Below are 57,671 nucleotides of genomic sequence, written 5' to 3' on the forward strand. Positions count from 1 at the left end.
CTCGAAGCACGGACGATTCGAGATCTCGCAGACGCCGCCGTCGTTGTCCTGGCACGTCGTGCTGCCCGCCGCGCAGTTCAGGTACGGCTTGGTCGAACACTCGCCCTGGGTCGTCGTCGCGCAGGCCTCTTCGACGCGCTCGCCGTTCACGACGCTGCCGCCGCAGATGTTCTTATCCTTGCTGCAGTCGTTCGGCTTCTGCTGCGCGAAGTTCTGCGACTGCTCGCCGCCGGTGCCGACCTTGCAGGTCTGGCCGCTTGGGCAGTCGCCGTTCTCGAAGCACGGCAGATCGGGGTTGTCGTTGCAGAAGCCGCAATTGCACCAGTAGCCGCAGGTGATCGGCTGGTCCGGCGCTTCGGCGCACGTTCCCTTGCCGGTGCACTGCGTGTTGCTCGTGCAGGCCGTCGCCGGATCGAGCGTGCAGCGCTTGCAGTCGGCGTTGGTCGCGCAGACCGGGTCGCCGGCTGCGACCTTGTCGATGCACTTCGGAGTGCTGCCCGGAGTGAGGGGGTTGTTCGGCTTGAAGCTCGAGTTGCCGCACGGCAGCTGCGCGGTCTTGCTCGACGTTCCGGTGGTGACTTCTGCGAACCGGATTGCGAGACCTGCGCCGGACACGTTGTCACCGATAGACGGGGGGCAGTCGAATGACGTGCCGCCGAAGACCGGGCTGACGCCGTTGGTCGTGCAGGGCTGACCGTCGTTCGGTCCGCCGCCGCACGTGAACTGGGCGCCGACTGTCGGCCCGTCATCGACGGTGCCACAGGTCGGACATGGCTTGTCGAGCTGAATGCCGAGGTACACGCGCGAACGGAGGTTCGCCGACGTGTTGGCTTCGCCGGTCGACGAATCGGCTGTTCCAGTCAGTGCGCTCGCGAACGTGCTGATGACGCACACGGGTGTGCCGCCGGACGACAGAGGAAGCGGCGGGCCGAACATGAATACACACGGCTGTCCCGACGGGCAGTCCGCGTTCACCGTGCACGAGCTCAGGCTGTTGAAACAGTTCTTCGGCTGCGTCGGGCCGGTGATCTCGCAGCTCGTATCGCTGTTGCAGTCGCAGGTGGGTACGCAGTCGTTGCCGCTGCCACAGTCTGCATCGACCTCGCAAACGGCATGCTCGCCGTTCGAACAGCGCCGCACCGTATCGAAAGTGATCGAGGCGCCCAGGATGAGGTCGGAGTTATGTGCAACGCCGGTCCATCCGGAATCGAGATCGGATCCGGTGCGCGACTGGAACTCGCCGGAGGTACACGCTGGGCCTGTCGGCGTGTTGAAACATGCAGGGGGGCAATTCAGCGTCACCGGCTGGCCGACGGCTTTTTTCAGGATGATCAGCGCGTCAGCAGTGGTCGTGCCGCCGGCGTTGTTCACGTCGCAGGCGCACTCTTTGGTGTCGCAATTGGTCGGTTGGCCGACAGCGGACTTCAAAACGAGCAGCGCGTCCCCGGTGGTGGGATTGGCGCCGGTCGACAGCGGCTGTCCGCACTTTGTAATTGTAATTTGGGCCGTCGCGGCTGCGGGCGCGAGCATCACGAGGCTGCTGATCAGAAGACTGGTGACAACACTTGAAATCGATGGTTTGGTCATTTTTTTCCTCTCGGTCTGAATCTAGTCAAAAAACCAGACGCGAGTCTAGGTGAAATAGAAAAAGGGGGAGTCCGTGAGTGGACTCCCCCTCGTTCTTGCCTGGGTCGTGCCGTGAACCCTTTGCGGGTTTACGGAATGGCCGTCACACTTGTCACCGAGATCGCAGCGTCGATCGGTGCCCCATCCGGGTCGGTCGCATCGTCGATCACGACCGGGAAGTCGGCCGGCACCGGAGTGCCACCTTCTGCGTTGAACGTGCAGCGCACGAGATCGATCGGTGCGGTCACCGGGCTCAGCGAAATGATGCCGAGGTTCAGTGTCGTGGTTGCCTCGATGTCGTTCGGGGCAAACAGCGCGCCGCTGACCAGACTCGTGCAGTTCACTGCAGCTCCTGCTCCAGCGAAACCGCCCGGCGCAGCCGAGTAGTCCGTGTGGAACTGGAGTGCGCCCGCCGCGGCACTTGCCGAAGTGAGACGGAACAGCACGCTGAAGTTCGTCGAACCGACAATCGTCGTGGTGACACCCGGCTCCGTCGTGGTCGTCTGACCTTCGACGGTCGTGGTCGTCACGGGATTACCTTCGCACTCGATCGGCGAAACGATGACCACATCCGGCGTCGGCTCGACCGGATTCAGATCCGGATCCGAAGCTTCGGTAACCGCGATCGTGAAGTCGGCAGGCGTCGGCTGCACGCTCGCAGTGAACGTACAATCGGCAACGTTCACCGGTCCGGTGAAGCCGTCGAGGCTGATGATGCCTGCCGTCAGCGTCTCTTCCGCATCCTTGTCGTTGAAGGATGCGAGCGAGCCCTGGATCAGCGACGCGCACTCGACGTTGCCGCCCGTGCCAAGGAAGCTGCCCGGTGCGTCGCCGTAATCGACGTCGAACTGCAGAGATCCCAGCGTGGCGTCGTCCGCGAGGCGGAGGAACACGTGGCAGGTCAGACCGCCTCCAATCAGCGTCGTGGTCGTGGTCGACCCCGTCGTGCTGGTCGTGTTCGTCGTCGAAGTCGAAGTCGACGAGATCGTGTTCGACGTCGTGCTGGTCGTCGTCTCCGGCCCGCAGATCGGGTCGTTGGAGCAGTTCGGATCGTCGCAGTCGATGAGACCGTTGTCGTCATCGTCGACGCCGTTGTCGCAATCTTCGCACGAGGTCGGATCGGCGTTCCTGCTGATGCAGACCGGAGGCGTATTGTCGCAGCCCGGTGCATTCGTGCAGGCGCACTGACCTTCGGCCGTCTGCTGCAGCTCGGAGATGTCGACATCTTCGAAGAGGCAGCTGAAGAGATTGGACACACCGTTGATCGTGCAGCCGGAAACCGTGACGCGGAGAACGCCGCCGCCCGGCTCCGAGAAAGAAATGTTACATCCCGCCGCATCGAGGGCGGAGGCAAGCTCACACTGGAGATTGCCATCGTTGTCGCGCTCGATGACCGCATCGGCGTCGGCAAGATTGACTTCGACCACTACGCTGTTGCAGCTCCCGCCCCCGTTGATGCCGAAGAACAACTTGATCAGGTCGGACCCGCTTCCGTTGTTACAGCCGCCCAACACGCCGGCGAGCGTCAGGGCCACAGCGCCCATCCCGATTTTACGAAACCACGTATTCATTACAGGAACTCCTTCTTTGAGAATCGAGCGGACGTAGCGCCTGAGCGACGCCGGAATGACCTCTCCCGCGCCGACTAACCAGATAAAAAAGGCTACGGCGCTATGCTTTAGCCGGGGCGCTCGTCTGTTGTCAAGCTAGCCGGCCCGCATCAAAGAGCAGTTGAGGCCAAGTTGCATAACGTGAAAAACACCGCATATGACCAATCACCCTTTTCCGGGTTCGTACGGGCATTCCCTTCCGGGCGGGCCCGCGGAAAAGGCCCCCTTCAATTCTGTCCCGAGGAGAAACCATGTTGTTTCCTGCTGCATTCTTAACAATTGAAGCATCCCATCGGCCCTCAGCAGCCGGCGCGAATCGACGAATCGCGCTCGGCGCTCTGGCAATCACCCTTCTCACATCGAGCCCTGCCCCGGCCTTCTTCCAGCAAACGAAGCTCGAGGGTCCGATCGGAACGGACATCGGGGGGGTTTGGGTGTCCGTGCAGAACGTGATGCCGGAGTTCCGGATCAGCTATCCCAAGCCGGCAAACGGAAAGGCGGTCCCGTTCACAGTCGAGCCGATCCCCGAGGAACTGGCTGCGGTCATGGGGCCGAAGCTGGCCGGCGTGTCGGTGGTCAGCTGCGACCACAGCACCTTCTGTGCCGAAAACGGCATCGTGACCGGGGATGTAGTGATCCGGATCAATTCCGCCGATATCACCGATGTGGCGAGCTTCGAGAAGGCCGTCGAGAATCTGCCCCCGCAGATTCTGCTGTCGATAAGGCGTCCGGCGCTCCGGATGGTCACCGCGCGGCTGCTGAAGATCAAGTACACGAATCAGGGCAAGGAAACCCAGGAGGGGAGCGAACAGCAGGAAGACCTCGACGTGCAGGTCCTGGACGTTGCATTGCCGTTCGACGCTGCCATCGAAAGCAGCCGCCAGAAGCACACGCCGTTCGAGCCATCGGCGGCCGACCTGGAGACGATCAAGGCGAAGTGGTCCAGCTTCCCTCTGTCCAACCCGCTCCGCTACATGACCGGCGAGCATCGGTTCGTGGCGAAATCCAACTTCGACCAGTCGCTCGAGGCCGACAAGCTGCTCGCCAATGCGAAGTACGCGCTGATCATGAGCATGGAAGGCAATCCGGTGCAGGGCGGCGGAAAGGTGATCGACGTGTACGGGATCGAATCGCTCAGTGAGAAGTCGATGGAAGGTGCCTATGTGTCGGTCACGATGGCGAGCGCGCCGTTTCCCATCAACATCGAGTTCAAAGGTCGATTCAAGATGCAGCGCCTGGCCGACTGGTCGGACGAGGACGACAAGCTCCGCATGAAGAATGCGGCCAACCGGAAGCCGGCCGAGGACCTCAGCAAGTTCAAGCTGGATCCGGATGTTCCGCCGTCGGCGAAGAAGCCTGCCGATGCGAAATAGTTAACGGCCCGAATCGCTGCTGCGCAATCATCCGCGGTGCGCAGCAACGAAAAAGCCCGCGCCTCCTTTCGGAGACGCGGGCTTTTTGTTGCGCTCGATGCGCCTGCAGCTTTACGGGAGCGGCAGGTGATCGAAGTTGGTGGTCACGTATCCCGGCTGGCGGATGCGTCCCGGGCCCGGCAGTCCGGCGGTGCTGTTGACCGCGTCGTTGTCACTCGCCGGGATGCAGAAGGATGCCACCGACAACGTATTGGTGGGGTCACCCTTTCCGTTGAAGATGTCGCCACCTTCGGTTGCGCCATCGTTGATGAAGCAGTTCAGGATGTCGGCGCGGCAGAATCCGGCTCCGGGGTTGGCCGGATTTCCATTGATGTCCGTCGCGCAGTCCTTCTGCGTGTTCACGTTGCCCGGGGCGCAGTTCTTGAACGTCCAGCCCGGTCCGTCGCAGTGGTAGAAGTTGCCCTGCGCGCACGCGCCTTCTTCCGGATCGTCCGGCACGCACGTGCCGCCGCCGATGCACTTCTCGTCGATGCCGCAGCGCTGGCCGTCGCGGTCGCCGCCGTTGCAGGTACCTCTCGGCACGCACATCGGCGTGCAGAGGCCGGCCGGACATGCATCGTCACATGTCGCTCCGCCGCTGCAGGTGGCCGACGTTATACAACTGGCCGGTTTGCAGAGACCCTCGCTGCACGGCGCTCCGCCGACGGTGCACGACGCAGCAGCCGGGCAGTCGGCGCCAGGCCCGAAGCAGGCCGAATCCTGCGTGCAGATCGCGCCGGCATTGGTTCCGCCCGTGCAGCGACGGATGCTGCACGATCCCGTGCTTCCATTGCCGCAGACGCGCGGATTGTGGCCGCAGTTTCCGCTGTTGCAGTCACTGTCTTCGTCGCACGCGCGTCCTCCGCCATGGTTGCCGCCCGGGCAGGTTCCGCCACCCGTGCAATCGGCATTCGATGTACAGTCGGCGCCCGGATTGGTTCCGAGCACGCAGGCGTCGATGCACTGGGTCTGGAACTCGCACGCCTTGCCGTAGTACGCCGGATCCGGATCGTTGCAGGCCGCGTCGCAGCCGTTCGGCTTGTTGCGCGTGTTGCCTCCGCCGCGCACGCAGTTGCAGTCGTAGTTCTGGAAACCCTGCGCGTCACACGCGCCCGGCTCCTCGTTCTGGACCGGCTCGCTGGTCAGCGGTGTCCAGCTGATTGCCAGGCCGGTGCCGGAAATGTTCGATCCGCTGTACGGGCAGTCCGACGACGTGGTGCCGAAGTCGGTGTACGCTTCGATGCGGCAGCTTTGGTTCGGCTTGGTTCCGCCGCCGCACTGGAGCGAGAGCACGCAGGCGTGCGTGTCTCCGTGGGTCGCGCACTCCGGAGAATCGGCTCCGCTGCACACCCCGGTCGAACAGTCGTCGTCGAAGCGGCAAGCCTTGCCGGTGCAGAGCTCGCCGAGACAATCGGTGTTCGACGTGCACGAGTTGCCGGCGTTCTTGCCGAACCGGCATTCGAGCGCCGGATCGGTGGTGCAGGTGCCGTTGCACAGGAAGCTCGAAGGCTGCGAACCGGTATCCGTGATGTCGCCGTCGCAGAACCCGCCGCAAACCGGACACGGCCGCGAGTTCAGCTCATGGCCGCCCGCAAGGAAGATCACCGAACGCAGCTCGTAGTTGATCGCGTGCTCGCCGGTGATGATGTTGCGGGTTCCCGTGATGTTCGTGAAGAACTGGCTGTCGATGCACACCGACGTGCCGTTCGCCGAAAGCGGCAGCGGCGCGCCGTTACGGAGCACGACGCAGTCGTCGCTCTTGTCGCAGATTCCGCGGCAACGCTCGCCTTCGGCGCAGTCGGACTGCTTTGCGCAGGTTCCGTTCGCCTGGAGCGGGTCGGTGCTTCCTTCCGGATAGCACCGTGCCGAGCAATCGGTGGTCGTCGCGCAGCGGCCGCCGCCCGTGCAGTCGGCATTGTTGTCGCAGACGGTTTCGTCGTTGCTGCCGTTGATGCAGACCAGCTTGGAACATGCGCCGCCGGCGCCGCATCCCGCATCGGCGGTGCAGCCGATCCCGGGGGTGGGCCCACCGAGGCACGCGCCGCTTCCGCTGCATGAGCCGCCCGGGCAGTCGTCGGCGTCGTTGCAGCGATCGCCATCATTGAGGCCTTCCATGCAGCGCCGCATACTTCCGGTGCAGAAATCGCCTGCGTTGACCGTGAACTGATCACAGGTAGCGCAGTCGGCATCGGAGTGAGCGTTGTCGTTGTTACCGACCTCGTCGCAGGTGGTGTGGTCGCCAATGCGGCGGCCGCAGCGCGGCGCAGTCTCGGAGGACACGTTGCAGACCGGATCCGTGCTGTGACCAGCGACGCACGTCGCCTTGTCCACGGTGTCGAACTGGTCGCAGTCGCAGTTGGTCACTTCGCTGACGAAGCCCGCAAGATCGGTGACCTTGTTGTTGTGCGACTTGCCGGACCAGCCGTTGTCGAGGTCAGCCGCGAAACCGTCGGCATAGCCGTGAGCGCGGGCGATCGTCGCACATGTGCACTCGAAGACGTCGCCCGGCGGAAGGCAGGCGCCCGGACAGGCGCTGTCGTCGGTGCCGTCGCACTCTTCGCCGTTCAGGGCGAACGGGTTCGCCTTCTGGTTGACGACGTTGTCGCCGCACCCGGCAAGCGATGCGCCCGGATAGGCAGCGTTGATCACGCTAACCGGCGCGTAGGTGCGGGTGCCCGGCGGATCGATCGAGTAGGACGCTTCACCGACCATCTGCGAGAGGCAGTCCTGGGCCCCGGCAACGGTCGTGACGCCGCCGCCGCAAACGTCGAGCTCGGCGATGTCGCCATCGGTGCACTTCGACGCGATGCCGTCACGGAACTTGGTGATCGTCGATGCGATCGAGTCTGCGGTTTTCTCGTCGTCGGTCGCGCACCGGTTGACGAGGATCGTCGCGTTGTCCGCGGTGAGCTGCGACAGGCGGCACTTCGAGAGCGTCCCTGCGAGCTTCGTGATCGTCTTCGGCACCGACTTCTCGAGCGACTCGAGACAGGCCGTTGCCGTCGCGGAAAGCGCGGGCGCTCCATCCAGCGTTCCGAAAAGGTTCGTCACCACGTCCTCGGCGACGACTTCGGCAGCACCGGAATCCGGAGTCACCATGCATGCACTGAAGTCTTCGGGCTCGAACATGTCGTGGCCGAGGATCGACGGGCAGAGCGGCCCGGGAAAGCCCATGTTCGGGTATTCGAACTCGCCATCGCCGGTGCAGAGCTCGGGAATCGAGCCGTTCGGCGGGCAAACCGTTGTCGCGATGCACGACAGTGCGGTGGGGCCTGAGCATGAGCTCTGGCATTTCTTTGCAATGCCCTTCGTCGCGCTGTCCCGCGATTTCTGGATCGCGTCGGTCATCTCCTGATCAGGGCACGACACGGTCTCGTTGTCGTAGAGTCTCTCCGTGCAGGCAGCCGTCGCCTTGGTGATGTTGGCGATGTGCTTGCTGATCGACTTCGTCATCGTCTTGAAGCAGTTGCCCTCGAGCTTCGAGTTGACAGCAGCTCCCCACGAATTGCCCGAGCCTGCTGCGATCAGCAGGACCGTGGCCAGCGCGAGCGTCGCTCCTCTGGCCGTGTTCCCTGATTTCATGATTCTCCTCCTCCTGGTTCTTCTGATGCTGGGCGAACTTTCGATAGATCGGGTGCGCGCGGCCACTGTGTCTCCCCTCGAGTCCGCCGGGCAGTTGCCTGCGCGAATAGGTCGGTGGTGAGGCGAACGGCGCCTTACTGCGGGGGCTAACCTACGGACCCGGACCGCTTTAAGTCAAGGTGGTAACTCAGTGGCCGCGCTCACCGCTGATACGACAAGGCCCCGGATGCTTGAGACATCCGGGGCCCTCCCGTTCGTGACGCGGTGCGCTGCGTCGCTTGTTGCTGTTAGTACCGCTTCTCGACCACCGAGTCGGTCTGAACGACCGCCGGTCCCGGCGAGCCGGTCGTATCGTTCACGCTGCCGTTGCCAGAGGGCGGCAGGCAGAACGTTCCGACGAGGATCGGCCGTTCGGTATCCGGCGTACCCGTGAGCGCGATCGTATTGAGGAAGCAGCTGCGCACGACCTGGATCGAGCAGTTTCCGCAGTCGTTCCCCTCGCAGACCCAGTCATCGGGGTTGATCGAATCGGAAATCTGCACGTCGCAGCTCGCATCGTTGGCACACTTGATGATGCCTCTGCCGTCGGCCGTGAGTGCGCCGTCGCAGTACTTCTCGTAGTCGGGCGTGCCCGAGCACAGTCCGCGGTCGGTCTGGCCGCCGGTCGGCACGCAGATGCCGTCCGAGCAGTTGTTCGGCAACCGGGGTGCGCCCGGAGCCGCCGCCGCACAGTCATCTGAACCGTTGATCGTATCGTCGTCGGCCAGATCGCAGTCGCTGTCCGTGTCGCACGAGTCCGTTCCGATGCCCGAACCGCACACGCCGCAGAAGCAGTCGAGAGACTGGTTCGGCGATTCGCACGGATCCTGGGCGGTCTTCGACACGGATCCCGTCGACAGCGGCAGGTTGATCTTGAGCGAGCCGATCGCCTTGCCCGGATCGGGCGGGCAATCGAGGCTGTTGCCCTCGGTCGGGTCGCTCGGATCGAGGCTGAGCCTGGCGTACGTCAGGTCGAAGCCCTGTACGTCGCACGCGCCGCCGTCATTCAGGCCGCCGAGGCACGTGCCGTCCCGTTTGTCGTCCTGGGCTTTGATGTCGAAGCGGCAGATCGGGCACGGACGCGTGAGGTTGTCGCCGAAGTGAACGTCCGTGTTCAGTTTGACCGACAGGAAGCTCGTTCCCGCGTCCGGGTCGACGGTGCCGGAGACGTCCTGCGCGAGCGTGTTCATCGAGCAGGTCGGCGTTCCGCCGGCGGACACGGCCAGCGGTGGTCCGAGGAAGTATGCGCACTCGTTGTTCGAGGCCTGCGAGTCCGCGTTGGTCGAACACAAAGTGTCCGTGCCGAACACGTTCGTACAAGGGATGTGCGAGTCCGTGCGGCAGCGCGTGAACGCCTGGTACTGCGGATTGTCGTAGCTGATGCCGTCCACCGTGCAGGCCGTCTGGCACGTATTGCCGTTGCTGCAGTCGGTATTGTCCGTGCACGCGCCGCCCGGGCTGGTGCCGCCCGCACAGATCGGCGTGGCGCATGCTCCCATCGGTCCGCCGCAGGTGATGTCGCCGGACAGCGTGTAGCTGTCGACGATGTCGACGTTATGGGCCAGGCCCTTCCAGCCGACCGACAGCGTCGTTCCGGACTTGTTTCCGAGAACCGAGCAGGTCCCGCCGCCGGTTTCACCGACGCTGCATCCGCCGAGAATCGTCGTGCGGATCGCGCGCGGGCAGATGTCGATCGTGAACTCGTAGGTCGAGTCGTACGCGTCGTCCTCGCTGTCGGCCCACGCGGTGTCGTTGCAGGACTTGAGCGTGGCCAGGTCGGCTCCGCAGCTGTCGAGCGCGGCGAAATTGACGCCCGTGCAGCTGTCCGTCAGGGCCTGTTCGGCCTTGGCGAGTGCGCTTGCGACTTTGCCCTTCGAATCCGGGCCGTCCTGGCATGCGGCGACCTCGTTGTCGGCCGGGTCATCCGCTAGCTCGTCGGCGGCACTCTGGCAGGCGGTATCGTCCTTGATCGCGGTCAGGAAATACTTCGAGTAGTTCTTCGCGATCGCTGAGTGGCAGGCCTGGTCGGCGTCGTTCAGCGTGTTTTGCGGGGGATCCCCGAGCGTGGCAGTTCCGAGGTCGCTGACTATGTCCGTAAGCATGCAGTTCTGGCAGGCCGCGACGTCACCCATCGTGACGATCGGATCTGCGACCGCGGTGTTGTCGGGTCGCAGGCAGCCCGGGATCGGGCACGAGACGTACCACTCCTTCCCCGTCGTGCTCGCGGCCGTCAGCTCGTTTGCGCCGGTCTTGCACTTCTTGGCCAGGCCGTCGACCGCTTTCGCCTTGGCCGACGCGAACTTGCCCTTCGTGTCGGCGGCCACCGGATCGTTGCAGTCCACGGCCGTCAGCGCGGGATCGCCGGCATCCTTCGCCTTGTGACAGTCGGAAATCGTCTTCAAGGCGGTCTTCATTACCTTCTGATAGCTTTTGGCTGTCGCGTTCCGGCATTTCACGCCGGCCGCGGACAGTGGCGCAGAGACCTGCGCGGATGCCAGCGAGGCAGACAGCAGCAAAGCCAGAGCTGCCACGGAGCTCGCCGTAGTTTTCCGAATGTTCATTCTCCTCCTCCTATTGAAAGCCAACTAACGTTCCTGGGCGGGTCAAAAAGACTGAACGAGGCTCCCTTCGTCCGTTGCGGAACGAAATCGACCCCGAGTCGGCGGGTACCCTAACGGCCGCGCCCAAGTGGAGTCAAGGGCAGAACCCCTGGCCACCCATGCATACGGGCGTGCAACTGCGACGATTGACGCGCCCACGGGTTGGCCGACAATTCGTGACCACTACAACAACCGGGCGACCCCGGCATTCTGGAGGATCCTGTGCGACCGATTCCAAAGCGATTTTTGAGCGCGACGACTGTTTCGATGTTCTCGATAGCTGCCGCAAGCCTGGTGCTTGCGAGTGCGCAACCCGCATTGGCGGCGCCGCAACTGACGTGTCGCAAGGTCGTCGCCGACATGACGAGCGGCGAAGGCAGCAACTCCGGGGCCGGGTCACGCGTAAAGTGCGCCTTGGGGGAGATGCTGACGGGGGGCGTGTGTTATCCGGAGACGCGACCTGAGGCCGACGGGACGTGCCAGACGTCCGCGATGGGCATCATCCAGACGATCGTCGACCATCCCGGCACCACGGAGGAAGCATTCTTCACGTGCCTGCAGACGGGTGGAAGCGAGTGTCCGGTGCAGGCGCGCACCAGGGCGATGGCCATCTGCTGCAAGATCAAGGACGACGCTGCGCCGGCCGGCGCTCCCGCTGCGGGTCAGAACGAAGCACCGGCCGTCAAAAAGTAATCGGCGCTTCGCGGCTAAAGAAAAAGGGGCTGTCGCATGGCGACAGCCCCTTTTTGTTTTCGTGCGTCTGACGCGTCGCGGGTCAGAACTGCCAGGTGAACTGGATGCTCGTCTCCGAGCGCCCGCGGCTTCCGCCGCCGAGGAACCACGGATCGAAGATCTGGCCGTTGTCGGGATCGTTCCTGTTCTTGTGCCCGTCGTACGGATCCCAGGGGGCGCCGACCCAGATCAGGCGCGTCGTCAGGTTGAACGCGAGATCCGGCGTGTAGAACCAGTCGAAGCCAAGCGCGATTTCCTGCGAGTAGCTGTTGACCGGATCGAGCAGGTAAATCAGCGCGGGCACGAGCGTGCCGCCGCGATAGAAACCGAGTGCGGCGAACGTCATCAGCATTTCCCACTGATGGATCGTGTCGCGGCCTTTGCCGCTCGGGTTCTGCAGCTTCGGAAGATCGAGCGGACCGACGAAGCCCGTCTGCTCGCCGGGGAACAGGAACTGCTGGTCCTGCGGATCGCCGACCGCGTTGCTGACGCCGCCGCACTGTCCGCCGCGCGGATCGTTCGGATCGGACGTGTATCCGATGAAGTCCGGGTTCCTCGAGCCGTCGGCTTTGAACTCGGGCTGGTTGGCGATCGCGCAGCGCCGCCGTTCCATGTCGATGATGTAGTGCCAGAAGAGCTGGCCGGAAAGGAAGAACGTCGTCTTCTTGTTGAGCCAGCGGATCCACGTCGGGCGATCGAACGCGAGCATGCCCTTCCACATGTTGCGCTTGGTGATGCCCGGCAGCAGCGTCGGGCCGTCCGGCGAGCGGCCGAACTCGGCAACCTGCTTGTCGCCGTCGTAGAACGGAAGGTCGAAGTCGATGATGGTCTCGACGCGCCACACGGTCTGCGTCCACTCGCCTTCGAACCAGTTGAACGAGAAGCCGACGGTGTGGATGTACGGTGCGAAGTACTCCGCGCAGAATTCGCTCTTTCCGAGATTGGAGAACAGCGGGTCACGGCCGGGAGCGGTGCCGACGAAACCGCAGTACTCTTCCGCGCTCAGCGTCGCCGGATTGCCGTTGTCGTCGTGCACCTTGAAGGTTTCGTCCGACGGAATGCCGCGGATGATCGCGGTCGGCGAACCGTCCGGAGCGAAGCGCTGGTACAGGTAGTTGACCGTCCATTCGGTCGAGCCCGCGAGGAAGTGGAAACGAACGCCGAACTGGCTGTTCTCGATCGGATCCTTCGCGTAGTTGCCCTGGTTGAAGAGCTTGGTGTCGTTGAGCAGGCCTGCGCAGGTCGCGTCCTCGCCGCTGTCGCTGACGGCGTTCGCGCAGAACGACTGGTGCGTCTGGAACACGCCGCTGTTGTTCGCGTTGTAGAGAGGATCGAGCAGGCGTGCGCCCCAGGGGCGCGGCAGGAACGCGATCTTGCCCGGGTTCCAGTCGAAGCCCGGTGTCCAGTACGCCTCGAGGAAGGTCTGCGACAGCGGTCCGATCTGCTTGAAGTCCCACAGGCCCTTCACCATGAAGAACGGCTGGCGCAGCTCATCGAATCCGAATCCCGGCGGCGGCAACTCCTGGAAGAAGTGCCAGCTCAGGTCGAGCGTATTGGCGCGGTCGAGCATTCGGAAGCCGTCGCTCTCTCCCCACACGACCTGCTGCTTTCCGACTCGTAGCGTGAGCGGAAGGCTCTTGAAGTAGATGTCCATGTAGGCTTCGCGGATGAGGTTGTTGAACTTGTACTCATCGCGCTGGTCTTTCGGGATGCTCGACAGGCTGGCGTTGCGGGCGGCGGCCTGGTCGGTCAGGCCGATCTTGTCGCCGGAGATGTCGAAACGCTCGATTTGGCCAGGCGTCAGGTCGTAGACCGAGTCGTACACGCCGCGGTACAGCACGAACAGGTCGGAACGCTCGATGAACGGGATGTTGTACTTGCCGAACGCTTTGCCGCGCTGCAGCCACTTGTACTCCAGGCGGAGCTTGAGGCTGTTGCGCTGCATGATGAACGCCCATTTGTCGATGTCGGGATGACGGAAGATGTTCGTCGTCCGCAGATGTCCGCCGAGGTCCACGCTCGCGCTGCGATAGATGGCGTGAGCGTACGACGGTGCGAGCACCGTCAAGCAGACCGCTACCTTCAGGAAGGTCGATAGCCTTTTCATTCCAAACCCTCTCTTTTTTCAGGTCTTTGAACTGCCGGGACCCTCATCCTCGGCGGTCATCTTCACTTGAAGTTCAGGCATTAGAACATCCCAGCCATTCTTGGGCAACCGAAACGAACCGTTCAAAAACGATGACTTGCGTAGGAGTGTGCAGTTGTCGCATCGGCAGGGTGCGTTTATGGAGAGCATTGCGCGACGAGATCCATGCAGGAGGAGAGGGAACGGGTCCGGTGGCCCGGCCGGTCTTCAAAACCGTGATGTCGGTCTCAACGACCGGCGGAGGGTTCGACTCCCTCCCTTCTCCGCCACTTTCTTGCTGCTTTGATCTGCTCCGCAGGTCGGCCGCCGATGACGAGCACCTGGCCATCACCGGTCGTCCAGGCAACCGTCATCCAGCTCGGCATCGGTTCGAGACCGAGCTCGCCTAAAAATTTCGATCGCGTCAGCAGTGCGGCATCGCTTCCCGCGAAAAGCTCCGGAACGGCAGACTCGGGATCGTCGGCACGGCGGATATACCTTCCCGCGTAGAACGCGAGCGCGTGCGGCGCCACGCGATAGCTCGTGATGACGCCGTAGGTAGGCAGGTACTCGCGCACGATGCCGGCCGCTTCGCGCTGGCTCTCGTTCGCATTGACCGCGTCGGCGGCGCTTCCGTACACCATCGCGACCAGCGCGAGAGAGGAGCCGACCATCGCCGCAGGAACCGCCGGGGTTTCGCGCGCATGGCGATATGTCCAGAACGCGATCGCGACCGCGGGAATCGCAAGAATCGCGCTGTAGGAAGTCGAAGGGGCTTCGATGACGACCCATACCGCGCCGCCCACCGCGATTGCCGCAGCGAAAATCGTCCAGCCGACGGCAGCAAACTCGACGGCGCGCGGCAGCTCAACGCGTCGCGTTAGCCGATCGTCGACATACGCCGCAGTGATCGCGAGCAGCGGTGGAAACGCGCCGAGAACGTAGGTCGGGACCTTGGTCTGCGCGAAGCTGAAGAATCCGATGACGACGGTGGTCCACGCGAGCGCATGCCGCACACCGGCCGATGGAGTCTTCCATGCGGCCGCGAGCGCCGGTCCGAGAAGGATGCTCCACGGCAGCAGCACGACCGGCATCGCGAGCAGATAGAAGAACCACGGCTGCTGGTGCGCGAGCGCGCCCGGCACGGCGTAGCGTGCAAAATTGTGCTGCCACAGGAACGTCCGGATGTAGGCCGGATCGGTTGCATAGGCGGCCGCGTACCAGGGTCCCGCGATCGCGGCGACGACGAGCGCGCCTCGAAACGGATGGAGCCGCAGCAGCAGCAGTGGACGCCGTTCGAACGCAGCGGCGACGACGGCGACTCCGCCGACCACCACGAGCGCGACCGGTCCCTTGGCCAGCACGCCAATGGCGATGCACGCGTAAATCGGCCAGACGACGCGCCTGCGTTCCGGAGGATCGTTCAGCACGAGCCCGAGCCAGGCCAGCGCGCCGGTCAGCGAGGCCGTCAGCAGCATGTCGATGACGACGTAGCGGCCGACCGCGATGAAGAAGAGCGTGCTTCCCATCATCAGCGTCGTCCAGCGCGCCGCACCGGTACCCCACGCCGCCCGGACCCAGATCGACGTCATCACGGTCGAGAACAACGCTCCGGCAACCGAAGGGAGCCGCGCCGCCCACGAGCTCTGGCCGAACAGCCACAGCGACGCACCGGTCAGCCAGTAAAACAGCGCAGGCTTGTCGTAATACGGCTCGCCGTAGATCCGCGGAGCGAGCCAGTTGCCCTCGAGGAACATCTCGCGGGCGATCTCGGCGTGGCGTGCTTCATCGGGCGTCAGCAGGTCGACACGGCCGAGCCATGCAACGAGCGCGAACAGGACCACAAGCCACGGCAGGGCCCGGGCGAGTGGACCGTCATCGCGCGGCTGGAGCACAGGCGCGGATACTCCGCGCCGCGCGAGATCGCCAGTCGACGATCGGCACGTGTCCGGGAGCCTTACGGAACGAACGCGAGCGTGAACGGTGCCTGTCCGAGCGAAATCGGCCTGGCGGTGATCTCGGAGATGTCGCTCCCGCCGGCAACACGGAAGATGCGAATCCCGGAAGGATCGTCGTTGTCTTCGCCGCGATAGGCCACCCACAGCTCGCCGGTCTCGGTCATTTCGATGTCGCTGATCAGCGCTTGGCTCGACAGCAGCACCTTCTTGATCTTGCGCTGCACGAGATCGATCTCGACCACCGAGTTGGATTCCTGGTCGGCGATGATCGCGAACGCGCGGCCGGTGCCGACGATGACGAAGTCGAAGATGTTCGCATGGATGTCCGCGCCGGTGAGCAGGACGCCGGCGGACTGCATGGTCGACGGGTCGATGGCTTCGATTGCGCCGTCCTCGAGGTTGCTGCCGTCGCCCGTGTCGTCCGGAATTCGTCCCGGACCGCCGACAAAGATGCGATTCTGAAACTCGTCGTACGGAAGTCCCTTGGTGGCGGCGAACGGGTTCGCGAACGACAGTGCAATGCTTCCTTTCAGCGTGTCGGTGGCAGTGTCGATCACGGCGATGCGGCCCGCGCCATGCGTCGGTGCATGATTGTTGTCGAGCAGCTGCATGCTCACGAACAGGTCCGTGCCGACCATCACCATCTGGTCCATCTCGGGAATGCCGTCGCCATCGAAGCCGGACAGGTCGATGTGGCCCTTGATCAGCGTTTTGCACGCCGGGTCGACCTGCGAATGCAGCAGCACGTCCGGATCGATGACGAACAGACTGTCACCGCGGTATGGCGTGACGTAACCCTTGCTCCCCGACACCAGCAGCACATCCTGCGGATTCGCGCCGCCCTCGTCGCGGATTCCGCCATTGACGCTGCATTCCTTGACGTTCGGAAGCGACGGTTTGTCGACGTCGAGAAACTGAAGCGTATTCCAGGGCGTCCGGTTGATGACGATCGGAACTCCCGATGGCGCGCGAACGACGGCATCGGTGCTGAGCGCGCCGAGACGGACCGAGACGCTTCTCTTCGTGACGTCCTCGGGACCGAGCGCGACCACCGCAAGGCCGGCAGAGCTGAAATCGATCGGCGCGGTCGTCACCACGGCGCGAGTCGCCGTGGCGCCGAGGCACGACGGGATCACGCCCTCGACCGACTTGCGAAGAATGTCGAGCGCATCACTCGCCGTGAGCTTGCCGTCGCCTTGCGGCGAGGGCCATACGTCTCCGCGCCGGTCGTACTTCGAGGCGACGGCGTAGCGCAGCGTCTGCAGGCCGTCACTGGCCTTGAAGAAACCGTCGCCGGTGACGTCGCCGCAAAGCGCCGCGTGCGCAGGCGCGGCGCCGATGGCGAGCCAGCACCACAGCGCGGCAGCGCACGCACGCTCAGTGCGCATCATTCGAATGTTGCGCATGGTGCACATCCTCTGCGGGAAGCTGCCCGGGAGCCGCGGACCAGCTCAGCGTCGCGTAGAAGGCGCGTCCGGGAAGCGGAAATCCGATCTGGTCCGGCACCAGCGAATCGGTGATGTTGTCGGCCTCCACCGTCAGGCGAAGGCCCTTCCAGAACGGCCCGTACACGACCGATACTCCCTGCACCGTGCGCGTGGAGATCGAATCGATGTTCTCGCTGTCGAGATAATGCTTGCCGGTCACGTCGATGTCGTATGCCAGCACGAACGGTCCATGGCTCCAGCTGACACGCGCCCAGCCTTCGTGCGGCGCGAGGCCGGCAAGGTCTTTGCCGTGGACGAACTCCCCGTCGGAACGGTTCTCGGCATCCTGGAACGTGTAGTTTGCGGATAACGCGAAGCCGGCCGGCCCGTGCCATTCTGCACGCAACTCGTGGCCGCGGATGTGCGCGTTCTGTTCGTTGAACGCCTTGGCCGTGCGATCGAACGTGAGCTTCACGAGGATCACGTCGTCGATGTTGCTGCCGAAGTACGCGTAGCCGATCGCGAGCTTTCCCAGCGGCTCGCGTTCGCCGGTCCACTCGAAGCCGGCGTCCCATGCGATGCCGGATTCCGGCTGGAGGCCGGGATTCCCGACCGTGAAACCGGTATTGCCATACAACTCGCCGAACGTGGGCGGACGAAAGTACGACGACACGTTCGACTTGATCGCAAGCCCCGCGACCGGTTCCCACCGCACGCCCGCATGCGGATCGGTGGAGTGATCCGAGTCGTGGCTGCCCGCTCCGCGGATCGACGAATCGAAGGAGTTCCACAGCTGCTGGTGGCGAAGCTGAAACGTGACGGTCGTGTGGAGCGACGCGACCGTCCAGTCGTCGCCGGCGGCAATTGCCAGCGACGAGCGCGTTGCGTCCTGGTCGGTCGCTCCGTTCTGGTCGAACCCTTCCCAGCTGTATTCCGCGCTCCCGGCAAACCAGTGCGTTTTGCCGACGGGGCGTCCCCATTTTCCCGCGGTGGTCGAAGTGGTCGTCTCTGCGGTGTTGTCGAATGCGCGGAAGTCGGTGTCGGACAGCCTCTGCCGCTGCCAGTTCGCACTCTGTTCAATGTTCCAGCGACCGTCGGCGCCGCCGAGCGCGATCGCGCCGATTTCGCGCACGGTTTCCAGCTGCGTGTGCGAGCGAAATGCCGCCGCGAAGCCGGGCACGCCTTCGTCTTTGTAAAACACCTGGTTGCGCAGCTGCAGCCGCGCGCTGCCGACATCGCGCCGCCAGCGCAGCAGCGAGTCGATCGCATCGCTGTGGTTGTTGCGGCGCTTGCGGACTTCGTCGTCGTTCGGGTTGTTGACCGCGCCTTCATCCTTGAACTCGAAATCGCCGTCGGTCGTGCGGTACGCCGCGAACGCCGAGGCGTTTCCGCCGGCCAGCGGCCCTGCGCCGCCGGCGTTGACCTTGGCCGAACCGAACGAGCCGCCGCCCACGGCTGCGCTCGCTGTCGCGTGATCCGGATCGCGCGTGATCACATTCACCACGCCTGCGGCCGACGACGGCAACAGGCCCACCGGCGCGAACCCCCGGTAGACCTCGATGCGCTCGACCGTATCGAACGGCAGATCGGCCAGGTTCACGACACTGTCGGATGCGCGTCCGAGCGGCACGCCGTCGAGAAGGATGCGCAGCTGACCGGACGGCGCACCGCGGATCGACAATGTTGCGAAATCGTCGCGGCCGCCCTGCCGGCGAAGCTGCGCGCCGACGCTCTGGCCAAGCAGCTCTGCCGGAGACTGAAAGCTCCGCCATGTCGGCTCCGCGAAAATCGTTTCGCCGAACGCGGCGACGTCGTCGGGCGTTTCGAAGCTGCGCTCGGGTAAGGCCGCGTCGCCCTGCTTGCCGGCATCGACGACGATCGGAGGCAGCTCGCTTGCCGGTGCATCGGAAACGTCGTCGGGCGGTGCTCCGCCTGTGTCGTCGGCTGCGATGCTTCCCGGGGTCGCATCGGCAGCGTTCGCCATCACAGGCGCTGCAAACAGAAACGCGAGCAGGACCACGACCGCGCGGCGAGCGGCGCGCCGCCATCGCGACATCGGGATGGAGAAGTTGCTGTCGAAGGTTCGTGGTCGCGTACGCAAAGCCGGCGAACCGTAGGGATGCGGGGCAATGGAGTCAACAAGCGCGACGTGCCTCCGCTTTGACAGCCGTCAACCGGCAACCTAAGAGCCCGCCGTGGCTTCGATTGCCGGCAAGGGAATTTCCATCCTCGGCTCGACCGGCTCGATCGGCACCCAGACGATCTCCCTGCTCGAACGTTTCCCCGACCGCTTCCGCGTCGTTGCGCTTGCCGCCGGCCGCCGCGCTGCCGATCTCAAGGATCAGACGCTCCGCATGAAGCCTTCGGTGATCGCCGTTGCCGAAGCTTCGGACGCAGTCGAGCTCGAGCGCGCGCTGGGCAGCGAAATGGGCGCAGCGGCGCCCCGCGTTTTCTCCGGTCGCGAAGGACTCCTGCAGGTTGCCACGGCGCCGGGCACCGACGTTCTCGTCTCCGCTCTCGTCGGAGCGGCCGGCCTCGTGCCGACGCTCGCCGCGATCGACGCAGGAATCGACATCGCGCTTGCCAACAAGGAAGTGATGGTGGTCGCCGGCGAGCTCGTTCAGCGCCGCGCGCGAACATCCGGAAGCCGGCTGCTGCCGGTCGACAGCGAGCACAACGCGGTCTTCCAGGCACTGGCCGGTCGTGAACGCAGCCACGTGCGCAAGATCGTGCTGACGGCGTCCGGCGGACCGTTCCGCCAGCACACCGCCGATCAGCTTCGCAGCGTGACGCGCGCCGAAGCGCTCCGGCATCCGACCTGGAACATGGGCGACAAAATCACGATCGATTCCGCCAGCCTGATGAACAAAGGACTGGAAGTGATCGAGGCGCGCTGGCTGTTCGACGTCGTGCCCGAAGACATCGAGGTACTCGTGCATCCGCAGAGCATCGTGCACGCGCTGGTGCGCTACCACGACGAATCGGTCATCGCCGTGCTTGCTCTTCCCGACATGGCCATTCCGATCGCCTACGCGCTCGCATGGCCCGACGTGCTCGAGCTCGGCCATCTTCCGCGCCTCGATCTGGCCACGACCGGCACGCTCACGTTCGCGGCGCCGGACCTCGAGCGCTTTCCGTGCCTCGGGCTTGCGTACCGCGCGCTCGCGGCGGGCGGCGCGATGCCGGCGGTGCTCAATGCGGCCAACGAAGTTGCGGTCTCGCGCTTTCTTGCCGGAGACATCGGATTTCCGGACATCGCCGCATCGGTGGCGTCGAGCATGGACGGCTTCGAAAGCGGCGACTGCGATTCCATCGATGCGCTTCTGTCGGCCGATGCGTGGGCGCGCAAGGCGGCGGCGGGATGGTGCCCGGTGCGCGCAGCCTCGTGAAGAAAATAACGCGAAAAGAAAGGCTCGCACGCGCGCCGCGCCCGGCGGACCCGGTTGTCGCTCGAACCGCCGCTGCGCCGGCCGTCCCTTCGCCGGCCGCGCCGCCGGACCGGCTCACGGCGATGCTGCCGGCGTTCGCGCTGGTCGTCGTCGCGGTCTTTGCGATCCGCCGCCTCGACGACTTCGACACGTGGTGGCACCTCGCGTCCGGACGCTGGATCGTCCAGCATCACGCCATCCCGCACACCGACGTCCTTTCGTTCACGGTTCCGCAGAACGAATGGATCAACCTGCAGTGGCTTTACGACGTGCTGCTTTACGGCATGTGGAGTCTCGGCGGGGCAAGCGGCCTCGTGCTGCTGTCGGCGGCCTGCTTCATTGCCACGTTCGCGCTGCTGGCGCGCCACATTGCGCGCTACACCGGTCCGATCGCGACGACTCTTCTGCTGTGCTGGGTCGCCACCACCGTCAACGAGCGCTTCCTGATCCGCCCGGAGATGGCGACGTTTCCGCTGCTCGCGGCGGTCCAGCTCGTGCTTGCCGAAGGTCGCGAGCGGCCGTCGCGGCTTCGCTGGCTCGTGCCGCTGATGGTGCTGTGGGCGAACATGCACTCGCTGTTCATCCTCGGCGCCGGCGCGATCCTGTGTGCGATGGCCGGCGCGCTCGCCGCCGAGCTGCCGCTGATGCCGCCCGGCTGGCGCCGCGACAGCGCATGGCCCGCTGCCGCGCGCCGCGAGCTGTTCGTGTGGGGCGGCGTCGCGCTCGCCGCGACGCTCGTCAATCCGTATTTCCTGCGGGCTCTGACGTTTCCGTTCGAGCTGATCTCGCGCATCGACGGATCGAACGGCATCTACCAGGTCATCGGCGAATTCCGTCCTCCATTCTCCGGATACTTCCTGACGTTCGCGCTCGGGTCGTACCAGGCGTTCGTCTATACCGCGGCCGCTCTTGCCGTCGTTGCCGGCGCGATGCGGGCGTTCGCAGGACCGCCGTCACGCGGCGACCGCACACCGCCGCTGCCGGGCGAACGCGCCGGGTTCGACGTCGCCGTCGTGGTTTTCGCAATCGCGCTGGGATGGCTCTCGCTGCTGGCGCGCAGGAACATCGGCGTATTCGCGGTCGGAGCCGTGCCGTTCGTGGCGGCCGCGTTCGCAATCATCCAGTCGAAGCTGCCCTCTGTGAGCCTGCGCTCGCAGGCTGCGAGTCGCGCGGCGACGGCCGCAGCGGTTGCCGGCATGCTCGCGATCTGCGCGCTCGTGATGACCAACCGCTGGTATGCGTCGACCGGGGAGACGCACGAGTTCGGTCTGGGAATCCTCGAGTCGAACTTCCAGCCGCGTGCCACCGAGTTCTTCCGCGAGACCAGGCTGCCGGGCCCGATGTACAACGACATGACGGCGGGCGGATATCTGACGTGGGACGACCCGACGGGAAAAGGCGTCTACGTCGACGGCCGTCTCGAAGTCTACGACACGCCGTTTTTCAGCGCGTACCTTTCGAACATGGCCAACATTGACGCCTGGACGAAAGACGCCGATGCACGCGGGATCCAGAGCGTGATGCTCTTCCACCGCTGGGGAAACCGCCAGTCGCTGCTTCGCGCGCTGACGTCGACCCGTCACTGGATGCTCGTGTACTACGATGACACCGTTGCGACGCTGGTTCGGGCCGATGCCAACGAGGATGTCGTCGCCGCCGCACGCACGGCGTTCTCGTCGACCTGGCGACCGAGGACCGAAGCGACGCTGTCGGGCCCCGAGATGACGTATTCGTGGCAGTGGAGCATCGCGCGCTATACGGGACAGCTTGCTTACGCGCGCCTGCTGGAGACGATCGGCGATCGCCGCAGCGCGCTCGAATGGTTCGAAAAGGCGATTGCGACCGGCATGCCCGTCGACTTCGAAGTCGACGCGCGCCACAGCGCCGCACAGCTCCTTGCGGCGTCCGGGCAGCTCGCACAGGCGCGCATGCATCTCGTAAGGGCCAACGAGCTCGATCCCTCCAACGAGTCCACGCGCGCGATGCTGACCAAGCTCGATGCCATCGCCCACTGACAGGACGACGCCGGCCTTCTCGAGGCCGGTGCTGGTGACCGGCGCCGCCGGGTTTGTCGGCGCGAACCTTGTGCGGCACTACGCGGCGCGCGGCGCGCGAGTGGTTGCGGCCGGCCACGACGATTCTCCGGCATGGCGGCTCGAGGCCGTGCCGGAAAACGTCGAGAAGACCCACGTCGACGTGTGCTCGGCGGGCGAGGTCCGCCACCTTCTCGAAGAAGTCGCGCCGGAGGTGATCCTGCACTGCGCCGCATTCGGAGCGTATCCCGGCCAGACCGATGCGGAGCGGATTCATCACGTCAACTATGACGGCGTCCGCTACATGCTCGAGGAAGCGCGCCGGCTCGACGGGCTGCGTGCGTTCGTGCAGATGGGCACGTCGTCGGAATACGGCGCTAACTGCTCCGCACCGACGGAAGACGCACCGACGGCGCCCGACAGCGATTACGCGGTATCAAAGGTGGCCGCGACGGCGCTGGTCCGGTTTCATGCGCTCAAGCACGGACTGCCGGCGTGGGTGCTTCGGCTGTACTCCATCTATGGTCCGTTCGAGGACGTCTCGCGCCTGGTCCCGCGTCTGATCGAAGAAGCCCGGCGCGGACGACTGCCGGCGCTGGTCGATCCGGGCATTTCGCGCGACTATCTGTACATGGGCGACGTCTGCGACGCGTGCGATGCGGTCATCGAGCGCGCCGGCAGCGGTCTCGCGCCCGGCGAGATCTTCAACATCGGCAGCGGGCGCAAGACTACGCTGGAGGAGATCGTCGCGATCGTGCGCGGGCTGTTCGGGGTGAGTGTCGAGCCGCAGTGGGGCTCGATGCCCAACCGCCGATGGGATCACTCCGACTGGTACGCGAATCCGGCCAAAGCGGACGAGCTGCTCGGCTGGAAGGCGACGACGGCGCTCGAGAACGGACTGCGTGCGACCTCCGAATGGATGGACCGCGAGCGGACGCTGCTCGAGCTCGCGCATCGGCACAGCGTCGAACAGGCACCTGCATGACGCCGCCGCCGCCGGAATCTCCTGCCGCCTTTCCGATCTCGCGCGGTTCGCTCGCCGGACTATCTGCAGATGCGATCGCGGTGCGGCGCCTGTTTCTGACGATGCACCACGGCGCGCGCGCCGGGCACATCGGCACGGGCCTTTCGTGCATCGATCTGCTGCTGTTCCTGTACAGGCGACATCTGGCCGTGGGCGACGTGTTCGTGCTCAGCAAAGGGCACGGAGTCTCTGCGCTTTACGCGACCCTGCGTCATATCGGCCGTCTCTCCGGTGAAGAGCTGGCGACGTATTACAAGGATGGAACGGTGCTCGCCGCGCATCCCGTGGCGGGCGCGCTCGGGGAGATTCCGGCAGCCACCGGCTCGCTCGGACACGGCCTCCCGATGGCCTGCGGGGTGGCTCTTGCGCATCGCACGCAGCACCAGTCGCGCACGCGATGCGTCTGCCTGCTGTCCGACGGCGACTGCAACGAAGGATCCACCTGGGAGGCGGCCGCGTTCGCGTCCCATCATCACCTCGGCAACCTGACCGTCGTCGTCGACCGCAACGATCTGCAGGGATTCGGTGCGACCCGCGACGTGCTCGACATGGAACCGTTCGCCGACAAGTGGCGCGCGTTCGGCTTCGACGTGCGAACCATAGACGGCCACGATTTTGCCCAGATGGACGCCGCGATGACTCGAGCAACCGATTCGGTTGCGCCGCTGTGCGTGATCGCGCAGACGAGGAAAGGCTGCGGGATCTCGTTCATGGAGAACCGTCTCGAGTGGCACTACCTGCCGATGAGCGACGAGCAGTTCCGCCTCGCTCTTGCCGAGCTCGACGAAGCCGAACGCCGGCTGCCGAACGCCGATGCGAGCTCCGGGAGCGCGCAGTGAGAGTCGCGTTCACCGAGGCCGTCGATTCGATACTGGTGCGCGATGCGCGCGCGATGTTTTTTTCCGGCGATCTCGGCTTCCAGGCGTTCGAAGGCCTGGCCGCGCACCTCGGGCCGCGCTTCATCAATGCCGGCGTTGCGGAGCAGAACATGATCGGCGTCGCCGCCGGCGTGGCGCTGACCGGGATTCCGGTCTGGGTGTATTCGATCGCACCGTTCGCGACGCTGCGCTGCCTCGAGCAGATCCGCAACGACGTCTGCCTGCACGACCTCCCGGTGCGCATCGTCGGCAACGGCGGCGGTTACACCTACGGGATCATGGGCTCGACGCATCATGCGCTCGAGGACCTGGCCGTGCTCAAGGCGCTGCCGAACATGCAGCTGTTCTTCCCGTGCTCGAACAATCACGTGGCAGCCGCTGTCGAGACGATGCACGGCCTCGGCGGGCCGTCGTATCTGCGCCTGGCGATCTCCGGTTTCCCGAGCGATGCGCCGCCACTTTCGGAGAACTCGCAGACCCTGACGCGCGTATATCGCCGCCGTACCGCCGCCGGAGGAGTGACGATCATCGGCGCGGGCCACGGCGTGCAGATCGCGCTGTCGGCGCTCGCGCTCGGCCTCGACGCCGTCAACGCCGACATCTTCGGGATTGCGCGTTTCCCGCTGCGCATGGATCTCGAAGAGGATCTGGTGCGCAGTGTTTCGGAAACCGGCCGCGTGCTCTTCATCGAGGAGCACTACGCCGCGGGCGGCATCGGCGAGTCCATGCGGCTTGCTCTCGGCGCCCGCGCCCGCGAGTTCGTCCTCCTCGCGGCGGAATATTCGCGCGACCAGAAATACGGATCGGCGGCGTTTCACCTGCGCCAGTGCGGAATGACTCCCGAGCGCGTTGCGGAGCTCGCCGCCGTGCTCGCGAGCGGCTCGGGAGCCGTTGCATGACGAGCCCCGAACAGAGGGAGGCGCTGCTCGAAGCCCGCTGGTGCACGCTGTGCGGGCCCGGCGCTGCAAAGAAAGAGCTTTATCCGGCCAGGTTCGCCGACGGGGATCTGAGCGCTCCGGTCTTTTCCGCGCGGCGCTCGCCGGACGGTTGCCACTTCCGCCTCGTCGAATGTGCCGGCTGCGGCATGATCTTCTCCGATCCGGCGTGTCCGCCGGAGACGCTCGGCGAGCTGTATGCTGCAAGCGATGTCACCTACGGCCCGCAGGAACAGCAGATCTACGACTCGTACGCACCGATTCTCGACCGCGCGGCGTCGCGACTTGCGCGGCGCGGGGCGTTCGTCGAGATCGGCGGCGGATCCGGTTTCATGCTGAAGTATGCCGCACCGGCCGGCTTTTCGTCTGCGCTCGAGATCGAACCGAGCGCCGACGCCGAACGGCGCTTCGTGGCGCCGTCGCCGCACGCCCGCTTCGTGCGCAGCATGATGACGGACGCGCTGCTGCCCGAATCGTCGGCGAGCCTGATATGCTTCTTCCAGATGCTCGACCACCTGCCGGACCCTCTGGCGTTCCTCAAGGCCGTCTGGCGTGCACTCGAACCCGGCGGTGTCGCGGTCTGCGTCACGCACGATACGTCGGGGCTCGCGACGCGCCTGCTCGGAGAATCGAGCCCGATCTTCGACATCGAGCACACGTACCTGTTCAACCACGACAACCTTTCGCGGCTGTTCTCGGCGGCCGGCTTCGATCGCATCGAAACCTTTGCCGTGGCCAACGACTATTCGATCCGTTACTGGCTCGGGCTCGCGCCGCTGCCGGCAGCGCCGAAGGGCGCGCTCCTGCGCACGCTCGAGCTTGCCGGAGTCGCCGACCGGCGGCTGCGCCTGAGGCTCGGCAACGTCGGCGCCATCGCCCGCAAACCACAACATGACTGAACCTTTCAAGCTGAGCGCGATCATCGCGTGTTACCGCGACGAGCAGGCAATCCCGGTGATGGCCGAGCGGCTCGAGGCCACGTTCGCGAAGATCGGCTGCGACTACGAGATCATCTTCGTCAACGACGGCAGTCCCGACGATTCGCAGGCGGTCCTCGAGCGCCTCGCTTCCGCCAACCATCGCATCAAGGTGATCACGCACAGTCGCAACTTCGGCTCGCAGAATGCGTTCACGAGCGGCATGGCACGGGCGACCGGCGATGCGTGCGTGCTGCTCGACGGCGACCTGCAGGATCCGCCCGAGCTGATCGAAGACTTCGCACGAAAGTGGCGCGAAGGCTTCGACGTCGTCTACGGCGTCCGCACGCAGCGCGAAATGGCCTGGAGGAACGAGGTTCTCTACAAGGCGTTCTACCGGCTTTTCCAGCGCGTTGCGTACATCCGCGTGCCGGCCGATGCCGGCGACTTTTCGCTGATCGACCGCCGGGTGATGAACATCCTGAACGACCTTCCCGAGCGCGACCGGTTCCTGCGCGGGCTGCGGGCATGGACCGGCTTCCGCCAGACCGGCATTCCGTACCTGCGTCCGGAGCGCATGTTCGGCCGCTCGACGAACAACTTGCTGGCGAATCTTCGCTGGGCGCGAAAAGGCATCTTCTCGTTCTCCTATCTCCCGCTCGAGCTGATCTCGTACGCCGCTGCGCTCGTCGCCGTCCTGTCGGCCGTGGCGATCGTGCTGCAGATCATCGGACGGATTCTCGACCCGACGGTTCCTCGCGGCGTCAGCACGATCATCGTCGTGTGCCTGTTCCTCGGCGCGATCCAGCTGATCAGTCTTGCGTTCATCGCCGAGTATCTGGGCCGCGTGTTCGAGGAGGTCAAAGGCCGCCCGCGCTACATCGTGGCGCGCACGCTCAATCTGGAAGACGGCGCGGGCGATGCACCGGGCTCGCGCGGCGCCGGTGATGCGCGGGTGCCGGCGAAGTGACGGCCGAAAAGCGACGTCGACGCGTGCCGAAGGCCGCTACTGCGCCCGCCAGGGAACAGGCCGCGCCAGTTGCTGCGCCGCCGCCGCCACGGCCGCGCGCGTCGATCCTTCACGTCGTGGCCGGGCTCGCGCTGATGGCCGTGTTCGCCGTGCAGGCCATCGTGGCCTCGCACCGCGATTCGGTGACGATCGACGAGTTTGCGCATCTGCCGGTCGGGCTGAACGCGCTGCTGCACGCCGACTTCCGCGTCGATCCGGTCAACGCGCATCTCGCCCGCATGTTCATTGCGCTTCCGCTGCTCGCCGATCCGCCGGCGTTCTCGCCCGAGCCCGGCATGAACGTGAACCAGCTCGGCTACCAGTTCATGGAGCTCAACGGGAAACGCTACCAGGAAATTTACGAGAAAGTCCGGCCGATGGTCGTGCTGCTCGCACTCTTCGCGGCGACCGTCATGGCGAAGTGGGCATACGACCTGTACGGCAGCCATGCGGCACTGGCCGCTGTCGGACTGTTCGCGTTCTCGCCGTCGCTGCTCGCGCACGGACACCTCGTCACCGTCGACGTTGCGGGCACGCTCGGGTTCCTGCTCGCTCTGTATGCGAACTGGAAGTTCCTCGAGACTCCGACGGTGCGGCGGGCGGTATGGCTCGGCGTTGCCGCCGGCGGCGCGAACCTCTTCAAGCTGTCGGGCGCAGTGCTCCTGATGATGATCGTTCCGACGTGGATCATCCGCATGACGCTCGCCCGTTACGCTCGCCTTCCGGCGCGCGAGTGGGCCAGGCTGATTGCCGTGGTCGGCGCCGTCGCGCTCGTGACGCTCAACGCGGGATATGCGTTCGACGGCACGTTTGGCCTGCTGCGCGATGCGACGCTCACGCCGGGTGGAAGGCTTGCGCGCGTCGCGGCCGCGATGCCGTGGCTGAGGCTTCCGCTGCCTCGTCCGTTTCTCGACGGGATCGACGTCGTGCTCGAGGTCGGCAAGGGCCATGACCCGTCGTATTTCCTGGCAGGAGAGCTGTCGGCGGACGGATGGTGGTACTATCACCTGGCTGCATTCTCGGCGAAGTGCCCGCTGCCGGTGCTCGCGGCGATCGTCTTCGCGATGGTCGCGTGGCTCGTCGGCCGCGGCCGCAGCCGGAGCGATTACGCGGTGTTCGTTCCGGTGATCGTGCTGTTCGCGGCCAACTCGGCGTTCAACTCGCTACAGATCGGAGAGCGTCACGTGCTGCCGGCGTATCCGCTGCTTTTCATCGGCGTCTCGCCGTGGCTCGCGTCGGCGCTGGCGAGCATGCCATGGCGCGCATCGCGCGATGTCCGCGATGCGGCAGCCGCCGAAACGCCGCCGCCAAAACGAGATTCGACGACGCGAGATCCTGCCGCAGCCGGACCGGCTGCAATGATGCGAGCGTGGCTGCCGTTCGCAGCTGCGGCGGGTGTTTTCGTCTGGACGATCTGGGGCACGATCGCGGTCGCGCCGCGATATCTTCAGTTCTTCAATGAAGCTGCCGGCGGACCCGAGCGCGGGCACCGCGTACTGATCGATTCGAACATCGACTGGGGCCAGGACCTGATCCGCCTGCGCGAGTACATGGACGAGAAGCATCTCGATCGCATCTCGCTCGCATACTTCGGCCGCGTCGATCCGCAGATCTACGGCATCCGCTTCAGTCCGCTCGAGCGCGGCATCTCGCACGGCCCGACCGCGATCTCGGCGTCGTTCCTGATGGGCCGGCCGTACTTCTGGATCCTTGGCGGCCGCATGCGCTGGGTGCCGTCGAGGACCTACGAGTGGCTGCAGGCTTACAAGCCGGTCGCGCGCGTCGGCTCGATGTTCGTGTTCGATCTTCCGTAACTTCAGTCGCCGAGCTGGTCGACCTCGAGCCCGAGCGTGCGCGCGACTTCCTCGCGATAGCGCCGCTGGATCTCGAGCGTGACCGGTCCGGGACGGCCGCTCGCGATCTTGCGGCGGCCGACTCGGACCACCGGAAGAACTTCGATCGCCGATCCGGTGATGAAGATTTCGTCGGCGCCCGCCAGATCCTCGACCGTGAAGCGCTCTTCCTTCGCTTTGGCGATTTTTTTTGCGATGCGGAGAACCTTGCTGCGCGTGACGCCGGGCAGCAGCCCGGCGGAAACGGGTGCCGTGCGCACCACGCCGCCACGGACGATGAAGACGTTGCTGGTCGTGCCTTCGAGCACGACGCTGCCGTGGCCGTTCATGCTGCCGTCGGTATGATAGATCGCCTCGTAGCAACCATGCTTGCGCGCTTCGGCGCGCGCCAGGATCGCCGGAAGGTAATTCAGCGACTTCACCTGGCGCTGGCGCTCGCAGACACCGGACCCGATGCTGAACGGATACACGGCGACTCCGTTCGCCTTCACCTCGCCGAGCTTCGGCTCGAGCGGCCGGTAGAGCATCAGCGTCGTCGGCTCGGCGGTGTCCTCGACGAGAAGGCTGACGGGGCCGTGGCCGCGCGTGATCGTCATGCGCACCGCGCCGTCGCTCTTCAGCATGCCGTTGAGACGTGCAAGCTCGGTGCAGCGCTTCTCCCATGGCTCGGAGGCGTCGAACGGGATGCCGATTTTTTTTGCGCTGCCCGCCATGCGCTCCAGGTGAGCGGCGAGCCCGTACGGCCGGCCTCGATACGTGCGCCACGTCTCGAACAGTCCTTCCCCGAATAGAAATCCCCGGTCGAGAGGTGAGATCCTCGCTTTCGCCACATCCACGAACTTTCCGTTCAACCAGCAACTCGCCTTCACGATCGTTCTCCTGCCCTGCGCAGCGCCGGTCTTCCGGTGGCTGGCGGTTCGAATTCTGACGCGGTTCCGTCGCCCGCCGGGGATGCGTTCGTGCCGACGGCTTCCTGCTTGGCAGCTGTAAGCGTCCGTGCCGCGCCGCGGGCGGCAACGAGCGCGGCAAGCTTGACCTCGGTCTCGACCCACTCCCGATCGGGATCCGAATCGGCAACGATGCCGCCGCCAGTCGAATAGACGAGCCGGTCTCCGCTGGCGACCGCGGTACGGATCGCGATCGACAGCTCGAGCTGGTCGCCGCCGTTGAAACAGCCGATCGCGCCGGTGTAGGGCCCCCGTTCTGCTGCTTCGACCTCGCGCAGGATTTCCATCGCACGGATCTTCGGTGCGCCGGTGATTGATCCGCCAGGGAACGTCGCGCGCAACAGCGACGCAAGGCCGGTATCGGGACGCAGCTTTGCGTGCACATCGGTAACCATGTGATGCACGGTAGCGTACGATTCGACATTTGCGAGATGGTTCACCTGAACAGAGCCCGTGCGCGCGACGCGGCCGAGATCATTTCGTTCGAGGTCGACGATCATCAGGTGTTCGGCCAACTCTTTCGGGTCCGATTGCAGGTCGTTTCGTGCAGACGCGTCATCGGCCGTGTTGTTGTGTCGTGGCCGCGTTCCTTTGATCGGCCGGGTCTCGACGTCGTCACCGCGTCGCGAAAGAAAGCATTCGGGGGAGTTCGACAGCAGCGCGAAGCCGCCGTAATCGAGAAACGCTCCCCAAGGCACCGGCTGCACTGCGCGCAGCGCGCCGTACGTCTGCGCTGCCGATCCGGCGAACGGAAACACCGCACGGCGCGAAAGATTCGCCTGATAGACTTCTCCCGCGGAGATCGCGCTGCGGATGCGATCGAAGCCGCGCCTGTAGTCGTCCCTCGTCGTTGCCGTCCATGCCGCGCTGACGACATCGGCGGGAAACGGCGGGCCGGCCGCGTCGACGGCCGGAGGCGTGACAGCGAACCGCACGTGCGCCGCCGACAGGGTACGCGGGTCCCACGCATCGAATTCATCGTAGACAGACAGCACCGCAAGCGGGAGTCCCGAGGGGGCCTGGACGCGCTTGGCCATCGCGATCGCTGCGTGCCTGGGATGTCGTTCGGTCCATTCGCCGAGCTCGTATGCAAGATATCCGACGACTCGCGGCAGAACGTTTTGTGCAAGCCACGCGGGACCGGCGACGGCGTCGCTACGATTCTGCTCGACGAATCCGGCGATGCAGTCGACCGGATCACGCGCATCCGCACGCCATGAACCGCTGCGCCAGACGCGCGCTCTGCCGTCCCGTTCGATGACGAGCTGCTCGCGCGGCCGGCTGCCGGCGAACGACAGTCGACTGCCCACGGCCCGATCCAGGAAGAATGGAAACGGGCGGGACTCGTGCGCGGCAAAAACATGCCACGGCGCTGGCGCCGTCGAGGACATCGCCGCTTCCTATCAGGGCATCGCCCTGCGCGCGATGCGCGGCGGCAGACGGCGCGCGATGCGTGGCCCGTTGGACGGCGCGCGATGCGCGGGCCCGTTGGACGGCGCGCGATGCGCGCCTTAGGCTCCCGGCGTGGACGCGCACGTACGGTTGCTTCAGCAGGTGGCGGCTTCGACGGTGACCGTCGCGGCCGAGATTCCGCAGTCGCATCCGTCGGCAGCCGTTCTCGGCACGTCACGCGCTGGAACCGGTGCGGTCGTCGACATCGACGGCACGATCGTGACCGTCAACTATGTGGTGCTCGGCGCCAATCGCGTCGCCGTGACCGATGTCGACGGAAAACGGCTTGCCGCGCGGGTGATCGCGCAGGATTTCGCGTCCGGCCTTGCGGTGCTCGGGGTGTCCGGTGCGGCGCTGGCGCCGGTCCGCCGCGGCAGCTCGCTCGACGTGAGCCCGGGCCAGGACGTCTTTCTGGTCTCGAGCGTCGGCGCCACCGAACGCCGCAGCGCGAGCGGCTTCGTGGTTTCCGACGATCCGTTCGATGCGTACTGGGAGTACTTCCTGCCGCGAGCGCTGTGGCTGAGCGCGATCAATCCCGGGCTTGGCGGCGCGCCGCTGTGCGATTCGCGAGGCCGCTTCGTCGGTGTGATCTCGCTAAATCTGGGCGCGATCGGCCGCGCAACGCTCGCGATCCCGTCCGAGAATTACTACGACCACGCCGAAGAGCTGCTGCGCGACGGCAAGCGCACGACGCGTCCGACACGGGCGTGGGTCGGCATGTTCTGCTACGCGTTGCCCGATCGTACCGTTGTCGCGGGCCTGATTCCGGGCGCGCCGGGAGAACGCAGCGGCCTTGCCGTAGGCGACATCCTCGTCCGCATCGACGAAGAACCGATCACCGGACGCCTGCAGCTGTACGAGGCGATCTGGCGCCGCAAGCCGGGCGACGTGATCGATCTCAAAGTGCTGCGCGAAGGGCACATCGAGAGCGTGGTCGTCACCAGCGGCGATGCGGAAGAATTCTTCTCGGTCTGATCAGAGATCGCCCGTCCCGACGGCTTCGTCGACGATCGGTTCGTCCATGGGATGGCCCGCCGGGTAACCCGCAGAATCCTCGGGCAGCTCCTTCGGTCCGGTCAGGAACACCATCAATCCGATCAGGGAGATCGCCGACGCAGTCAGGAACATCGTCGGGTAGCCGTGGGTTTCGACGAGCGTGCCGAACAGGAATGCGCAGCCGGAAATGCCGAGGCTGTACGAGCCGCTGAACAGGCTCTGGGTACGCCCGATGTTGTTCGGATTGCTCCAGTCGGCAATCCACGCGTTCATGGTCGGATAGAGCATGCCGTGCCCCATGCCGAAGATCGCACCGATCGAGACGATCATGGGCATCGTGCGCACCACCGACAGCAGCGCGACGGCCACCGTGAGCGCAATCATCGCCGGCACCAGCACCGTGCGGCGTCCGACGCGATCCGACACGCGTCCGAGCGCGGCCCGGACGGTGACCGCGGCAAGACTCCACGCCGTGAAGAACGGGCCGACGTGCCCGATCTCGAATTGCGTGACCAGCAGCGGCACGAACGTCTGCGTCGCGCCGAATCCGACTCCGTAACAGAGCATGGCGAACGTCGCCGTTGCGACGGCGTGACGGGCTGCCTGTGGATCGATCTCGACATTGCGGGCGCGAGCCACGAACTCGGGCGGGCGCGGGACGAAGCACGACAGCACGAATGCCGATGCACCGAGCACCGCACCGACGCCGAACATCGTCTGGAAACCGTAGCGAAGGATGATCTGCTCGCCGATGATCGGGCTGATCGCATGCGTGAGAATCGTCGAGATTCCGAACCACCCGATCGCTTCGGCGCGCCGGTCGATCGGTGCGAACAGCACGGCGAGCGTCTGCGCGCCGGTGAACGCGCTGGTGAACGCGATGCCCTGGATCACGCGCGCGACGTACAAGGGCGGGCCGATCTCGTCGATGAACAGGAACGCGATCGAGCACAGGGTTCCGACACCGATTCCCGTGATCATGAAGCGCCTTCGTCCGAAGCGGTCGAGCAGGTAGCCGATCCACGGCAGCGCGGCGAGGCCGGCGAATCCGTTGATTGCACCGACACGGCCGGCAAGCTCGGGGCCGCCGCCTTTGGCGTGCACCCACAGCGGCATCAGGAAAAAGAACGCGAGGTTCAGGAAGGACAGAAAATTTGCCGCCGACACGATGAAGAATGCGCGCGGAATCGGCGTGCGGCCAGGCATCGTGCGTGTCTATCGAGGGCTCCGGCAACTGGCAATGCGATCGGAGCGCGGCGCGAGCGCCGTTGCGTGTGCTCGCAACGCGATGGCGTGCAGCGACGCGCCTGTACGCCGGTGCACGCTCGAGCCGGTTGAATTGCGCCGCCCGCCGGGCGATGCTGGCCGCTCTTCATGTACGAAACATTCTTCGGGCTCACGGACCTTCCGTTCCGCCTTACGCCCGATCCCAGATACCTGTTCATGAGCGCGAAGCATCGCGAGGCCTTCGCGCATCTCGTCTACGGGATTCGCGAGGGCAGCGGATTCGTCGCGATCACCGGCGAGGTCGGCGCGGGCAAGACGACGCTCATCCGCGCCCTGCTTGCCGAGCACGCCCAGGACGTCACCGTTGCTTCCATCGTCAACCCGGTGCTCACGTCGACCGAGCTGCTGCAGACGATCAACGCCGAGCTCGGCATCCCGTCGCGCAGCACCAGCCGCAAGGAACTGATCGAGGAGCTCGCGGCCTTCCTCAAGAGCAACAATGCAGCCGGCAAGCGAACGGTCATCATCGTCGACGAGGCGCAGAACCTCGACCCGGTCGTGCTCGAGCAGCTCCGCCTGCTGACCAACCTCGAAACCGAGACCGAAAAGCTGCTGCAGGTGGTGCTGGTCGGCCAGCCCGAGCTGCACGGCATCCTGCAGCGGCACGACCTGCGCCAGCTCAACCAGCGCGTGACCGAGAGATGGCATCTCGACAAGCTCGACCGCGACGAAGCCATGGAATACGTGCGCCACCGGTTGCGCATCGCCGGCGCCCACACCGATCTCGTCGAGCCCAGAGCGCTCGAGCAGATCTACCGCTTCACCGACGGTGTGCCGCGCCTTCTCAACATTCTCAGCCATCGCGCGATGCTCGTGGCGTTTACGCGAAGCCGCGGCCGTGTCGGTGTCGAAGAGGTGCGCGGCGCGGCGCGCGAGCTCGGGTATGCGCCGCAGGTCGCGCCGCCACGACGTCCGGCGTGGGGACGCATCGTTGCAGGAATCGCGGCGGCCGGCGCCGCTGCGGCGGTTGCGTTTCTGCTTCTGTCACCGGTTTCGGGCGACAGCCCGCAGGCCGCCTCGGCGGTCGCGCGCAGCGAGCGCGCGCCGAAAGCGCGCGCCGCTTCGCCGGCATCGCGTCCAGCCGAACGCGCGCCTGCCGAGCCGGCTGCGGTTTCTTCGGGGGCTCCAGCGATCGAAGCGCCGGGCGCAGCGCCTGCCGCAGTGCCCGCGCCTGCTCGAACGGCTGAGACGGTTCCAGCGGTGGCACCGTCTGCCGCACCGGCCATCGCCGCTGTGGAACCAACGGCTTCTGCGCCGGCGCCGGCTGCAACTCCGACGCCGGACCAGGATGCGGCGACGCTCAAATCGCTCGCGAATGGATCGGTGTTCGATGCGGCGGTCGCCGACTATTCACGACTGCTCCAGCTGTGGGGCGCCCAACCGGTCGCGACCTCCGATCTCGCGAGCGGATCGCTCAACCTGCAGTCGATCGCCGAATCGCGCGGCCTTCGTTACTTCGCGGTCGAGGTCAACGAAGCCCTGTTGTCGCTGCTCGATCTTCCGGCCATCGTCGAGATGAAGATCGGAGACGCCGGCGAAGTTCGCTACGTGCTTCTGCGCAAGCTCGATCATGCGGCGAACGTCGTGCGTCTCGGCAGCGGTCTTGCGATGGGAGTGCCGGGTTTCGTCCAGGCATGGAATGGCAAGGCGCACATCGTCTTCAAGGATCCCGAAGCGCTGCATTATGATCTTGCACCGGGCGGCGGCGGCCCGGCGGTTCGCAAGCTGCAGACGATGCTCGCTGCCGCGGGACTCCTCGATGCGGCACCGACCGGCACGTACGACGATCTCACGGAGAACGCCGTGCGTCGTTTCCAGGAAGCGCACCACGTTACGATCGACGGTGTCGCCGGCCCGATCACGCAGGTCCTGCTTTACAACTCGCTAGGGCGCTTCGAGAGGCCTACACTCACGGCGCCCTCCGACCTCGAGGCCGGACGCGCACAGTAGTGAGGGCGCGAGCCCGAACATGCAGAAGTCAGGGCGCGAGCCCGAAGATGCAGAAGTGAGGGCGTGAGCCCGAACATGCACCAGAAAGGAAGCACGTGAGCAGCATACTCGACGCCGTCACCAGGGACGCTTCGCGCTCGGGCGCGATCCCCGGAACGCCCGCCTCGCCCGGCAGGCAGCCGTCGTCCGGTGGCGCCGGTCCGGGACGTTTTCGTTCGGCGCTGCTCGTGGTGGTCTTCGGCGTCGTGGCCGGTGCGCTGGCGGCGCGTCAGTTCGGCGGCGGCGGCGAGCCGCCGGCCGATGACATGCTGACCGAAAAATCGACGGGCCGCGTGGCGAGCGAAACCAAGGCCGACGTCGGGCGCGCTGCCAAGGCCGGCGGCAAAGGCCGGGCCGCCAAAGAACCTGCCGGCGATGCCCCGGCCATTGCGAAGGACGACAACGGACCGAAGCCGGGCAAGGGCAAGGGCCGGGACGAGGAAGCGCACGCGCGCGCCCTCGCGATCGAGAAGAAGAAAGAGGAGCTCGCCGCCAAGCTTGCGTCCAAGCCGCCGCCTCCTCCTGCGCCGCTCGTGATCCCGGCCCCCTTGTCGACGTCGAAAACCGAACCGGCACCGGGCGCCCCGCCGATGCCCGGTGAATCTGCTCCGCCAGCTGCGACGGTGCCCGCGGGATCTGCTGCGCCCGCTCCGATCGTCGTCGCGACGGCCGGCGCACCGAGTCCCGAGGCCGCAAAGCCGGCTGCACCGCCGGAACCGTCCGCAGCGGAAGGTTCAACGGTCGTTGCCGTGGTGCCGTCGCCATCACCGGCACCCGCTTCGCCGACCGTCGTTGCGGCCGTCCCACCGGCTCCGCCCGCGGGCCCGGCGCCCACACCGATTGCAGCGCCTTCCGCGACTGCCACGGAAACCGTCGTGGTCGCCCCTTCCCCGGTGCCATCGCCTGCACCGGCGACTGAGCCGCCTGCTCCAACTGCGGCGGCGGGCGCTCCCAACGTTGCGGCGCCTCCTGCGGTCGTCGTTGCACGAGCCGCGCCTGCGGTTCCTCCGACGACGGCAATCACGACGTCGCCGAACCCGCCCGTCCATGAGGCGGCGCCGGCTACGCAAGTCGGAGGGCCGGGCGCGCCCCCAGCGGTAGTCGCCGGTTCACCACCGGCGGTCGTTACGGGTTCAACGGCTACTCCTGGTGCGGAGCCGCCGCCCGCGGCGGTCGACGCAGCAGCGCCACCGCCGCCGGATGTCGTTCTCGACTCGCCTCCGTCCGGCGCGCCGGAAGTCTCGATCATGTTCGTCGCATGGTCGCGCACGCCGGCCAGTCGCATCGCGTCGATGCGAGTCGGGGCCGGCGCGATCAACGTGGTGCACGAAGGCGAGTACGTCGAGGGGCTGCAGGTTTCGGCGATTCATCCCGAAGCCGTCGACTTCCAGTGGACCGGCCAGCATTTTCGCGTCCCCGTCCGCCCGTTCTGAAAAACAGATCTACTGCACGTAACCGAGGCTGCGCAGCGTCCGTTCGCTTTCGCGGCGTCGTCCGCGATGCGCGTGTGCCGTCGGCGCCGGCCTCACGGCGTTCATGGTTCGCAACCACTGTTCGAGCTCTCCCGTCAGACGCTGGCGCTGCTGCTCGAGACGCTCGTCCCGCGGTTGCACACGATCTGCTGCCGCGGGCGCGAGATTGGTGAGCTCGAGCGGATCGGCGGAGCGGTCGTAAAACTCCCACGCGACGGCCGATTTCGACGGAATGCGAACGAGCTTGAGCGGGCCCGAAACAGCCATGGTGGAGCGCCCGTCGAAGCCGGGAAGCTCGAGCCGCGCGTACGGCGTTCCGCGGCTGCGCGTCGTCGTGGCCGCAGCGAAAACCGTGCGCCCGGCCGGAAACGAATCGAAGACATCCGAGCCGTCGAACGATTCGCTGCAGCCGAGCGATGCGAGCCGGCACAGGGTCGGCGCAACGTCGATCAGCGAAACGTTCTCGCTGCGCACCGAGGCATCGATGCCGGGACCGCGCATCGCAAGCGCAACGCGAACGAGCTCGTCGTAGACCGTATAGTCGTGCGCGAAGAACAGCCCGTGCTCGCCGAGCGCTTCGCCGTGATCCGACATCACGACGACGATCGTGTCGCGCGTGCGCCCGAGCCGTTCGAGCTCGCCCAGAAGCCGGCCGACTTCATGGTCGACGTAGCGGACTTCGCCATCGTAGAGGCGCCGCGCATTTTCGATTTCGCCTGCCGAATAGCCCTGGCCCGCGTAGAGGTGGCGCAGATCGCGATCCTTCGCGCGAAAGTCGTCCATGATCCGGTTTTGCGGCTCGGCGCCGGCCGCGTCGGCGAACGGCTGCGGCGGCTCGTACGGCATGTGCGGGTCGAAGTAGTGCACCCAGACGAAGAAGCGCTCATCGCTGCGCTCGGACAGCACACGGATCGCTTCGTCGGTTACTGCGGTGGCGGAAATGTCCGCCGTCCCTTTCCCGGGAGCGTAGACGCGCGCGTAGGTTGAGAATCCGCGTTCGAATCCCGTGCCTTCGCGGACGAGCCAGGGGTTCGCGACGATTGCTGCGGTCACAAGGCCGGCGCGCTGCGCGGCCTCGGCGAGCGTCTGGCCTCTCCAGGGTGAAAGCGTCGTTCCCGGCTCGTGCTGCGCGACGCCGCACCGGTCGGGATAGACCCCGGTGAATGTCGCGGCCATGGCCGGCATCGTAAACGGCGCCGGGGTAGTTGCGTTCCGGAAGATCGCCGCCCCTGTCGCCCACTGATCGATCCGCGGCGTCGAGCCGGCGGCACTTCCACCCGGTCGATTGCCTGTCCCGACGCGGTCGGCGCGAAGGGTATCGATCGCGATCAGGAGGATCGACGGGCTTCGGCCGGCATCGCATCCGCCGGACGCGAGAACTGCCATGAATGTCAGCAAAGCCGCCCGCAAGAATCCGCAGACGGCCGGCATAAGCCGGTCAGACCCCCCGATAGGGTGGTAATACCGAGCCGGACGCAGGCGCGTCAAAAGTCGGGAAATCAGGTCGCGGATCGACCCCAAGTACAGAATTTTACAGGGTGTTACCACAGCTTACCGAATCCCGGCCGGAGCCCGGCAGCCCTCTTTTCTTGACTGCCCGGACGTGCATGCGTACGGTCCCGCCTCGTCCGCGGTCCGGGTGCGTCGAACATTCCGGGCGCTTTCTCGATCCGACGAACACAATTCGAATGCTGGTCGAGTCCGGTCGTCCCCCGGACTCCTGAAACGTGCGCTTCGCCGCACCCCGTTGGATTTCGTGAAAGCAGCAAAGCACGCCACCGCCTCTCATCCCGCTTCCGACAAGGACATGACTGCCGCCGACAAGGCCGTGGTCCAGCTCATCGAGCTCGGCCGCGAGCAGGGGTATGTCACCTACGCCGACATCAACCGCCTGTTTCCGCCCGAGGACTCGTCGCCGGAAGATCTCAAGACCATCATCAACCTGCTGACCGAGAACGACGTCGAGATCCTGCAGGGGGCGGCCGAGGAAGAAGAGGCCGAGGTCGAAACCGCGGAAGAGGTGGACCCCGACACATTCTTCTCCGATGACGACGACTGGGTCCTCGATACCACCGACGAGGACCAGGACCAGAAGGAGCCCGAGCCCGAGCCGACGCCTGCACTGCAGACCAAGGTTGCCGCCCCGGGCCGTGACTACAGCGCCGACAGCACCGACCCGGTGCGCATGTACCTGCAGGAGATGGGCAGCGTTCCGCTGCTGTCGCGCGAGCAGGAAGTCACGATCGCAAAGGAAATCGAGAGCGGCCTGCACGAGGTGCGCGACTGCGTCTACGGCCTGCCGATCGCATCGCTCTACGTGCTCGGGCTTGCCGACATGCTCAAGAACGGCGAGATCGAGCCGCGCGACATCTTCGGCGACGACACCGACGAAGAGCGCGCCACGCCGGAGCGCGATGAAAAGCGCCTGAAGGCATTCCTCCACGACATCACGACGCTGCGGCGCCTGTACAAGAATTACGAACAGTACGTTCCGTCGCGCCTGTCGCCGGCTCCCACGCTGAAGACGCCGCGCAAGCCCACCGCCAAGGAAGAAAAGTTCGCCGGCGCGCGCGAGAAAGTCTCGCAGCAGCTCATCTCGATGAACCTCGGCGAGAAGCACGTCAACAACATCGTCGCCAAGCTCAAGGAAGCCCGCGAGAAGGCCCGCGACTACGAGCGCGTGATCCGTCGCGCGGAAAAACGCACCAAGCGCGACGCCAAGCAGATCCTCGAGGTCGTCCGCCAGGTCTCGACCGGCAACGCGAACGCCAAGCGGAAGGCCGCCGGCAACCTGCGCATGAGCGTGGACGCCGCGCAGGAGCTCGCCTCCGCCATCCGCGACTCGCGCCGCCACATCACGGAAATCGAAAAAGCCGTGCACATGGCGTTCGAGGACCTCGATTACTTCCTGCGCGTGATCCGCCGCGGCGAGGATCGCGCGATGCTCGGCAAGAAGGCGCTGATCGAGGCCAACCTCCGCCTCGTCGTCTCGATCGCCAAGCGCTACACGAACCGCGGTCTCGGTTTCCTCGACCTCATCCAGGAAGGGAACATCGGTCTCATGCGCGCGGTCGACAAATTCGAGTACCAGCGCGGGTACAAGTTCTCGACGTATGCCACGTGGTGGATCCGGCAGTCGGTCAGCCGTGCCATCGCCGACCAGGCGCGCACGATCCGCATCCCGGTCCACATGATCGAGACGATCAACAAGGTTCTGCGCACGTCGCGCTACCTCGTCCAGCAGCTCGGCCGCGAACCTACGCCGGACGAAATTGCCGGCCAGATGGAAATGCCGGCCGACAAGATCCGCAAGGTCCTCAAGATCGTCAAGGAACCGGTGTCGCTCGAGACGCCGATCGGCGACGACGAGGAAAGCTCGCTCGGAGATTTCGTCGAGGACCGCCAGTCGGTTTCCCCGTCGGATGCCGCGGTTGCGCTCAGCCTCGAGGAGCAGACGCGCAAGGTGCTCGCCACTCTTACGCCACGCGAGGAGCAGATTCTCCGCATGCGCTTCGGGATCGGCGAGCGCACCGACTATACGCTCGAAGAGGTAGGGCAGAAGTTCGCGGTCACCCGCGAGCGCATCCGACAGATCGAGGCCAAGGCGCTCCGCAAACTCCGTAACCCGCAAAGGGCCCGTACACTGGAGAACTTCGGCTGAGACTGTAAGCTCCGCCGCAGGATGAAAGACGATCGAGCCGCGATGCGGCGCCGGCCACAGCGGGCTACCGACAAACCCGCCCGTCTGCCGCAACCGACCGGCCAGCGCGCTCCGCTTCCCGCGGAGCCAAGCCTGGCCGAGGCGGACGCCGAAGCTGCCCGCGAAGTCTCGGAAATTGCCGCCGCCGCATCGTCTCCCGAAACTGCCCGATCCCAGGGCGCAAACTTCCGTCGCGGGGCGGCGATCGCTGTCGGCCTGCTCGTAGTTGCCTACACGGCGATGGGACAGTTCGCCGGCCACGGCCAGATCGCGCAGGCGTGGGACCGGCTCGAGTGGCATTTCCTTACTCTTCCTCTTCTCGCGACGCTGCTCAGCTACGTGACGATGTCGCTCTCGTACGAGGGCATCGTACGCGCGGCCGGTGCGAACATCGGCTCGCGCGACATGATGCGCATTACGCTCGTCGCAAACACCGCCAACTACATCTTCCCGAGCGGCGGCCTTACCGGGTTTGCGCTTCGACTGGTGTTTTTCACCAAGCGCGGAATTTCGCCCGGCACGTCGGTCGCGATCTCGTTCACGCAGACGCTGCTGACCAACCTGATGCTCGTGCTGTTCGTCGTCTACGGCCTCGTCAGCCTGCTTGTCACCGGCCGGATCGAAGGCGCGAGCCTGGTCGCTGCCGCGCTGGCGACAGGTCTCCTCGTTGCGGGCTTCGGGCTGCTGCTGGTGATGATCTATTCGACGCCGATAAGGAGCCGGGTGCTCGCGTTCGGTGCGCACGCGGCCGACTCGTTTCTCGACCGCGTCGTCAAGCGGCCGCATCTCGGCAAGCGTGCGCGGCGCTTCTTCGTGCACATCGAAGAGGGAATGGCGCTGTTCGCCGGACGGCCCGGCGAGATGGTGCTGCCGAGCATCTGGATCTTCTTCGACTGGCTTTTCATGATGGGTGCGCTGTGGCTCGCGTTCCAGGCAACCGGTGCGCCGGTCAGCTTCAGCCTGATTGCGATTGCGTTCTCGGTCTCCAGCGTAGCGTCGTTCGTCACGTTCGTGCCGGCCGGAGCTGGTGTGCTCGAAGGGGCGCTGGCGGGAACGCTCGCCGGCCTCGGCGTACCGGTCGGTGATTCGCTGCTTCCGATCTTCCTCTACCGCTTCTGCTACTTCATCGTTCCGACGCTGATCGCGTTCACGCTCGCGCACGGAGCGTTCACAGGCGAGAAGCCGGCCGAGGAAGTTCTGTGACGGCTGCTGCCGTTGGTCTCGACATCGGCGGACAGTTCGTCAAAGGCGTGCTGGTATCGGCCGAAGGCGCGGTGCTGGCCACGGATCGCGTGCCGACCGGGCCGGAAACGTCTATGGAGTCGCTTTCCGCCTCTCTGGCAGGTCTTCGCGACAAGCTGGTTGGCGATACCGCAGCTGCTCGAGGCCTCGCGGTCGGAGTCGGCATCGCCGGCGTAATCGGCCGCGACGGAACGCTGCACGGCGGTCCGCATCTTCCGCTGCTCGTCGGCTCGCGCATAGCCGAAGAGCTTTCGAGGCGAATGAACGCGAACGTTGCCGTGCACAACGATGCCGATTGCGCGGCCATGGCCGAAGGCTGGCACGAAGGCGCAGCCGCCGGCCGCGACGATTTCCTGATGATCGCAATCGGCACGGGCGTCGGCTCGGGCCTCGTGCTCGGCGGCCGGCTGCGTGCAGGCATGAGCGGTTACGGATGCGAGCTCGGCCACATGACGATCGTCTACAACGGCCGGCGTTGCGGGTGCGGCAACCTCGGCTGCCTCGAGGCCTACATCTCGGAGACCGCCGCGCTCCATTTCGCCGAGGAAGCGTCGGCATCGCTGCGCGCCGCAGTCGCCGGCCGGCGCGCGACGGTCGGCGGAGGCGCGGCGCAGGCGCTGTTCGAGCTTGGCGCCGGCGGCAACGAGGAAGCCGAAGCGCTGGCCGGCGCAATGGTCGAAGTGCTCGGCGCGGCGATCGGGTCGGCCGTGAACGTGCTCGACCTTACGACCATCGTGCTCGGCGGAGGCATCGCGCCCGGCGTGCTCGCGCGCGCCGGGCGCCTCGCACGAGCGGCCGATTCCACATTGTTCGCGAGGCCCGTCGCGAATCTCGAAATCGTCGCGGCCGCGCGCGGTCCGCTCGCGGGCGCCATCGGCGCGGCACGGCTCGGCATCATGCATGCCGGGGACCGGGCGTTGAGCGTGTGATACGTTTCGGCCTAGAATCGCCGCTGTTCCCCTACGGAGGTCCTTTTTGATGCATCGCAACCTTACGATTGCCGCGCTCGCCCTCGTTCCGCTCCTGTTGACGGGTTGCGAGAAGAAGACCGAGACCGCTACGGCTCCGGCGGCCATTCCCGCCCCACCGGCCACGCCTGCACCGGCATCTGCCGGCGCGCGAACCGTCGCATTCGAGCTCGAGAGCACGTCGGCCGTCGGCGCGCTCCAGATCGACATTGCATACACAGGTGACGGCCGTTTCGTCGGCGACGCAGACGCGGTTGCCTGCGAAACCAAGGTTCCCGAGGCGCTCAGCAGCTACAATCACATCACCGGTGACAAGCTGCTTCGCGCCGCGTTCGTTGCGGTCAAAGGGTTCACCGGTCCGGTCCGCTTCAGCGAGTGCAAGTTCCAGGGCAATCCGAAGCCGGCGGATTTCACCGTCACGATCAAGGATTCGTCGAGCCCCGACCTTGGCGAGCTCAAGCCTCCTCCGTCGATCAAGGTGGTCGTGAACTGAACATGACCCCGAGGCGAAAAAGCCGGCAGATCATGGTCGGAAGCGTGCCGATCGGCGGCGATGCGCCGATTGCCGTGCAGTCGATGTGCACGACCAAGACCGAAGACGTCGTCGCCACGCTCGAAGAAATCCATCGGCTCGAAGAAGCCGGCTGCGAGATCATCCGCGTCGCGGTGCCGCGCGAGCGCGATGCCAGGGTGCTCGGAAAGATCCGCTCGCAGATGAAGGTGCCGCTGATCGCGGACATTCACTTCGACTACCGTCTCGCGCTGATGGCGCTCGACCAGGGCGTCGACTGCATACGCCTGAATCCGGGCAACATCGGCGCCAAAGAGCGCGTGCGAGAAGTGACGAGGGCGGCGCAGGCGCGAAAGGTTCCGATCCGCATCGGCGTCAACGCCGGCTCGCTCGAGGATGATCTGCTCGACCGGTACGGCTATCCGACAGCCGATGCGATGGTCGAGAGCGCAATGCGCCACGTGCGCATCCTCGAGGATCTCGATTTCTACGACATCAAGATTTCGATCAAGGCGTCGTCGGTGCCTCTGATGGTCGAGGCCTACCGCAAGCTCGCGGTCGCGTGCGACTACCCGCTGCACGTCGGCGTGACCGAAGCGGGCATGCCTCCGGGCGGCATCGTCAAGTCGTCGATCGGCATCGGCATGCTGCTCGCCGAGGGCATCGGCGATACGATTCGCGTATCGCTGACCGCCGATGTCGTCGAGGAAGTGCAGGCCGGGTTCGACATTCTTCGCACGCTCAACATCCGTGCGAAGGGAGCACTGATCGTCGCGTGCCCGACCTGCGGGCGCATCGAGGTCGACCTGTTCAAGCTCGTCGACGAAGCCAAGGCGCGGCTCGCCCACATCGAGAAGCCGATCACGGTTTCGATCCTCGGCTGCGCGGTCAACGGACCGGGTGAGGCGCGCGAAGCCGACATCGGAATTGCAGGTGGCAAAAACGGCGGGCTGCTGATTCGCGGCGGCAAGACCGTAGGCAAGTTCAAGGAAGGCGAGCTCGTGGACGCGCTCGTGCGCGCCGTCGAGGAGCTCGTTGCGGAGGACGACGCGGCCCAGCGCAGCGCCTGAGTCCGCGACTTCCTCCAATACCGGCTATGCCGGTTGGGCATGCCGGCATGCGATGCCGGCGCAAACGCGATCACGATCAGGAGCTGCGGCTACACCGGTCCTGCCGGACGGCCGAACGTCTCGAGACAGGACCAATGCGATACTCGCGTCTACTCATTCCAACCCTGAAGGAAGATCCGGCCGAAGCCGAAATCGCGAGCCATCGCCTGATGATGCGCGCCGGCATGATCCGCCAGGTCGCGCGCGGCATCTACGACTTCCTGCCGCTCGGCAAGCGCTCGCTCAAGAAGGTCGAGCGCATCATCCGCGAAGAGCTCGACCGCGTCGGATGCCAAGAGGTGCAGCTTCCGATCGTCACGCCGGCCGAGCTCTGGCAGGAAAGCGGCCGCTGGGAGCTCTACGGCAAGGAGCTGCTGAGGCTGCGCGATCGCAACGACCGCGAGTTCTGCCTCGGACCCACGCACGAAGAAGTCATGACCGACCTCGTACGCCGCGAGGTTCGCTCCTACCGCGCGCTGCCGCTCAATCTCTACCAGATCGCGATCAAGTTCCGCGATGAGATCCGTCCGCGCTTCGGCCTCATGCGCGGCCGCGAATTCCTGATGAAGGACGGCTACTCGTTCCACGCCGACTACGACGACACGATCCGCGAATACGGCGTGATGCGCGAAGCGTACTCGAAGATCTTCAAGCGCTGCGGCCTCCGGTTCCGCGCGGTCGAGGCCGATACCGGCAACATTGGCGGGAGCCTGAGCCACGAGTTCCAGGTGCTCGCGGATTCCGGCGAAGACACGATCGTAAGCTGCAACCGCTGCGACTACGCCGCCAACGTCGAGAAGGCCGAAATCCGCACGGTCACGGCAGGCGGCGCGGCGCAGGCACACGAAGAAGCGCTCGCGGAAGTCGCCACACCCGGGGCGCGCACGATCGAGGAAGTCTCTGCGTTTCTGTCGCGCCCGCCCGAGCATTTCCTCAAAACGTTGATCCTCGTTGCCGACGACAAGGGCATCGCGGTCGTGATCGTCGGTGACGACCAGCTGAGCGAAACCAAGCTGAAGGCCCTCGTCGGTGCGACCACGCTGCGCATGGCCGAAGCAGACGAGATCGAGGCGTGGACCGGCGCGCCGCAGGGCTTTGCCGGGCCCGTCGGCATGAAACTGCCGCTTTACGCGGATCACCGCGTCGCCGGTTCGAGCGCTATGGTCAGCGGTGCCAATCGCGCGGACACGCACGTCACCGGCGTGTCCCAGCAGCGCGACTTTCCGGATGTCGTGTTCGGAAGCCTGCGCACTGCCCGAGGCGGTGACGGCTGCGCGCGCTGCGCCGACGGCGTCTTCGAGCAGCATCGCGGCATCGAAGTCGGACACGTCTTCTATCTCGGCAAGAAATACTCCGAGAAGCTCGGTGCGACGTTCCTCGACGCCGAAGGCAACGAGAACGTGATGGAAATGGGCACGTACGGAATCGGCGTGTCGCGCACGATGGCCGCTGCCGTCGAGCAGCACCACGACGACAAGGGAATCTGCTGGCCGATTTCGATCGCGCCGTTCGAAGTCATGATCGTTCCGCTCAAATGGGACGACGAAGCGACGCAGGCCGTCGCGATCCGGCTCGAGCAGGAGCTCGAGCGCCTCGGCCTCGATGTGCTCGTCGACGACCGCAACGAACGCGCCGGCGTCAAGTTCAACGACGCTGATCTGCTCGGCATTCCGCTTCGCGTGACGATCGGCCCGCGCGGGCTCGCCGCGGGCAAGCTCGAGCTGAAACTGCGCACTGCCGCTGCGGCCGAGGAGATCGGGCTCGATGGCGCGTCCGAAGCGATTCGCGAACGTGTGCGCCAGGCCCACGAGGAGCTTCGAGCATGACGGTGCGTTCAGCAGGGCTTCGCGAGCGTGCGCGCGAGCGCCTGATCTTCGCGCTCGACGTTTCGACCGCGCGCGAGGCGGGAGTTCTCGTCCGCCAGCTTCGCGACAGCGTCGGCATGTTCAAGGTCGGCAAGCAACTCTTCCTTCGCGAAGGCCCGCGCATCATCTCGTACATCCGCGAACGCGGCGCCGAGGTCTTCCTCGATCTCAAGTTCCACGACATCCCGCAGACCGTTGCACGCGCATCGGTCGAGGCCACGCGGCTCGGCGTCGCGATGTTCAACGTGCATGCGTCGGGCAGCACGCCGATGATGCGCGAGGCCGTGCGCCAGGTTCGCCGCGCATGCCGCACCGAGCATCTGCGGCGGCCGCGCATGCTTGCCGTCACGGTGCTGACGAGCCTTTCGGCAACCGAGCTGACCAGCGTCGGCGTGTCCGCACCGGTCGAGGACCAGGTGCTCCGGCTCGCGCTGCTCGCGATGGAATCCGGGATGGACGGCGTGGTTGCGTCGCCGCACGAGATCCGCGTGATCCGCGAAGCGTGCGGCCCGCGCTTCCTGATCGTGACGCCGGGAATCCGCCGCACCGCCGACGACAAGGGCGACCAGACGCGCGTCAACGGCCCCGCCGAAGCCGTTGCCGCCGGCGCCGATTACGTCGTCGTCGGACGGCCGATTCGCGAAGCCAACGATCCGCGCATGGAAGCCGAGCTGATCATCGACGAGATTGCCGAAGCGCTGCTGAATCGCAGACGCATCTGACGATCCTGGCGCGCGGACGATCCTGGTGCGCAGACGCACCTGACAAAGCGTGCGTGCGACGCGCCGTTTCTTCGCGTACGCGCGCTCGCGCGAACGATTTGCTCCGGTAGCGTAGGCCCCGATGTTTCGTGCCCTCAAGGAACGCCGCCGCCGCCGCTTGCGCGAAACTCCGCCTGACGCGGCATGGGAGGCAATGCTCGAACGCCGCCTCGTGCTGTACCGCCGGCTTCCGCCCGCCGATCGAAGCGAGCTTGCCGGGCACATGCACGTGCTGCTCGCCGAGAAAAATTTCGAGGGTTGCGGCGGATTCGAGATGACCGACGAGGCGAAGGCGCTGATCGTCGCGCAGGCCTCGCTCCTGCTGCTCCATCGCGAGAGCGACTACTACCCCGCGCTGCAGAGCGTGCTCGTCTATCCCGATGCGTACGTCGTGCCCGTGCAGTACGAAGCCGGCGGCGGCATGGTGGTCGAGGAACATGTCGATCACATCGGCGAGAGCTGGCAGACCGGCAGCCTGATCCTGTCGTGGAAAGACGTCCTTCTCGGCGCCGCCGGCCGCGACCGCGGCTGCAACGTCGTGCTGCACGAATTCGCGCACCAGATCGACGCGGAAACCGGCGACACCGACGGCACGCCGCCGATTGCCGATCCCGAGCTTGCTGCACGCTGGACGCAGGTGTTCGAGCGCGAGTACGAAAAACTCTGCGAGATGGCCGACCGCCGCCGCCGTACGTTCATCGACGAGTACGGCGCGACGCATCCGTCGGAATTCTTCGCGGTCGCGACGGAGCATTTCTTCATGGAGCCGGCTGCGTTCGCGAAGCGGCATGCGGAGCTGTACCGCGTGCTCAGCGCGTTCTGGCAGCAGGATCCGGCGCGGTGGTAGAGAAATCGCTCATTTCCGCCGAACGGCTGCGTCTCAGCAGGAAGATGACGGTCTCCCTGGTTGCGGTGGTGAACTCCCATTGCAGCTGAGCCGAAGAGCATTGCGCGCATATAGCTTCCGAGCGAGCGGTTGGATAACTTGCCACTCCAGCACCACATGCACTTGGGTTGGCAGAATCAATCCACACTTTCGTGATGCATTTCTTGTTACCATTCGCTCTCGGTATTCGAACAGATAGTCACCACAGCCGCACACGTTCTTCGGGCGACACGAAGAGCTTATCTCCCGGCTGAATATTGAACGCCTCATACCAACTGTCGATGTTGCGCAAAACCCCATTCACGCGATACTGCCGCGGCGAGTGCGGATCTGTCTTCACCTGATTTCTAAGGAATTCCTCGCTGACTTTTCCACGCCAGGCTTGAGCCCAGCCTAGAAAGACGCGCTGGTCACCGGTGAAGCCATCAAGCGTGGGAGGCGGTACACCGCCCAATGCGGCGTGATAGGCGTCGATTGCCAGTAGCACTCCGCCAAGATCCGCGATGTTTTCTCCGAGTGTCAGTTGCCCGTTCACGTGAATCCCTGGCAGCGGAACGAACTGCTCGTACTGTCGCCGCAGCTCAGTAGACCGCGTACGAAACGCCTCATCGTCGGCCTTAGACCACCAATTGCGCAGGCGCCCCTGGCTGTCGAGCTTTCGCCCTTGATCGTCAAAGCCGTGCGTCCACTCGTGTCCAATGTAGGCACCAATGGCACCGTAGTTGACGGCTGCATCCGCTTGGGGATCGAACATCGGAGGTTGAAGTACGGCCGCTGGGATATCTATGTGGCGTCGATCGCCGTCGTTTGAGGCATTATTTGTCTGTGGAGTGAACCAGACCCATTCGTTCCGATCGACGCGGCGCTGCAACCTCTGCATCTCATGGGCCCACTGCGCCTCCGCTGCGCGTCGTACATTACCCACAAGATCATCATCGCGAATTGTCAGATCCGAGTAGTCGCGCCATTCGTCGGGATAGCCGACCTTTACGATATAAGCGTCGAGTTTCTCAATTGCGGCCGCCTTAGTATTCGTCGTCATCCAGTCGAGTTGTTCGATCCGTCGGCGCAGCGCCCCCCGGAGGTCGGCGATGATGGCCTCCACGCGAGCTTTCGACGTCGGTGGGAAGTACCGCTCGGCGTAGATTCGACCAACGGCCCACGCCATATCCCCGAACACCGGGCCCGACTCCAGATCGCCGGCAACTTGCCGCACACCTCGCTTCCAACGAGGCTCTTCTTCTTGCTGGCCATTGAGCGCATGACCATAGAGTTGGAATCTCGGTCCGTTGAAGTCTTGAGAGAGATACTTGGCCGCGCTGCTGGTGGCTTGAAATGCGAGCCACGCTTTCACGGTCGAGATCGGTGTCCGGGCGAAGATCGCCGCGATTTTCGGAAAGGCTGTTCTCTCCGCGACGATAACGCGGTCCACTTTCGCAAGTCCTGCTTCGTTCAGGAAACTCCTCCACGGGAAGTCCGGCGCAAAATTCTCGAGCATCGCGACAGTCATCGGGTTATAGGTTTTGTCGACCTCTCTCCTGTCGGCTGCGCTCCAACTGGCCGCCGCGATCGAACTCTCCAATTGAACGATGCGATCGGCCTCGGCTGGTGGGTCCGCCCAACGAATCGCCCCAAGCATGTACTCGACGTATGCTTGGTACTGTCGTCGGATCTCTTTCGTTGCCGCATCGCCTTCCAGGTAGTATTCTCGACTCGGCAAACCCAGGCCGGATTGCTTTAGCTTCACGGCGTAGCTTGTTGGATCGCGTTGGTCGATCTCGATGGCGATCTCGAAAAAACTATTCACAAAATTAAAATTGGCGCGTCCCATCATTGTCCCCAGCTCCTCGTGACTTCGCGTTGAGCGAATTGCCGCCAAAAGAGGGTCAAGGGGCTTTTCCCGGAGTAACTCGATCCGTGACTCGTCCATGAAGGACTTGTAGAAGGCGCCTATTTTTCGATTGGTGTCACCTGGGTCGTGATCTACGCCATCTGCAGAAGCCTCTAGAATCTCGCGGATACGAGCTTGAGTCAGATCAGTCATTTGAGTGCGTAGGCTCACTTTCGGTTTGTCGACGGGTATGGGTGTCCTTGCGAGCCATCGGTCATTGGCATAACGAAAAAAATCATCGCCAGGTCTGATTGCAGTATTTATTGACGACGTATCGATACCCCAGTTCCCGTAGTGCATCGGAGACTGAGACTGGTGCTTCGTCGTGGTGCACGCGACGGTCAAAATCCCAAGCATGGCAGCGCGCTGAAGAAGTCTGGTTCGAGCACTCATCAAACACCTCCGTATGGACCACCATCGATCTCTGATCGAGCAACGCATCGTCCAATGTCCGGATGGAAGGACCGAGAACTCCACGCGAAGTGAACAATGCGCGGGGCGAACTGAGGAAAGCGCACGAGTCTCGGTGGTAGATGCGAGGCGCCCAACGGTGAAACCCCGTGCCGCTTGTGTCAACTAAAAACTCGAGGGGCGATTCGGAAAGCTAATTGGCTCGTGATCGTCCTCACATCATCGCCTCTGATCGACAAATGGCGGATGGCCGTCGCCGCCACCTGGCGTTACGAACTTGGCCCGAGGCGCACCTTCAGGACGGATTGACCGCCGCCGTATCCCCGAGCGTAAAGCGAAACACCGCCCCGCGATCGAGATGTCCCTCCGCCCAAACCTTGCCGCCGTGACGCCGTACGATGCGCGCTACGGTTGCAAGGCCGACGCCGGTGCCTTCGAACTCCTGGTTCGCGTGCAGACGCTGGAACGGCTGGAAGAGCTTGCCGACGAAACGCATGTCGAATCCGCAGCCGTTGTCCCGCACGGAGAACACCGATTCGCCCTCGTGAATCTCGCTGCCGATCGCGATCTGAGCGCTCCTGCGCCTGCCCGTGTATTTCCACGCGTTGCCGATGAGATTGGTCAGCACGATGCGCAGCAGCTGCGTGTCCGCATTGGCGAGCAGGCCGTCCTCGATTTCGAACGTGGCGTCCCGCTCCGGATTCGTTGCGTGAAAATCGGCGGCGATCGCGCGCACCATCACGGTAACGTCGACGGGCTCGCGCCGGATCTCCACGCGGGATGCGCGCGACAGCATCAGCATGTCGTCGATGAGCTGCGCCATGCGCCGGCTCGCTCCGCGGATCCGCTCGAGCTTGGTCAGCGCGTCGTCGGACAGCTCGCTTCCGTGATCGTCGGCGAGCACGGCGGCAAATCCCTCGATGCTGCGAAGCGGCGTCCGCAGGTCGTGCGAGACCGAATACGCGAATGATTCGAGATCCTTGTTGGCCGCCTCGAGCAGCGCGGTTCGCTCGCGAACCTGGGCCTCCAGATCGAGGTTCATCCGCCGTACGGCTTCGGCTGCACGCCGGCGTTCGGTGATGTCGACGCCGACGCCTCCGACGCGCGTCCGCCCGCCCTGGTGAATGGCCGTCAGGCTGATCTGGAACCAGCGCGGCTCGCCGATCGGCATGAAATACTCGGGAACATGCACCGAGCCTTCCTTCGCACAACGCACGATGAGCTCGCGGAGCCGCTCGACCTCGCCGTGCGAGAACCCGACCTCGCGGCCGGTGCGGCCGCGTACCTGTTCGACCGTCACACCGAATGCCGTGGCCAGAGTTTCGTTGACGTCGACGTAGACGAAGTCGTCGTCGGTCAGATCGAGCAGCGCGCTCTGCACGTTGGACGAGCGGAAAATGCCTTCGAAATCGGCGCGGCTCTCGGCCAGCGCACGGCTGGCCGCGCGCGCCCTGTATTCGGCGAGGGTGTCGCGCTCGACCTCGCGTGCAATGTAGATCGACATCAGGAACGCCAGCGACAATGCACTCAGGTCGTACCAGATGTCGTGGTAGACCGACGACTCCACGAGCAGCGGTGCCGTCGCCATGAGGAATGCGGCGACAACCGCCACGGCCTGGGTCCGCGGGCCCCATGGGATGAAGCTCGACGTCGCGAGAATCGTGATCGCGAACAGCAGCGCATTGGTGTGGACGTTGCCGATGATCAGGCCGGTCGCGCCGGTGACGAAGTTGCATGTGATCGATAGCACGAGCAGGCATGCGACGAGTGTCGCCCGCGTCGGATTGCGAGCCGAGATCCACATGCCGCCCACGGTGACGGCCGCCTGCAGGAACTTGAGGGCGAGGAGCAGGCCAAGGTGCTGCTCGTGAAGCCAGACGTGAAGACCGGCGAATGCAGCTGTTCCGGCGAGGATCGGCCAGCGGATCAGGCGGAATCGGCGAAGCAGAAGCGGCGCGAGGATTTCCCGGCTGGGCTCACGCGCCGGATCGTGGTTGCTGAGCGCGTCGGGTGTCATTCGGTCGCCGTTGTGCGAGCAGGACGCTCAGCATTAGCGGGCGATCGCGGCGAAGTCACGACGGCGCGACCTTGCCCCGGCACCGCAAAAAGAGCGTCGTTCGCCCGTGGCCGGCGGAAACGTGACCCGCGTTACTCGCTGAGCGTGCGCACTTCGTCGGTGAGGCGACGGACGCGGATGGAAAGACTGCGTGCGAAGTTCTCGAGCAGCTTCACCTTGAGATCGGGATGCGTGTTGGTCAGGTGCTCGAAGTCGGCGATCGGAAGCTCCCAGCATTCGACCGGCGTATCGGCGCGTACGACGGCCGAGCGCGGCTGGCGCTCGAGGATCGCCATCTCGCCGAAGATCATTCCCGGCGTGCAGGTGGTCAGCCGGCGCGTTCCTCCACCGGCGAGATCGATCGTCACACTGACCTGTCCGCTGGCAAGAAAGAACATCGAATCGGCGGCGTCGCCGATGGCGACGATCTGTTCGCCGGCCTTGAAGCGGCGCGTCTTGAGGACGTTGCGCAGCACGTTGATGCTGACGTCGTCGAGCCCTTCGCAGATATCGAAATTCTCGAGAGAGACGGGGATTCCTCCCGGAGCCGAGACGCGAATGTCGTAGAGAAGCTGGTCTTCGCAGAGCTCGAGCGCCGTGTCGGCCTCTTCCATCGCGAGCAGCAGCGCCGCCGGCTTGCGCGCAAGCGCCGCCGAGAAGTACTGCTGCAGCCCGGCGTCGGCGTCGAGACCCGTCAGGATGACTTCGCGGAATCTCTGGCGGTTGCGCTCCCAGAACGACATCCACAGGTCGAGCGCCGGCCAGTCCGCCGTCGAGACGCGCTTGAAGTCGAAGACCAGCCAGTCGGAGTTGGGCGGCAGCGCGAGAATGTCGCGAATCACCCGCTCGATCGAAAACAGCGTGAGCTCACCCTGGAGCTCGAAGACGACGATGCGCCGTCCGTGCTCGGAGAGCGCGCGCTGCTCGAGCGAGCGGCGCATGCGCTTGGAGCTGACCATCGACGCGTCGTAGCGGCGCCGCACGAGCGATTTGCCCGAGCGCGTTGCCTGGAACAGGTGCAGGCCGAAGTCTTCGGACAGATCGTGGAACACGCGCACGCCGCGCACGCTGTTGCCGCGCGTGTCGAGCGGCGGGGAGAAGACCGCGATGCCGACCTGCCCCGGCAGCACGCCGATCACGCCGCCGCCGATTCCGCTCTTGGATGGCATGCCGGCACGGGCAACCCATTCGCCGGCGTAGTCGTACATCCCGCACGTCGCCATGACACCGAGGACGTTGGAGACGATCGCCTGATCGAGCACGCTTTCGTTGGTGGTCGGGCAGACTCCGCCTCCGGCGAGCGTTGCGGCCATGACGGCGAGGTCGCGGCAGGTGACCATCGTCGAACATTGCTGCGAATAGCACTCGAGCACCGGCTCGAGCACCGAGCCGACGATTCCCGAATTGCGAAGCAGATAATCGATTGCAAAGTTTCCGATGCCGCTGTGACGCTCGGAGGCGACCATCGCGTCGTCGATCTGGAGCGGTTTTCCGGCACACCGCGACATCACGTCGAGAATGCGGCGGACGCGCGGCCGGCCGGCTTCGTCGCGAACCAGACTGGTCGCGGCGATCGCGCCCGCGTTGATCATCGGATTGAACGGCCGCCCGCTTTCCTGGAACAGGCTGACGCGGTCGGTCCCGTTTCCGGTCGGCACCAGGCCGACTTTGTCGAGCACGCCCTCGAGACCGTTGTCCTGGAGCGCCAGCGCGTAGGCGAACGGCTTGGAGATCGACTGGATCGAGAACGGGGTTTCGCAGTCGCCGACCGTGTAGACACGGCCGTCGGTGGTGGCGATGGCGATCCCGAATGCCGACGGGTCGGCCCGGGCCAGCTCGGGAATGTAGCTTGCCACCTCGCCGGCGGTGCAATCGACGTGTCGCGAGTAAAGCTCCTGCAGATACGTTGCGAGCGGATGCTCGGCGGCCGGATCGTCGGGGACAGGTGCGCTCGTTTTTTTCGAAAAGCTTTCGGACACGTGAGGACTCCCTCGGCTCGGAACAATGACAGTGTGGCGCTATCTCGCCAAGAGGATCGACGCCCGCCGGCCGCTTTTTGACAGGCGCGATCGAAGCAGGTTCCGCGCCGACGGCAGCAGCGACGCCGGCCGCAGGCGCTGGAGTAACCGACCGGCTGCGCGCGTCAAGTCGCCGCCGGCCGATCCCGGATCGCCTCGCAGCGGCGAAACTGCTCGGCAGGCGAAAGCTCCGCCGGCAGCGTTTCAATTTTGCGGCGTCGTAGAAGTCCTGCGGCGTTGAGGTCGCCGGGGCCGGTTTCGACCGGATACGACCTGTCCGGCAGCCGTTCGGCGCCGGGCACTCCGTTAGCCGGCTGCGCGCGAGAGAGTAGTGCACTTGCGGCCCTGCAGTCGCCCTGCAAGGCAAGCACGACGCCGCGCATCGCGACCGCATCGGCAAAACCCGGATCGAGTGACGCGCTGGCCGCCAGCTCTTCATCGGCGCGGCGCAGGGAATCAGACCTCGCCTGCCCGGCCGGCTCCCGGGAGGCTTCGATCAGATGCACGATGCCGAGGTTGTACGCGCTCTCCGGGATCGAACGGTCATAGCGACGCGAACGTTCGAGCTCTTCGCGCGCCCCGTCGAGATCGCCGCCGGCGAAGTCGAACACCGCAATCGAGTTCGCGTACTCGGCCTGCGTCGACAGGATCGCCTCTTCGCGCTGCGCAGCCGTGCCCGTCGACTGGCCCGGTTGCCGGAGCGCGGCGGTTCGCAGGAAATACTGCGCGGCGTCGAGCTTGCCGCTTTCGAACGCGAGCGCCGCCAGGTTCTCGTAGCCGAGGTGATGGCCGCGGGCGGCGGCCGCTTCGAACTTCTTCTGTGCGATCGCCCGGTCGCCGCCGGCATAGTGGAGCACGCCGTACATGTTCTGGACGATCGCGTTCTCGAAGCCTTCGACGAACCAGTCGTCGGGCATGAAACGCCCGTGCGCGAACACGATCGCGCTCGTGAGCGCAAGCGCGGCGCATGCCGAAGCTGCGGCGTGCTGCAGGCGGCGGCTGCGCGCGCCGACGAATACGAACCCGACGGCAAACATGTACGCGAACGCCGATCCGACCAGCAGCAGGTACGTCGCCTTTACGGCCGCCTGTGTCGGCACGCTGCGTGTGCCGTGTACGACGACAGCCGCCATTGCCGCCAGCGTCGTCAGCATCGCTACCGCCGTGTCGTCCCACCCGCGACGCCACAGGTTTTGCAGCGAGACGGCGATGCCGAGCAGCATGATCGAGGTCGGCACCAGCGCGAGCAGCAGCAGCAGCTGTCCGGCGCGCCGGGACGCTTCGCTGTGCGTGACCGGCGTCAGCACGAACCCGCCGAATCCGTCGAACCAGGTGTTGGCGTAGATGCCGGTCGGAATCGATTCGCGCATCGCGCTGTACCCGCCGTACGGCGGGCGCGGCGAGTTGAGCGAAAGGCCGCGCGGCCACTGCGGCCGATAGATGATGCCCGGGTCGAACAGCAGATATTCGAGCAGCTCGCGGCGCCCCTGGAGCTGCGAGTCCTCGACCCTCTTCAGGAAAAGATGGGTACGGCTGAGCTGGAACGGCGTGCCGAACTCGCGAACGTTGCGCGCGTAGTAGCCGCCGCAGACCGCGAGCATGGCGACCACGACGATCGCGACGGTTCCCGCGGCACCGGCAAAATCCCGGCGCACGATGCCGCGAAGGGCAATCGTCGCGATCGAGCCCGCGACCACCACGATTGCCGTGAACTTGGTCAGCATGGCCAGCCCGAGCATCACCCCGAGCGTTGCGGCGTGGGCCGTCGTCTCTTCGCGCAACGTCCAGACCAGCGCGAGAAGCGCGAGGTTGCCGAGAATGGCCGTCAGGTTCTCGTTGCCGACGAACCCGGCGCTGTAGAGTTGCATCGGCAGGAACAGCATCGACCCGGCCGCCAGCAGCTGGACGAGCCGATCGGAGGGAAAGCGCAGCCGCACGATCACGAATGCCGTTGCCGCCGGAATCAGGCCGGCGAGCGCGATCAGCACCGTTCCGATCCGCAGCCGCACTTCGGCGTCGAGGGAGCCGGCCAGGCGCCAGATCAGAGCCATCAGCTCGTAGTAGAGCGGCGGCTGGAAGAATTCCCAGCCCTGGTCGGCCAGCGGGATCCTTCCGGTGGTCGCGACGAACCAGATGTACGTAAAGTGTGCGAACGCGTCGTAGCCGCCGAGCACCGGAAACGACAGGGCGTTGTTGAGACGCACCGCCGCCGCCGCGACCGTCATCACCGAGGCAATGACGAGGAAGGTAGTGCGGCTCATCCAGAGGCAGGGTCGTCTTCAAGTGGCAAAAGGTCAATTGGGCGATTCGCTCTCCGAGCCGGTCGCCGCTTCGCTCGCTGAGCCGTGCGCCGCTATGCTGCGCGCCGTGCAGGCGGAATCAGGCGCGGGTCGCGGCATCGTCGTAGTCGCGTCGATCGTCCTGCTGCTGGTGGCGGTCGCCGAGCGGCTGCACAACGCGTGGGCGGCACCGGTTCTTTCCGGCTACGACGCGTTCGGCCACTTCACCTACATCTGGTTCGTCGCGCGCACCTGGCATTTCCCGATGGCGACGCACGGATGGTCGTTCTTCCATCCGCCGCTCTACTACGCGCTGATGGCCGGAATCTGGAACGCGCTCGACGGGCTCGACCCGTACGTCCGGCTGAAGATCGGCAAGGTGCTGGTGGCAGCGCTCGGATCGGTGCAGGCGCCGATCGCATGGTACGTGGTGGGACGCGCGTTTCCGCAAAACCGCGCCGTCCGGGCAATGGCCGCGCTTCTCGTCCTCGTCGTTCCGGTGCAGCTCTACAGTGCGGGATTCCTCGGAAACGAAGGTCTTCACGCCGTCTTCGGTAGCCTGTCGCTGCTCGCGCTGCTTCATCTGCTGGACGCTCCGTCGCCGCGCCGCGCCGCTGTTCTCGGCCTCTGTCTCGGGGCGGCG

General features: G+C 65.3%; 38 protein-coding genes and 1 tRNA gene (1 of these 39 running past the window's edge). 23 read left to right on the plus strand and 16 right to left on the minus strand.

From position 1 onward, the window contains the following. Positions 1–1,587, minus strand: a 1,587-nt coding sequence (locus tag VN634_14375; GenBank protein HXC52069.1) for a hypothetical protein, incomplete at its 3' end; no start/stop codon positions are given. A gap of 128 nt (positions 1,588–1,715) precedes the next feature. Continuing rightward, a complete protein-coding gene (locus tag VN634_14380) occupies positions 1,716–3,197 on the minus strand; it encodes a hypothetical protein (GenBank protein HXC52070.1) in 1,482 nt (493 codons plus the stop codon). A 290-nt stretch (positions 3,198–3,487) separates the two neighbouring features. Here VN634_14380 and VN634_14385 point away from each other — a divergent pair, with 290 nt between their 5' ends. Further along, on the plus strand, positions 3,488–4,609 hold the full coding sequence (locus VN634_14385) for a hypothetical protein (GenBank protein ID HXC52071.1): 1,122 nt from the start codon (positions 3,488–3,490) through the stop codon (positions 4,607–4,609). A 111-nt stretch (positions 4,610–4,720) separates the two neighbouring features. Here VN634_14385 and VN634_14390 read toward each other — a convergent pair whose 3' ends face one another. Together VN634_14390 and VN634_14395 are read right to left on the minus strand one after the other, a co-directional pair. After that, positions 4,721–8,230, minus strand: coding sequence for a hypothetical protein (locus VN634_14390; GenBank protein ID HXC52072.1), 3,510 nt, complete (start codon positions 8,228–8,230; stop codon positions 4,721–4,723). A gap of 287 nt (positions 8,231–8,517) precedes the next feature. Further along, entirely contained in the window at positions 8,518–10,671 is a 2,154-nt protein-coding gene (locus tag VN634_14395) for a hypothetical protein (GenBank protein HXC52073.1), read from the minus strand. A 420-nt stretch (positions 10,672–11,091) separates the two neighbouring features. Here VN634_14395 and VN634_14400 point away from each other — a divergent pair, with 420 nt between their 5' ends. After that, positions 11,092–11,562, plus strand: a complete 471-nt coding sequence (locus tag VN634_14400) for a hypothetical protein (GenBank protein ID HXC52074.1) — start codon at positions 11,092–11,094, stop codon at positions 11,560–11,562. Between the two features lie 82 nt (positions 11,563–11,644). On the opposite strand, the gene VN634_14405 is transcribed toward VN634_14400, so the two are convergent. After that, positions 11,645–13,708, minus strand: coding sequence for a DUF1302 family protein (locus VN634_14405; protein HXC52075.1), 2,064 nt, complete (start codon positions 13,706–13,708; stop codon positions 11,645–11,647). A 212-nt stretch (positions 13,709–13,920) separates the two neighbouring features. On the opposite strand from VN634_14405, the gene VN634_14410 reads away from it, so the two are divergent. After that, positions 13,921–14,016 (plus strand) — tRNA-Sec (locus tag VN634_14410). Here the strand turns inward: VN634_14410 and VN634_14415 are convergent. From VN634_14415 to VN634_14425, 3 genes are all read right to left on the minus strand, one after another. Beyond that, complete coding sequence (locus VN634_14415; GenBank protein HXC52076.1) at positions 13,975–15,621, minus strand: glycosyltransferase family 39 protein; 1,647 nt, start codon at positions 15,619–15,621, stop codon at positions 13,975–13,977. The two genes, VN634_14410 and VN634_14415, sit on opposite strands and share 42 nt — an antisense overlap. Positions 15,622–15,683: 62 nt before the next feature. Beyond that, complete coding sequence (locus VN634_14420) at positions 15,684–17,090, minus strand: hypothetical protein (protein ID HXC52077.1); 1,407 nt, start codon at positions 17,088–17,090, stop codon at positions 15,684–15,686. Beyond that, the gene (locus tag VN634_14425) at positions 17,062–19,212 is read right to left on the minus strand and encodes a TonB-dependent receptor (GenBank protein ID HXC52078.1); all 2,151 of its coding nucleotides are present in this window, start codon (positions 19,210–19,212) and stop codon (positions 17,062–17,064) included. The genes VN634_14420 and VN634_14425 overlap by 29 nt, the downstream gene beginning before the upstream one ends. A 94-nt stretch (positions 19,213–19,306) precedes the next feature. Between VN634_14425 and VN634_14430 the strand changes: the two genes are divergently transcribed. The 8 genes from VN634_14430 (at position 19,307) to VN634_14465 (ending at position 29,149) form a co-directional block, all read left to right on the plus strand. Continuing rightward, a complete protein-coding gene (locus VN634_14430; GenBank protein ID HXC52079.1) occupies positions 19,307–20,500 on the plus strand; it encodes a 1-deoxy-D-xylulose-5-phosphate reductoisomerase in 1,194 nt (397 codons plus the stop codon). Positions 20,501–20,622: 122 nt separating this feature from the next. After that, the gene (locus VN634_14435; GenBank protein ID HXC52080.1) at positions 20,623–22,554 is read left to right on the plus strand and encodes a hypothetical protein; all 1,932 of its coding nucleotides are present in this window, start codon (positions 20,623–20,625) and stop codon (positions 22,552–22,554) included. Further along, positions 22,538–23,557: an NAD-dependent epimerase/dehydratase family protein gene (locus VN634_14440; GenBank protein HXC52081.1), complete on the plus strand. Its 1,020-nt coding sequence runs from the start codon at positions 22,538–22,540 to the stop codon at positions 23,555–23,557. Before VN634_14435 ends, VN634_14440 begins: the two co-directional genes overlap by 17 nt. Continuing rightward, on the plus strand, positions 23,554–24,435 hold the full coding sequence (locus VN634_14445) for a transketolase (GenBank protein HXC52082.1): 882 nt from the start codon (positions 23,554–23,556) through the stop codon (positions 24,433–24,435). The genes VN634_14440 and VN634_14445 overlap by 4 nt, the downstream gene beginning before the upstream one ends. Beyond that, entirely contained in the window at positions 24,432–25,373 is a 942-nt protein-coding gene (locus tag VN634_14450; GenBank protein ID HXC52083.1) for a hypothetical protein, read from the plus strand. Before VN634_14445 ends, VN634_14450 begins: the two co-directional genes overlap by 4 nt. Next, the gene (locus VN634_14455; protein ID HXC52084.1) at positions 25,370–26,308 is read left to right on the plus strand and encodes a class I SAM-dependent methyltransferase; all 939 of its coding nucleotides are present in this window, start codon (positions 25,370–25,372) and stop codon (positions 26,306–26,308) included. Before VN634_14450 ends, VN634_14455 begins: the two co-directional genes overlap by 4 nt. After that, on the plus strand, positions 26,301–27,296 hold the full coding sequence (locus tag VN634_14460; protein HXC52085.1) for a glycosyltransferase family 2 protein: 996 nt from the start codon (positions 26,301–26,303) through the stop codon (positions 27,294–27,296). Before VN634_14455 ends, VN634_14460 begins: the two co-directional genes overlap by 8 nt. A 23-nt stretch (positions 27,297–27,319) precedes the next feature. Next, positions 27,320–29,149 carry a glycosyltransferase family 39 protein gene (locus tag VN634_14465; protein ID HXC52086.1) on the plus strand — a complete coding sequence of 610 codons (1,830 nt, stop codon included), beginning with the start codon at positions 27,320–27,322 and terminating at the stop codon, positions 29,147–29,149. 2 nt (positions 29,150–29,151) lie between these two features. On the opposite strand, the gene VN634_14470 is transcribed toward VN634_14465, so the two are convergent. Then, the gene (locus VN634_14470) at positions 29,152–30,024 is read right to left on the minus strand and encodes an aminotransferase class IV (protein ID HXC52087.1); all 873 of its coding nucleotides are present in this window, start codon (positions 30,022–30,024) and stop codon (positions 29,152–29,154) included. A gap of 29 nt (positions 30,025–30,053) precedes the next feature. Next, entirely contained in the window at positions 30,054–31,445 is a 1,392-nt protein-coding gene (gene pabB, locus VN634_14475; GenBank protein ID HXC52088.1) for an aminodeoxychorismate synthase component I, read from the minus strand. A 214-nt stretch (positions 31,446–31,659) separates the two neighbouring features. Between pabB and VN634_14480 the strand changes: the two genes are divergently transcribed. Then, positions 31,660–32,562 carry a S1C family serine protease gene (locus tag VN634_14480; GenBank protein ID HXC52089.1) on the plus strand — a complete coding sequence of 301 codons (903 nt, stop codon included), beginning with the start codon at positions 31,660–31,662 and terminating at the stop codon, positions 32,560–32,562. Here VN634_14480 and VN634_14485 read toward each other — a convergent pair whose 3' ends face one another. Beyond that, entirely contained in the window at positions 32,563–33,789 is a 1,227-nt protein-coding gene (locus tag VN634_14485; GenBank protein HXC52090.1) for an MFS transporter, read from the minus strand. Between the two features lie 168 nt (positions 33,790–33,957). On the opposite strand from VN634_14485, the gene VN634_14490 reads away from it, so the two are divergent. Both VN634_14490 and VN634_14495 read left to right on the plus strand, forming a co-directional pair. Continuing rightward, a complete protein-coding gene (locus VN634_14490) occupies positions 33,958–35,820 on the plus strand; it encodes an AAA family ATPase (GenBank protein ID HXC52091.1) in 1,863 nt (620 codons plus the stop codon). A gap of 95 nt (positions 35,821–35,915) precedes the next feature. Continuing rightward, complete coding sequence (locus VN634_14495; GenBank protein HXC52092.1) at positions 35,916–37,292, plus strand: hypothetical protein; 1,377 nt, start codon at positions 35,916–35,918, stop codon at positions 37,290–37,292. A 9-nt stretch (positions 37,293–37,301) separates the two neighbouring features. Here the strand turns inward: VN634_14495 and VN634_14500 are convergent, their stop codons facing one another. Continuing rightward, on the minus strand, positions 37,302–38,717 hold the full coding sequence (locus VN634_14500) for a sulfatase (GenBank protein ID HXC52093.1): 1,416 nt from the start codon (positions 38,715–38,717) through the stop codon (positions 37,302–37,304). 370 nt (positions 38,718–39,087) lie between these two features. Here VN634_14500 and rpoD point away from each other — a divergent pair, with 370 nt between their 5' ends. The 8 genes from rpoD (at position 39,088) to VN634_14540 (ending at position 48,334) form a co-directional block, all read left to right on the plus strand. Then, positions 39,088–40,992 (plus strand): RNA polymerase sigma factor RpoD, encoded by a 1,905-nt coding sequence (rpoD, locus tag VN634_14505; GenBank protein ID HXC52094.1) that lies wholly within the window; start codon positions 39,088–39,090, stop codon positions 40,990–40,992. A gap of 21 nt (positions 40,993–41,013) precedes the next feature. Further along, positions 41,014–42,234, plus strand: a complete 1,221-nt coding sequence (locus VN634_14510; protein HXC52095.1) for a lysylphosphatidylglycerol synthase transmembrane domain-containing protein — start codon at positions 41,014–41,016, stop codon at positions 42,232–42,234. Further along, the gene (locus tag VN634_14515; GenBank protein ID HXC52096.1) at positions 42,231–43,202 is read left to right on the plus strand and encodes an ROK family protein; all 972 of its coding nucleotides are present in this window, start codon (positions 42,231–42,233) and stop codon (positions 43,200–43,202) included. Before VN634_14510 ends, VN634_14515 begins: the two co-directional genes overlap by 4 nt. Before the next feature lie 49 nt (positions 43,203–43,251). Continuing rightward, positions 43,252–43,734: a hypothetical protein gene (locus VN634_14520; protein ID HXC52097.1), complete on the plus strand. Its 483-nt coding sequence runs from the start codon at positions 43,252–43,254 to the stop codon at positions 43,732–43,734. Between the two features lie 2 nt (positions 43,735–43,736). Next, on the plus strand, positions 43,737–44,822 hold the full coding sequence (gene ispG, locus VN634_14525) for a flavodoxin-dependent (E)-4-hydroxy-3-methylbut-2-enyl-diphosphate synthase (GenBank protein HXC52098.1): 1,086 nt from the start codon (positions 43,737–43,739) through the stop codon (positions 44,820–44,822). A gap of 134 nt (positions 44,823–44,956) precedes the next feature. Then, positions 44,957–46,687, plus strand: a complete 1,731-nt coding sequence (locus VN634_14530) for a proline--tRNA ligase (GenBank protein ID HXC52099.1) — start codon at positions 44,957–44,959, stop codon at positions 46,685–46,687. Beyond that, positions 46,684–47,448 (plus strand): orotidine-5'-phosphate decarboxylase, encoded by a 765-nt coding sequence (pyrF, locus tag VN634_14535; protein ID HXC52100.1) that lies wholly within the window; start codon positions 46,684–46,686, stop codon positions 47,446–47,448. The genes VN634_14530 and pyrF overlap by 4 nt, the downstream gene beginning before the upstream one ends. A gap of 121 nt (positions 47,449–47,569) precedes the next feature. After that, on the plus strand, positions 47,570–48,334 hold the full coding sequence (locus VN634_14540) for a M90 family metallopeptidase (GenBank protein ID HXC52101.1): 765 nt from the start codon (positions 47,570–47,572) through the stop codon (positions 48,332–48,334). A 238-nt stretch (positions 48,335–48,572) separates the two neighbouring features. Here VN634_14540 and VN634_14545 read toward each other — a convergent pair whose 3' ends face one another. The 4 genes from VN634_14545 to VN634_14560 all read right to left on the minus strand — a co-directional run bounded on the left by VN634_14545 (position 48,573) and on the right by VN634_14560 (position 57,010). Further along, positions 48,573–50,705: a M13 family metallopeptidase gene (locus VN634_14545; protein HXC52102.1), complete on the minus strand. Its 2,133-nt coding sequence runs from the start codon at positions 50,703–50,705 to the stop codon at positions 48,573–48,575. Between the two features lie 265 nt (positions 50,706–50,970). Beyond that, positions 50,971–52,692, minus strand: coding sequence for an ATP-binding protein (locus VN634_14550; protein ID HXC52103.1), 1,722 nt, complete (start codon positions 52,690–52,692; stop codon positions 50,971–50,973). 131 nt (positions 52,693–52,823) lie between these two features. Further along, entirely contained in the window at positions 52,824–54,710 is a 1,887-nt protein-coding gene (gene glsA / locus VN634_14555; GenBank protein HXC52104.1) for a glutaminase A, read from the minus strand. A 164-nt stretch (positions 54,711–54,874) separates the two neighbouring features. Next, the gene (locus VN634_14560; protein ID HXC52105.1) at positions 54,875–57,010 is read right to left on the minus strand and encodes a glycosyltransferase family 39 protein; all 2,136 of its coding nucleotides are present in this window, start codon (positions 57,008–57,010) and stop codon (positions 54,875–54,877) included. A gap of 37 nt (positions 57,011–57,047) precedes the next feature. On the opposite strand from VN634_14560, the gene VN634_14565 reads away from it, so the two are divergent. Further along, positions 57,048–57,671 carry the 5' end (the start) of a glycosyltransferase family 39 protein gene (locus VN634_14565; protein ID HXC52106.1) on the plus strand. Its footprint extends 1,578 nt past the window's final position, so the window shows 624 of its 2,202 coding nt (coding positions 1–624); it begins with the start codon at positions 57,048–57,050; its stop codon lies beyond the right edge, outside the window.

The sequence above is a fragment of the Candidatus Limnocylindrales bacterium genome, assembly GCA_035571835.1.
In the GTDB taxonomy this organism is placed as follows: domain Bacteria; phylum Desulfobacterota; class Binatia; order UBA1149; family CAITLU01; genus DATNBU01.

Bases quoted from the DNA above. Each gene is read 5' to 3' on its own strand.
- VN634_14380 (HXC52070.1), bottom strand. From the start codon at position 3,197: ATGAATACGTGGTTTCGTAAAATCGGGATGGGCGCTGTGGCCCTGACG.
- VN634_14385 (HXC52071.1), top strand. From the start codon at position 3,488: ATGTTGTTTCCTGCTGCATTCTTAACAATTGAAGCATCCCATCGGCCC.
- VN634_14390 (HXC52072.1), bottom strand. From the start codon at position 8,230: ATGAAATCAGGGAACACGGCCAGAGGAGCGACGCTCGCGCTGGCCACG.
- VN634_14405 (HXC52075.1), bottom strand. From the start codon at position 13,708: ATGAAAAGGCTATCGACCTTCCTGAAGGTAGCGGTCTGCTTGACGGTG.
- VN634_14420 (HXC52077.1), bottom strand. From the start codon at position 17,090: ATGCGCAACATTCGAATGATGCGCACTGAGCGTGCGTGCGCTGCCGCG.
- VN634_14435 (HXC52080.1), top strand. From the start codon at position 20,623: ATGCTGCCGGCGTTCGCGCTGGTCGTCGTCGCGGTCTTTGCGATCCGC.
- VN634_14440 (HXC52081.1), top strand. From the start codon at position 22,538: ATGCCATCGCCCACTGACAGGACGACGCCGGCCTTCTCGAGGCCGGTG.
- VN634_14445 (HXC52082.1), top strand. From the start codon at position 23,554: ATGACGCCGCCGCCGCCGGAATCTCCTGCCGCCTTTCCGATCTCGCGC.
- VN634_14455 (HXC52084.1), top strand. From the start codon at position 25,370: ATGACGAGCCCCGAACAGAGGGAGGCGCTGCTCGAAGCCCGCTGGTGC.
- VN634_14460 (HXC52085.1), top strand. From the start codon at position 26,301: ATGACTGAACCTTTCAAGCTGAGCGCGATCATCGCGTGTTACCGCGAC.
- VN634_14485 (HXC52090.1), bottom strand. From the start codon at position 33,789: ATGCCTGGCCGCACGCCGATTCCGCGCGCATTCTTCATCGTGTCGGCG.
- VN634_14490 (HXC52091.1), top strand. From the start codon at position 33,958: ATGTACGAAACATTCTTCGGGCTCACGGACCTTCCGTTCCGCCTTACG.
- VN634_14500 (HXC52093.1), bottom strand. From the start codon at position 38,717: ATGGCAGTTCTCGCGTCCGGCGGATGCGATGCCGGCCGAAGCCCGTCG.
- VN634_14510 (HXC52095.1), top strand. From the start codon at position 41,014: ATGAAAGACGATCGAGCCGCGATGCGGCGCCGGCCACAGCGGGCTACC.
- VN634_14520 (HXC52097.1), top strand. From the start codon at position 43,252: ATGCATCGCAACCTTACGATTGCCGCGCTCGCCCTCGTTCCGCTCCTG.
- ispG (HXC52098.1), top strand. From the start codon at position 43,737: ATGACCCCGAGGCGAAAAAGCCGGCAGATCATGGTCGGAAGCGTGCCG.
- VN634_14530 (HXC52099.1), top strand. From the start codon at position 44,957: ATGCGATACTCGCGTCTACTCATTCCAACCCTGAAGGAAGATCCGGCC.
- pyrF (HXC52100.1), top strand. From the start codon at position 46,684: ATGACGGTGCGTTCAGCAGGGCTTCGCGAGCGTGCGCGCGAGCGCCTG.
- VN634_14540 (HXC52101.1), top strand. From the start codon at position 47,570: ATGTTTCGTGCCCTCAAGGAACGCCGCCGCCGCCGCTTGCGCGAAACT.
- VN634_14545 (HXC52102.1), bottom strand. From the start codon at position 50,705: ATGCGTTGCTCGATCAGAGATCGATGGTGGTCCATACGGAGGTGTTTG.
- VN634_14550 (HXC52103.1), bottom strand. From the start codon at position 52,692: ATGACACCCGACGCGCTCAGCAACCACGATCCGGCGCGTGAGCCCAGC.
- VN634_14560 (HXC52105.1), bottom strand. From the start codon at position 57,010: ATGAGCCGCACTACCTTCCTCGTCATTGCCTCGGTGATGACGGTCGCG.